This window comes from Vibrio sp. CK2-1 (genome assembly GCF_021726515.1).
GTDB lineage: Bacteria > Pseudomonadota > Gammaproteobacteria > Enterobacterales > Vibrionaceae > Vibrio.
This window is the reverse complement of record NZ_JAKKCJ010000001.1, coordinates 865,071-922,741: the sequence shown is the minus strand read 5'-3', so window position 1 is coordinate 922,741 and position 57,671 is coordinate 865,071. Positions and strand designations below refer to the sequence as shown.

At 41.3% G+C, this 57,671-nt stretch carries 52 protein-coding genes, 2 tRNA genes and 1 riboswitch (1 of these 55 only partly in view); of the genes, 30 read left to right on the top strand and 24 right to left on the bottom strand.

The window, feature by feature from the left end; all coding sequences use genetic code 11:
* The 3 genes from L3V25_RS04045 to L3V25_RS04035 form a co-directional block, all read left to right on the top strand.
* Positions 1–1,607: the 3' portion of a bifunctional molybdopterin-guanine dinucleotide biosynthesis adaptor protein MobB/molybdopterin molybdotransferase MoeA gene (locus tag L3V25_RS04045; protein ID WP_237294175.1), read on the top strand. The gene continues 208 nt to the left of window position 1, outside the view; only the last 1,607 of its 1,815 coding nucleotides appear in the window; its start codon lies off the left edge, out of view; the stop codon is at positions 1,605–1,607.
* A 235-nt stretch (positions 1,608–1,842) separates the two neighbouring features.
* Positions 1,843–1,919 (top strand) — tRNA-Val (locus L3V25_RS04040).
* Between the two features lie 29 nt (positions 1,920–1,948).
* Positions 1,949–2,025, top strand: a tRNA-Val gene (locus L3V25_RS04035).
* Positions 2,026–2,213: 188 nt separating this feature from the next.
* On the opposite strand, the gene L3V25_RS04030 is transcribed toward L3V25_RS04035, so the two are convergent.
* A complete protein-coding gene (locus L3V25_RS04030) occupies positions 2,214–3,287 on the bottom strand; it encodes a porin (protein WP_237294361.1) in 1,074 nt (357 codons plus the stop codon).
* 670 nt (positions 3,288–3,957) lie between these two features.
* Positions 3,958–4,863 carry a LysR family transcriptional regulator gene (locus L3V25_RS04025; RefSeq protein ID WP_237294174.1) on the bottom strand — a complete coding sequence of 302 codons (906 nt, stop codon included), beginning with the start codon at positions 4,861–4,863 and terminating at the stop codon, positions 3,958–3,960.
* 130 nt (positions 4,864–4,993) lie between these two features.
* On the opposite strand from L3V25_RS04025, the gene L3V25_RS04020 reads away from it, so the two are divergent.
* The 3 genes from L3V25_RS04020 to L3V25_RS04010 all read left to right on the top strand — a co-directional run bounded on the left by L3V25_RS04020 (position 4,994) and on the right by L3V25_RS04010 (position 9,055).
* Positions 4,994–6,253 carry an adenylosuccinate synthase gene (locus L3V25_RS04020; RefSeq protein ID WP_237294173.1) on the top strand — a complete coding sequence of 420 codons (1,260 nt, stop codon included), beginning with the start codon at positions 4,994–4,996 and terminating at the stop codon, positions 6,251–6,253.
* Positions 6,254–6,699: 446 nt separating this feature from the next.
* On the top strand, positions 6,700–8,004 hold the full coding sequence (locus tag L3V25_RS04015; protein ID WP_237294172.1) for a dicarboxylate/amino acid:cation symporter: 1,305 nt from the start codon (positions 6,700–6,702) through the stop codon (positions 8,002–8,004).
* A 148-nt stretch (positions 8,005–8,152) separates the two neighbouring features.
* Positions 8,153–9,055 (top strand): DMT family transporter, encoded by a 903-nt coding sequence (locus tag L3V25_RS04010; RefSeq protein ID WP_237294171.1) that lies wholly within the window; start codon positions 8,153–8,155, stop codon positions 9,053–9,055.
* 57 nt (positions 9,056–9,112) lie between these two features.
* On the opposite strand, the gene thiD is transcribed toward L3V25_RS04010, so the two are convergent.
* Complete coding sequence (gene thiD / locus L3V25_RS04005; protein WP_237294170.1) at positions 9,113–9,961, bottom strand: bifunctional hydroxymethylpyrimidine kinase/phosphomethylpyrimidine kinase; 849 nt, start codon at positions 9,959–9,961, stop codon at positions 9,113–9,115.
* A gap of 60 nt (positions 9,962–10,021) precedes the next feature.
* Positions 10,022–10,120, bottom strand: a riboswitch (TPP riboswitch).
* Positions 10,121–10,316: 196 nt separating this feature from the next.
* Between thiD and L3V25_RS04000 the strand changes: the two genes are divergently transcribed.
* Complete coding sequence (locus L3V25_RS04000) at positions 10,317–11,105, top strand: sterol desaturase family protein (RefSeq protein WP_237294360.1); 789 nt, start codon at positions 10,317–10,319, stop codon at positions 11,103–11,105.
* Between the two features lie 46 nt (positions 11,106–11,151).
* Here L3V25_RS04000 and L3V25_RS03995 read toward each other — a convergent pair whose 3' ends face one another.
* Positions 11,152–12,093: a zinc transporter ZntB gene (locus L3V25_RS03995; protein ID WP_237294169.1), complete on the bottom strand. Its 942-nt coding sequence runs from the start codon at positions 12,091–12,093 to the stop codon at positions 11,152–11,154.
* A gap of 152 nt (positions 12,094–12,245) precedes the next feature.
* Between L3V25_RS03995 and L3V25_RS03990 the strand changes: the two genes are divergently transcribed.
* Entirely contained in the window at positions 12,246–12,992 is a 747-nt protein-coding gene (locus L3V25_RS03990; RefSeq protein WP_237294168.1) for a DUF502 domain-containing protein, read from the top strand.
* Between the two features lie 63 nt (positions 12,993–13,055).
* Here the strand turns inward: L3V25_RS03990 and L3V25_RS03985 are convergent, their stop codons facing one another.
* On the bottom strand, positions 13,056–13,667 hold the full coding sequence (locus L3V25_RS03985) for a glutathione S-transferase (RefSeq protein ID WP_237294167.1): 612 nt from the start codon (positions 13,665–13,667) through the stop codon (positions 13,056–13,058).
* A 138-nt stretch (positions 13,668–13,805) separates the two neighbouring features.
* On the opposite strand from L3V25_RS03985, the gene L3V25_RS03980 reads away from it, so the two are divergent.
* On the top strand, positions 13,806–14,396 hold the full coding sequence (locus L3V25_RS03980; protein WP_237294166.1) for a TetR/AcrR family transcriptional regulator: 591 nt from the start codon (positions 13,806–13,808) through the stop codon (positions 14,394–14,396).
* Between the two features lie 67 nt (positions 14,397–14,463).
* Here the strand turns inward: L3V25_RS03980 and L3V25_RS03975 are convergent, their stop codons facing one another.
* The gene (locus L3V25_RS03975) at positions 14,464–14,985 is read right to left on the bottom strand and encodes a DUF2058 domain-containing protein (RefSeq protein WP_237294165.1); all 522 of its coding nucleotides are present in this window, start codon (positions 14,983–14,985) and stop codon (positions 14,464–14,466) included.
* A 126-nt stretch (positions 14,986–15,111) separates the two neighbouring features.
* Here L3V25_RS03975 and L3V25_RS03970 point away from each other — a divergent pair, with 126 nt between their 5' ends.
* From L3V25_RS03970 to dbpA, 3 genes are all read left to right on the top strand, one after another.
* Complete coding sequence (locus L3V25_RS03970; RefSeq protein ID WP_237294164.1) at positions 15,112–15,690, top strand: DUF1415 domain-containing protein; 579 nt, start codon at positions 15,112–15,114, stop codon at positions 15,688–15,690.
* Between the two features lie 63 nt (positions 15,691–15,753).
* Positions 15,754–15,981 (top strand): glutaredoxin family protein, encoded by a 228-nt coding sequence (locus tag L3V25_RS03965; protein WP_027695450.1) that lies wholly within the window; start codon positions 15,754–15,756, stop codon positions 15,979–15,981.
* Between the two features lie 103 nt (positions 15,982–16,084).
* A complete protein-coding gene (dbpA, locus tag L3V25_RS03960; RefSeq protein WP_237294163.1) occupies positions 16,085–17,500 on the top strand; it encodes an ATP-dependent RNA helicase DbpA in 1,416 nt (471 codons plus the stop codon).
* 77 nt (positions 17,501–17,577) lie between these two features.
* On the opposite strand, the gene L3V25_RS03955 is transcribed toward dbpA, so the two are convergent.
* Complete coding sequence (locus L3V25_RS03955) at positions 17,578–18,120, bottom strand: lipocalin family protein (protein ID WP_237294162.1); 543 nt, start codon at positions 18,118–18,120, stop codon at positions 17,578–17,580.
* Positions 18,121–18,181: 61 nt separating this feature from the next.
* Complete coding sequence (locus tag L3V25_RS03950) at positions 18,182–18,514, bottom strand: SMR family transporter (protein WP_027695447.1); 333 nt, start codon at positions 18,512–18,514, stop codon at positions 18,182–18,184.
* A 314-nt stretch (positions 18,515–18,828) separates the two neighbouring features.
* On the opposite strand from L3V25_RS03950, the gene L3V25_RS03945 reads away from it, so the two are divergent.
* Together L3V25_RS03945 and alr are read left to right on the top strand one after the other, a co-directional pair.
* Positions 18,829–20,088 (top strand): D-amino acid dehydrogenase, encoded by a 1,260-nt coding sequence (locus L3V25_RS03945; RefSeq protein WP_237294161.1) that lies wholly within the window; start codon positions 18,829–18,831, stop codon positions 20,086–20,088.
* On the top strand, positions 20,081–21,172 hold the full coding sequence (gene alr, locus L3V25_RS03940) for an alanine racemase (RefSeq protein WP_237294160.1): 1,092 nt from the start codon (positions 20,081–20,083) through the stop codon (positions 21,170–21,172). The genes L3V25_RS03945 and alr overlap by 8 nt, the downstream gene beginning before the upstream one ends.
* Positions 21,173–21,183: 11 nt before the next feature.
* On the opposite strand, the gene L3V25_RS03935 is transcribed toward alr, so the two are convergent.
* Positions 21,184–22,077: a LysR family transcriptional regulator gene (locus L3V25_RS03935; protein WP_237294159.1), complete on the bottom strand. Its 894-nt coding sequence runs from the start codon at positions 22,075–22,077 to the stop codon at positions 21,184–21,186.
* 164 nt (positions 22,078–22,241) lie between these two features.
* Between L3V25_RS03935 and L3V25_RS03930 the strand changes: the two genes are divergently transcribed.
* Positions 22,242–23,489 carry an MFS transporter gene (locus tag L3V25_RS03930; RefSeq protein ID WP_237294158.1) on the top strand — a complete coding sequence of 416 codons (1,248 nt, stop codon included), beginning with the start codon at positions 22,242–22,244 and terminating at the stop codon, positions 23,487–23,489.
* A gap of 63 nt (positions 23,490–23,552) precedes the next feature.
* Entirely contained in the window at positions 23,553–24,128 is a 576-nt protein-coding gene (locus L3V25_RS03925) for a nucleoside triphosphate pyrophosphohydrolase family protein (protein ID WP_027695443.1), read from the top strand.
* A 714-nt stretch (positions 24,129–24,842) separates the two neighbouring features.
* On the opposite strand, the gene L3V25_RS03915 is transcribed toward L3V25_RS03925, so the two are convergent.
* The 6 genes from L3V25_RS03915 to L3V25_RS03890 form a co-directional block, all read right to left on the bottom strand.
* Complete coding sequence (locus tag L3V25_RS03915; RefSeq protein ID WP_237294157.1) at positions 24,843–25,385, bottom strand: hypothetical protein; 543 nt, start codon at positions 25,383–25,385, stop codon at positions 24,843–24,845.
* Positions 25,386–25,534: 149 nt separating this feature from the next.
* Positions 25,535–26,932 (bottom strand): restriction endonuclease, encoded by a 1,398-nt coding sequence (locus L3V25_RS03910; protein ID WP_237294156.1) that lies wholly within the window; start codon positions 26,930–26,932, stop codon positions 25,535–25,537.
* 555 nt (positions 26,933–27,487) lie between these two features.
* Positions 27,488–28,237: a vitamin B12 ABC transporter ATP-binding protein BtuD gene (gene btuD / locus L3V25_RS03905; protein ID WP_237294358.1), complete on the bottom strand. Its 750-nt coding sequence runs from the start codon at positions 28,235–28,237 to the stop codon at positions 27,488–27,490.
* A 20-nt stretch (positions 28,238–28,257) separates the two neighbouring features.
* The gene (btuC, locus tag L3V25_RS03900) at positions 28,258–29,253 is read right to left on the bottom strand and encodes a vitamin B12 ABC transporter permease BtuC (RefSeq protein WP_237294155.1); all 996 of its coding nucleotides are present in this window, start codon (positions 29,251–29,253) and stop codon (positions 28,258–28,260) included.
* Between the two features lie 94 nt (positions 29,254–29,347).
* Complete coding sequence (locus L3V25_RS03895; protein ID WP_237294154.1) at positions 29,348–30,391, bottom strand: succinylglutamate desuccinylase; 1,044 nt, start codon at positions 30,389–30,391, stop codon at positions 29,348–29,350.
* A gap of 70 nt (positions 30,392–30,461) precedes the next feature.
* Positions 30,462–31,397 carry a bifunctional precorrin-2 dehydrogenase/sirohydrochlorin ferrochelatase gene (locus L3V25_RS03890; RefSeq protein WP_237294153.1) on the bottom strand — a complete coding sequence of 312 codons (936 nt, stop codon included), beginning with the start codon at positions 31,395–31,397 and terminating at the stop codon, positions 30,462–30,464.
* Positions 31,398–31,875: 478 nt separating this feature from the next.
* Between L3V25_RS03890 and L3V25_RS03885 the strand changes: the two genes are divergently transcribed.
* From L3V25_RS03885 to L3V25_RS03870, 4 genes are all read left to right on the top strand, one after another.
* Complete coding sequence (locus L3V25_RS03885) at positions 31,876–32,898, top strand: amino acid ABC transporter substrate-binding protein (protein ID WP_237294152.1); 1,023 nt, start codon at positions 31,876–31,878, stop codon at positions 32,896–32,898.
* 78 nt (positions 32,899–32,976) lie between these two features.
* A complete protein-coding gene (locus tag L3V25_RS03880; RefSeq protein WP_237294151.1) occupies positions 32,977–34,185 on the top strand; it encodes an amino acid ABC transporter permease in 1,209 nt (402 codons plus the stop codon).
* A 16-nt stretch (positions 34,186–34,201) separates the two neighbouring features.
* Complete coding sequence (locus L3V25_RS03875; RefSeq protein WP_237294150.1) at positions 34,202–35,299, top strand: amino acid ABC transporter permease; 1,098 nt, start codon at positions 34,202–34,204, stop codon at positions 35,297–35,299.
* 54 nt (positions 35,300–35,353) lie between these two features.
* On the top strand, positions 35,354–36,103 hold the full coding sequence (locus tag L3V25_RS03870; protein ID WP_193000909.1) for an amino acid ABC transporter ATP-binding protein: 750 nt from the start codon (positions 35,354–35,356) through the stop codon (positions 36,101–36,103).
* Positions 36,104–36,202: 99 nt separating this feature from the next.
* Here the strand turns inward: L3V25_RS03870 and L3V25_RS03865 are convergent, their stop codons facing one another.
* On the bottom strand, positions 36,203–37,891 hold the full coding sequence (locus L3V25_RS03865) for a chitinase (protein WP_237294149.1): 1,689 nt from the start codon (positions 37,889–37,891) through the stop codon (positions 36,203–36,205).
* A 319-nt stretch (positions 37,892–38,210) separates the two neighbouring features.
* Between L3V25_RS03865 and L3V25_RS03860 the strand changes: the two genes are divergently transcribed.
* From L3V25_RS03860 to L3V25_RS03850, 3 genes are all read left to right on the top strand, one after another.
* Positions 38,211–39,092: a hypothetical protein gene (locus L3V25_RS03860; protein ID WP_237294148.1), complete on the top strand. Its 882-nt coding sequence runs from the start codon at positions 38,211–38,213 to the stop codon at positions 39,090–39,092.
* Positions 39,093–39,343: 251 nt separating this feature from the next.
* A complete protein-coding gene (locus tag L3V25_RS03855; RefSeq protein WP_193000903.1) occupies positions 39,344–40,006 on the top strand; it encodes a Bax inhibitor-1/YccA family protein in 663 nt (220 codons plus the stop codon).
* A gap of 181 nt (positions 40,007–40,187) precedes the next feature.
* The gene (locus tag L3V25_RS03850) at positions 40,188–40,517 is read left to right on the top strand and encodes a TusE/DsrC/DsvC family sulfur relay protein (RefSeq protein ID WP_027696505.1); all 330 of its coding nucleotides are present in this window, start codon (positions 40,188–40,190) and stop codon (positions 40,515–40,517) included.
* Between the two features lie 43 nt (positions 40,518–40,560).
* On the opposite strand, the gene yccX is transcribed toward L3V25_RS03850, so the two are convergent.
* Positions 40,561–40,833 carry an acylphosphatase gene (gene yccX, locus L3V25_RS03845; protein WP_237294147.1) on the bottom strand — a complete coding sequence of 91 codons (273 nt, stop codon included), beginning with the start codon at positions 40,831–40,833 and terminating at the stop codon, positions 40,561–40,563.
* A 142-nt stretch (positions 40,834–40,975) separates the two neighbouring features.
* Between yccX and L3V25_RS03840 the strand changes: the two genes are divergently transcribed.
* On the top strand, positions 40,976–42,163 hold the full coding sequence (locus tag L3V25_RS03840; protein ID WP_237294146.1) for a class I SAM-dependent methyltransferase: 1,188 nt from the start codon (positions 40,976–40,978) through the stop codon (positions 42,161–42,163).
* A gap of 87 nt (positions 42,164–42,250) precedes the next feature.
* Positions 42,251–42,601 (top strand): DUF2750 domain-containing protein, encoded by a 351-nt coding sequence (locus tag L3V25_RS03835; protein WP_027696508.1) that lies wholly within the window; start codon positions 42,251–42,253, stop codon positions 42,599–42,601.
* A 114-nt stretch (positions 42,602–42,715) separates the two neighbouring features.
* Here L3V25_RS03835 and queC read toward each other — a convergent pair whose 3' ends face one another.
* Genes queC through L3V25_RS03820 form a run of 3 tightly spaced genes read right to left on the bottom strand, consistent with a single transcriptional unit; the run spans position 42,716 to position 45,365 of the window.
* The gene (gene queC / locus L3V25_RS03830) at positions 42,716–43,405 is read right to left on the bottom strand and encodes a 7-cyano-7-deazaguanine synthase QueC (protein WP_237294145.1); all 690 of its coding nucleotides are present in this window, start codon (positions 43,403–43,405) and stop codon (positions 42,716–42,718) included.
* On the bottom strand, positions 43,402–44,865 hold the full coding sequence (locus L3V25_RS03825; protein ID WP_237294144.1) for a phosphatase PAP2 family protein: 1,464 nt from the start codon (positions 44,863–44,865) through the stop codon (positions 43,402–43,404). Before L3V25_RS03825 ends, queC begins: the two co-directional genes overlap by 4 nt.
* A 23-nt stretch (positions 44,866–44,888) precedes the next feature.
* On the bottom strand, positions 44,889–45,365 hold the full coding sequence (locus tag L3V25_RS03820; protein WP_237294143.1) for a GNAT family N-acetyltransferase: 477 nt from the start codon (positions 45,363–45,365) through the stop codon (positions 44,889–44,891).
* Positions 45,366–45,559: 194 nt separating this feature from the next.
* On the opposite strand from L3V25_RS03820, the gene L3V25_RS03815 reads away from it, so the two are divergent.
* A complete protein-coding gene (locus L3V25_RS03815; RefSeq protein ID WP_237294142.1) occupies positions 45,560–46,183 on the top strand; it encodes a LysE family translocator in 624 nt (207 codons plus the stop codon).
* 172 nt (positions 46,184–46,355) lie between these two features.
* Entirely contained in the window at positions 46,356–47,732 is a 1,377-nt protein-coding gene (locus L3V25_RS03810; RefSeq protein ID WP_237294141.1) for an L-cystine transporter, read from the top strand.
* A gap of 133 nt (positions 47,733–47,865) precedes the next feature.
* Here the strand turns inward: L3V25_RS03810 and L3V25_RS03805 are convergent, their stop codons facing one another.
* Complete coding sequence (locus L3V25_RS03805) at positions 47,866–48,396, bottom strand: 3'-5' exonuclease (RefSeq protein ID WP_193000889.1); 531 nt, start codon at positions 48,394–48,396, stop codon at positions 47,866–47,868.
* Between the two features lie 347 nt (positions 48,397–48,743).
* Here L3V25_RS03805 and L3V25_RS03800 point away from each other — a divergent pair, with 347 nt between their 5' ends.
* From L3V25_RS03800 to L3V25_RS03790, 3 genes are all read left to right on the top strand, one after another.
* Positions 48,744–49,370: a DUF2760 domain-containing protein gene (locus L3V25_RS03800; protein WP_237294140.1), complete on the top strand. Its 627-nt coding sequence runs from the start codon at positions 48,744–48,746 to the stop codon at positions 49,368–49,370.
* A complete protein-coding gene (locus L3V25_RS03795; RefSeq protein ID WP_237294139.1) occupies positions 49,370–51,199 on the top strand; it encodes an Hsp70 family protein in 1,830 nt (609 codons plus the stop codon). The genes L3V25_RS03800 and L3V25_RS03795 overlap by 1 nt, the downstream gene beginning before the upstream one ends.
* Positions 51,200–51,304: 105 nt before the next feature.
* On the top strand, positions 51,305–54,115 hold the full coding sequence (locus tag L3V25_RS03790) for an Hsp70 family protein (RefSeq protein WP_237294138.1): 2,811 nt from the start codon (positions 51,305–51,307) through the stop codon (positions 54,113–54,115).
* Between the two features lie 61 nt (positions 54,116–54,176).
* Here the strand turns inward: L3V25_RS03790 and L3V25_RS03785 are convergent, their stop codons facing one another.
* The 3 genes from L3V25_RS03785 to L3V25_RS03775 form a co-directional block, all read right to left on the bottom strand.
* Positions 54,177–55,490: a mechanosensitive ion channel domain-containing protein gene (locus tag L3V25_RS03785; RefSeq protein ID WP_237294137.1), complete on the bottom strand. Its 1,314-nt coding sequence runs from the start codon at positions 55,488–55,490 to the stop codon at positions 54,177–54,179.
* Between the two features lie 167 nt (positions 55,491–55,657).
* Positions 55,658–56,953: a divalent metal cation transporter gene (locus tag L3V25_RS03780; protein WP_237294136.1), complete on the bottom strand. Its 1,296-nt coding sequence runs from the start codon at positions 56,951–56,953 to the stop codon at positions 55,658–55,660.
* Between the two features lie 393 nt (positions 56,954–57,346).
* Positions 57,347–57,535 (bottom strand): hypothetical protein, encoded by a 189-nt coding sequence (locus L3V25_RS03775; protein ID WP_027696520.1) that lies wholly within the window; start codon positions 57,533–57,535, stop codon positions 57,347–57,349.
* Positions 57,536–57,671 lie beyond the last annotated feature (136 nt).

The following is a 57,671-nucleotide window of genomic DNA, read 5'->3' as shown; positions in this document are numbered from 1 at the left end:
CTTCACGTAATCGCCACGCTTTAATGACAGAGACACCGGAAAAAGAAGCCAATTTTTTCAAATTACTCGAACAGTTTGATCTCGAAAATCTCGACTTTATCCTAGTCGAAGGCTGTAAGAATCTATCTTTCCCTAAAATAGAACTACACCGTGAAGTCGTCGGTAAACCTTGGCTACATCCACATGATGACAACATATTTGCCATCGCTTCCGATAGTGCTGAGATTCAATCGCCGTTACCACATGTTGATATCAACGATCTCGATGCGATTTGTGAATTGGTAGAAAGCTTTGTACTAGGTAGCAATATCTCCGTACTCGATAACAACCTAACCAAATCTTCCACAGCCGCTTCTTGCGATACCTTATCTCCTGCTTTCTTATCGGTTGAACAAGGTCTAGATAAGATTTTAAGCACCCTAAAGCAACCTAAAACTACGGAGCAACAGTCTCTATTCAAAGCTCGTTTAAACGTGATAGGTAAAGATATAATTTCACCGATTAATGTACCGGCTTATTGCAACTCGGCGATGGATGGTTACGCGCTACGTGGTCAGGATATTCTCGATGGCATGACTTCTTTTGACGTCGTCACTGAGATCTTAGCGGGCAGTGGCTACGCCAATGAAATTCAAACAGGACAAGCCGCCAAGATCATGACAGGTGCACCAATGCCACAAGGTGCCGACACAGTGATCATGCGTGAACAAAGTCAGTTAAGCGAAAACGGTACACCAAAGATTGTAAAATTTACCGTCGATATTATTGAATTTAAAGTCGGCCAGAATGTGCGTCAAGCCGGGGAAGATCTTGCTCAAAATAGTGTTGTCTTTAGCCAAGGCACACGTATTACTTCTCCAGAACTCGGCATGTTAGCGTCTTTAGGTATTAGCCATATTCCTGTCTATCCTCAACTAAAAGTCGCGGTGTTTTCAACTGGCGATGAAGTGCAAGCGCCGGGAGAAGCATTAAACGATCACTGCATTTATGATTCGAACCGCTTTACTGTTATGGCGCAACTTGAGCGACTCGGTTGTGAGGTGATTGATTTAGGCATCATTGAAGATAACGAAGCTGCATTAGAATCCACCCTACTCGAAGCCACTGCACAAGCCGATGCGATCATTTCATCCGGCGGGGTTTCAGTTGGTGATGCCGACTTTATCAAAGCCGTACTCGATAAAATCGGTCAGATTAACTTCTGGCGAATTAATATGCGCCCAGGTCGCCCGTTAGCCTTTGGTCATATAAATGACACGCCATTCTTTGGCTTACCGGGCAACCCGGTTGCGGTCATGGTGTCGTTCTTAGCTTTTGTTGAGCCTGCCCTTCGCCTTATGCAAGGTGAGAAAAATTGGCAGCCTGTGAAATTAAAAGCGGAAACCGAAAGTAAAGTTTTTTCACGTTTAGGCAGAACTGAATTTACCCGCGGAATTTACCATTTAGATGACTTTGGACAACTAAAAGTGCGCACCACCGGTAAACAAGGCTCTGGTATTTTACGTTCAATGAGTGAAGCTAATTGCATCATTGAAATCCCACCACATGTTGAGTTTGCTAAAGAAGGTGAAATGGTGACTATTTTGCCTTTAGAAGGACGATTATAAGCTCAATATATACCTAATTACTTGGGTATAATTCCCTCAAGAGTCAGAGCTCAATTACTGTCTCTTGAGGTTATCCACAACAAGATATGCCTAAAAAAACGACACTCAGCCCATAAAGTCGACAAACAGTCGCAAAGCACTGATTTTCTGCTTGCAACCACCACATTGCATGGTTAATATCTTCTGCGTTCAAAACTGAATCAAACATGATTCCAGTCAGAATATTTTGAAATGTGCGTCCGTAGCTCAGTTGGTTAGAGTACCGCCTTGACATGGCGGGGGTCGGTGATTCGAGTTCACTCGGACGCACCATCTCAAAGTGTTTTCACACTGATATATTTGGGTCTTTAGCTCAGTTGGTTAGAGTACTTGCATGACATGCAAGGTGTCGGCAGTTCGAGTCTGCCAAGACCCACCAAATATAAACAAAGCCTGCTTATTATGAGCAGGCTTTGTTGTTTCTGACGCTCCTATCACCCTTAATAACCACCCTATTCCTCCCCCTTGTCGTACTAAATAATTTTTTTCTTTTTGGACATAAAAAAATGCACAGTAGCGATACTGTGCATTTTTCATTAAATTTTACTTTATAGTTTCGCTTGGAGATTAGATCTCGAAACGGATACCTACGCTGTAGAAGTTTTCATCTGCGTCACCGCCGAAGCCAGTATCACGAACACCACCGCCAGCTAAGCTACGGCCATTCTCACCATTACGTAACTCGTATGTAGTGTAGATTGAAGACATGTTAGTCAGTTTGTATTGCACTTCGAATGTGGTGTCTTTTAGCTCTAGCTCATCACCATCATCATTTTCTAAGCTACGGTAACCAGCACGGAATGCCCAATCATCATTGAAATCATATACTGCAGTAAATTCCATTACTTTATCAGTACTGGTGCCCGCATAGATGCCGTCTACTTCATCTTGAGAGTACAAGGCACCAAGCATTAATTTGTTTAGGTAGTAACGAGTACCCACACCCCAGAATTGATATTCAGCATCAGAGTTGATGTTTGAATCATCTGCTTTAGTTTTTTGGTATGAAATTACTGGTGCCAATGTACCTGCATCACCCATATCTAATGTGTAACGTACCGCAGCGTTGTAACCGTAATCTAGTGCTGATGTATCATTACCGAAGATGTAAGCTGCAGCCACATCGAAGTTACCAATGCTGTTTTGATATTGTAGTGTGCCGTCTTGACGGAAAACTTGTACTGCCGTGGCATCAATCATGCTAGCTTGACGTGCCATTGATACGTCAGAGGTTGCGAATACATCGCCGATGTCAGTGAACATGATTAAGCCAGAATCAACACGGCCGCCTTTAATTGCACCATATTCGTGTCCATCAATACCCGCCCAAACATAACGAGCAGTAAAATCTGAAGAACCAGGATTTAATGAGTTAGCGTACTCCGCTGCACCTACTTGGTATTGCGCCATACCGATAACATCTGCATGTTCGTTAATAGTTTGCGCACCACTTAAACCGATACGGCCATCGAATACACCGCGTGTATCTTGATCGTTTGTACCTTTGTTTGTGATGTTAAAACCTAAACGGCTATACAGATCGACATGAGAGCCATCTTCTGCTTTGTAGATTTCAGCAGCGTTTGAAGCAGCAGAAAAAAGTAGTACAGGGATTAGAGTAGACAGTAGTTGCTTTTTCATCATAAAACCTTCGTTAATATGCGCCGTAATTTGGCACTGACTATGAAAAATTCGTGGTCTCTACCATTATTTTTTATCGTGAAATATCAAACAATAAAAACATAATAGATTGATTTATATGTTAATTAAAAATCCAACACCAATTAAAAACAGTTAATAAAAAATCAGTGCTTGCTGGAATGCGCTTAACTTAAGTCAAAAGTTTCATTTCAGCCAAATTTTTTTCAGAAAAATGCTCTAAAAGTGATTGATAGCAAATAAAATCAAGCCAAAAAACACAATAATCAACACAATCAAAACACAGCATTAACATTTCAACGATTGTTAATTCGCATTATGAATTAATGTTTTTAGAGTGCAGTTCAAATTAAGAGAAACGAAAAAACGAATTTTACGAGCGGACAGACAAAAATGCCTTTGGTGCATATCAAAGTCATCTAGCCACTCAAGGAAACTCTAAGCAACTGATAAATTAAGCTTTAAATGATAGAAAAAGGAAGGAGGACAATTTTAACGGTAATAATCAGCTATTGCGGAAGGAAATCAGGATGCATAAGCGATCTGTTCATCATTTTATCGATTAAAGCGTTATTTAACCGACAAAATTAACAGTGGCAAAAAAGTGAACAACTTTGTATTGAACAAACCTATTGAATCTTATCTTTGTTCATTAATCTTTATGAGCGCGAATTATTTCATCACTTACCCACTGTAATAGTTGCTTAATCGCTTTCGATAAAACCTGATTCTGGCGTACTACATAGCCTAAGCTAGTAGTTGGAAAATCAGGAAGCGGTGTCACGATAGAACTGAGATTCGTTTTTGATGACACGGAAAAAGCCGGCACAATCGCCATTCCAAAACCGGCTTCCGCCCAATCAATCTGAGCATCAACACTCCCTACTTCCATTATTCGGTAATTTGAAAGTTTTAATGTGGGAAGAGCTTCGTCAATCAAATCTCGGGTTCGGGTGTCATGGCCTAAAAGAATGAGGGTCGGTTCACTACCAACTACATTTGGTGATTCTGTTTTAGATTGCAGAGCTTCCTGCTGCCATTGTTGAAGGTTATGCCCTAGTGCACACCATTTGATCTGTTGTAATTCAGTAAAGTGTAACGGCTGACTTTGCTTTTGAGCGATCACAAAGCCTAGATCCGCTTCGGCATTCTTAACCAATTCTGAAGCTTGCGATGATGTGGTATTTAACAGCGTGAAATCGATACCCGGAAATTCTGCTTTAAACAATTGAAACGGCTCAATCAGCAGTAATCGCGAGATAATATCACTGGCGGCAATGGTTAATGTTCCTCGGTTTAAATCATTAATCGCATTCAGATCCGCTTGGCAGATTTGTAGCTCTAACAATGTACGTTGGCTGCTTTCGAGTAACCGTTGCCCTGCTTGGGTTAAATGAAATGGATTACGGTCGATTAACTTAACACTGGTGGCTTGCTCTAACTGCTTTAGATGCAAACTGACATTCGGCTGAGTCATATGCAGCGCCGTTGCAGCCTTACCAAAGTGCTTATATTCCGCCAAGGTAACAAAAGTTTTTAACCAATTAATGTCTAACATAATTCCATCCCGTTTTTGCCATTCCAACCAATACTATATGAGATCCTTATCAAGACAATAATTATAATTAATTTCTCTTATTTTATCGGTAGGCATAGCATGATCCCTTAACCAATTAGGAGAACAAATTATGCCGTCTATTGTTGTTGTGGGTGCAAACTGGGGTGATGAAGGTAAAGGCCGCATCGTTGATTTTTTAGCAGGTGAAGCCGCTGCTAGCATTCGTTTCCAAGGTGGGAATAATGCTGGTCATACTGTGGTAAACGATCATGGAACCTTTAAGTTGCACCAGCTACCAAGCGGTATTTTTAATCCTAGTTGTATTGCGGTATTAGGCCCTGGCATGGTGATTAGCCCTGCTGCGTTAAGCGAAGAAATTTCTGAAGTTCAAGCTGCTGGCGTAGAGGTTAAGCTGTGCATTTCAGATCGTGCGACCTTATGTTTACCTTTACACGCATTGGAAGACACCTTAGAAGAACAGCGTCTAGGTGATGCGGCTTACGGCTCTACTCGCCAAGGTATTGCGCCAGCTTATGGCGACCGCGTAATGAAAAAAGGCATTCTAGTGGGATGGCTAAACCAACCAGAAGTTTTGCAAGAGCGTATTCAATTCATGCTGGATTGGAAAATGCCGCAACTTAAAGCGCTATATCCTAGCTGCGACTTTTCTCAAACCGCCAGTGAAATGACCGAATGGTTGCTTGAAGTTACCGCGGCGTGGCGTCCATTTATTTGCAACGTCACAGAACCACTTAAAGCGCTGCAAGCTAAAGATGCTAACCTGTTATTTGAAGCGCAACTTGGTGCTGGCCGTGATTTAGTTTATGGCGAATACCCATACACAACTTCATCAAATGTTACCGCTGCTTATGCTGGCATTGGCAGTGGTTTACCGGCGCTACGTCCTGAGCGTGTTATTGCAGTGGCTAAATCATTCAGCTCATCGGTTGGTACGGGTACTCTGGTGACAGCAATGGAAGAGCAAGATAATTTCCGCGAAAGTGCCAATGAGTATGGCGCAGTCACCGGTCGTCCTCGTGATATGGGTTACTTTGATGCCGTCGCCACGCGTAACGGTGTTGAACTGCAAGCGGCGACAGAAATTGCCCTAACTAAGATTGATTGTCTATCAGGCATGCAGGATCTTAAAATCTGTGTCGCCTACGCCGGTGAATATTCTGAAAATCCAATCTGGCCACAAACGGCTGCGTTAAGCCCTGTGTATGAAAACATGCAAGGTTGGAATGAAGACATCACAGGTTGTCGCAGCTTTGCGGACCTACCACAAGCCGCGCAAGATTATGTGACTCGTATTGAAGAACTGATGGGCGTACCTGTGAGCATGGTTTCCGTTGGCCCAGAGCGTGATCAGATGATCCTTCGTGACTAATCTCATTTAGTCAGTAGATCATTTTACAAATAGATATAACGCTGGCTTCTTCTTTATAAACTAGAAGTCAGCATAAAATAGAAGTCAGCGCTTTTTTAGCCATTCATTTTCCTTTCTTATCCATATTCTTCACTTTATTAGTCAGTTATAAGTCGTTGCTACTTTCAAATAAGTCATATCATAATATCCGCTATACATTGCACTTACAGCAGTTATAACCCCTAAAATAAGCAACAGGATAAGAATAATTTGTTACCATCATGCTGATGAATAGAACATTAAACAGCTATCATATTCACCATTTAGACACAAATCAGCCGATAAACGTGACAAGCATCACGCTAAACGAACATGGTTTGTTACAAATCAAGCCAGATCTTTCAAAGTTCTGCTAATCTCCGGTTCACTTTGCAAGTTGTACAAAGTATTCATATGGAGATCAGTTCATGACGAACGACAACAACAAAACCAAACGCTCACTTACGAGCAAAATTCTATTCGGCATGTTTGCCGGTATTCTATGTGGATTTTTAATTCGCACCTTCCTATCTGGTAATGAATTCATTGATGGATATATCGTCAATGGTCTATTCGATGTCGGTGGCAAAATCTTTATTGCTAGCTTAAAAATGCTAGTTATCCCTCTTGTCTTTGTTTCTCTAGTTTGTGGTACGAGTTCATTAAAAGACATCACTACCCTAGGTCGTCTAGGTGGTAAGACTCTTGCTTTTTACATTACGACAACCGCAGTGGCGATTACACTAGCATTGGTAATGGGCATCTTCTTCCAACCTGGTTCTGGTGCTGATCTAACCTCAGCAGCATCATTTAGTACGGCAGAAGCACCATCACTAGGTCAAGTTATCGTTAACATGTTCCCTAGCAACCCAATGGCGGCAATGTCTCAAGGCAATACGTTACAAGTTATCGTATTTGCTGTGTTATTCGGTATTGCGATTAGCCTTGCTGGTGAAGCTGGTCAACGCGTAAGTAACTTCTTCAACGACGTTAATGCTGTCATCATGAAGCTAGTGACTATTTTGATGGAAGTTGCTCCTTACGGTATCTTCTTCTTAATGGGTAAACTGTTTACTGGCCTTGGTTTAGAAGCAATAGGCAACCTAGCCGCTTACTTCCTAGTTCTAGTTGGCGCTCTACTTATCCACGCATTTGTTACTTATAGCGTGCTATTGAAAGTGCTTTCTGGTCTAAACCCAATTGTATTTTGGAAGAAGATGAAAGATGCGATTATGTTTGCATTCTCAACCGCTTCTTCTAATGCAACCATTCCAGTGACTATGGAAACGGCCACTCATCGTCTAGGTGTTAGTAATAAAATTGCTTCGTTCACTGTTCCTCTTGGCGCAACCATCAACATGGATGGTACTGCGATCATGCAAGGTGTTGCGACAGCCTTTATTGCACAAGCATTCAATGTTGACTTAAGTCTTGGTGATTATGTCACTGTGATCTTAACGGCAACGTTAGCTTCAGTGGGTACAGCAGGTGTTCCGGGTGTTGGGCTTATCATGCTAGCAATGGTTCTTAACCAAGTTGGTCTACCACTAGAAGGTATTGCACTTATCATGGGTGTTGACCGTCTACTCGATATGATCCGTACTGCGGTTAACATTACCGGTGATAGTGTTGTAACTTGTATTGTTGCTAAATCTGAAAATGAAATGGATGTTGATACCTTCAACAATCCAAATGCTGGTGAAATTGAGCTAGGTTTACGTACTAAAGCTTAATCTTTCATCTCGTCAATAACCCTTAACCGTTATCATGGTGATAAAACTCGGTTAAGGGTTTTTAATTTTAAAATTCCACGCTACCAGCAGATTCGCGTATTGAGTAATGCTAATCTGATCACTTACCTTCTATCATGGTGCGTTCTGTATGACTCAAGAAGCCAAAGCAACGATATTTTTAATCTTAACCACCATATTTGCCGGACTCGGTTGGATTTTTTCCAAGCAAGCTATTATGGGGCTTCCTCCTTTTGCTTTTATCGGAACACGCTTTGTCGCTGCCTCGTTATTCTTACTTCCTTTTTGCTATAAACAATTAATGGCTTTAACTCGCGGTCAAATTATTAATGCTGCGAGTGTGGGTGTATTAATGTCATGCGCCCTATTAACTTGGGTGACTGCCATTTCGGTCACCGACACACTAGCTGAAGGGGCATTTATTTCTAGCCTCGCCATGTTATTTGCTCCACTTGTTGGTTGGTTACTCTTTAAACAAAAACCAATCCGCATGTTTTGGATCTCTTTGCCTTTTGCTGTATTGGGCTTAGGCTTTTTATCTTTGTCTAACGGCTATCAACATTCACCTAGTCAAATTTGGTTTTTAGTATCTGCTGTCTTACTGGCCTTTCATTTTAATTTTAATGCTAAGTATGCCCAAAGCGTTCCAAGTTTGGCGTTAGCTTGTATTCAACTTTTTGTTGTCGGTACAGTCGGAACCATTGCTTCACTTTTGTTAGAGCAATGGCCAGATCAAATCACCAATGAAACTTGGATGTGGGTAGCATTAAGTACTATTCTCGCCACCAGCTTACGGTATGTAATGCAAACTATGGGGCAAAAGCTCACCACATCGGGCAATGCGGCCATTATTATGATTTTAGAACCTGTATGGGCGAGTTCATTAAGTGTGGTGTTTTATGGCGATGATATGCCGGCAGGAAAAGTGATTGGTTGCGCGCTGATTCTATGGTCGCTATTCGTTTACCGTGGTGGTGCTAAATTGTTAGAAAGACGGCAACAAACGCTGCCGCCTGAATCCAACAAAGAGTAGTTAAGTCTTTAGTTACTAAAACTCTAGCTACTTAGCCTCTAGTTATTTAGTCGCTAGTTACTTATCAGCTGAGGTATAAAAATGGTGAACTGGACCCGATCCTTTACCCACATTCAGCTCATCGGCATGAGTCAGTGCATTCGATAAATACTGCTTAGCATGTCCAATCGCTTCTGTTAGATCAAAGCCCTGCGCCAAATAAGAAGCAATCGCAGAAGAAAGTGTACAGCCTGTTCCGTGAGTATTTTTGGTCGCAATACGTTGATGCGTGTAGACCGCAGTTTGATTTCGTTGAATAAGCCAATCTCGGCTTTCCTCTCCTTTAAAATGCCCGCCTTTTAATAAAATATCGACTTTGTGCAATTCTGAATGAGCTTTTAACTTCTCAATAAAACCTTCAATTTCACTCTCTGATTTTGGTTCAGGCTCCCCAATCAATAATCCAGCTTCGGGCAAATTTGGGGTGATTAAGTCTACTAATGGAATGAGCTTTTCTTTTAGCGTTTGAATCGCGGCAGGTTGAATTAATGGGTCACCGCTAGTGGCCACCATGACTGGATCTAACACTACATTCATTAAGTTATAGTGCGCTAACTTTTCAGCAATCACTTCAATCACATCACTATCATTGAGCATACCGATCTTTACCGCAGAGATATTAATATCTGAAAAAATAGAATCTAATTGCTGACCAATAAATTCAGCTGAAACCGGAAAGATGGCATCTACGCCTTGAGTATTTTGCGCGGTGAGTGCAGTAATAACAGAACAAGCAAAACTACCCGTTGCAGAGATCGCTTTAATATCAGCTTGAATGCCAGCCCCACCACCAGAGTCAGATCCTGCGATGGTCAGTACATTAGGAATATTCGAAGTGTTTGGCGAGGCAAAAGTTGATTGAGGCATACATTACTTCCTTTTAGCGCACAGAAGTAATACACATGTAGAGATGAAATTAGAATGCTCAACACGTTGGTATTAGTTCCCTACGCTGATGTTAATCAGATCAGGTTCAACGGGTCTCACCTAAGTGATCTCAGCCTACTGGCTCCCCGACTAATAAAATTCATAAGGCAAAGAAACTATAAATATTTCGATGCGCTAAGATTGGCTTCAATGTAGAGTTAACTCATCAAATTGTAAAGCTATTCACTCAAAACCAGTGATCTTGTTCTTATTTGAAAGTTTGCCGATACATATACTGTCTAATGATTCACAATGAACGCAATAAAAACGAGACCAAACCATGTCAGAACTATTGATGTCACAACAATCACTGATTCGTATTAGCGTATTTACTCTAGTGCTGGTGATCATGGCGGTTTGGGAAATCAAGCGACCGAAAAAAACTCTTAGCCAACCTAAGCTCTACCGTTGGGCCAATAACTTAGGTTTGGTGTTTTTAAATAGCTTTCTACTGCCTTTCACTCTGCCAATACTCGCGGTCAGTTTTTCCTACCTAGTGCAGAACAACCACATTGGATTATTTCATTGGCTCAATATTCCTGCATGGTTAAACCTAGTATGCGGCTTGCTCTTATTAGATATGGTGATTTACTGGCAACACCGTCTATTTCATAAAGTCCCGCTGCTTTGGCGCTTACATCGCGTCCATCATGCTGACCAAGATATCGATGTCACTACTGGCTCACGCTTTCATTTCATCGAGATTTGGCTTTCAATGCTGATTAAGCTCGCAACAATTGCCGCGTTCGGGATTTCTCCCCTAGCCGTCTTTGTGTTCGAAGTGATACTCAACGCCAGTGCGATGTTCAACCACAGCAATGTAGCCTTACCTTATCGCACTGATGATCGATTAAGAAAATTGATTGTCACGCCAGATATGCACCGAGTTCACCATTCTATTCATCGCAATGAAACCGATAGCAACTACGGGTTTTGTTTATCCATTTGGGATCGTTGGTTTGGTAGTTATATTAGCCAACCGAAAGATGGCCATGAAAAGATGACAATTGGGATTAACCTATTCCGCTCAGCCAAAGAGCAATCACTACTCAAAATGTTGTCACAACCATTTAGAAATAAATAACGCAGGCAACGGAACCTGCGTTAATGACTCGGCGAAGGTACGGAAACTAAAAGAACTTCAACCAGCGTAACAAGATAAATTCCAGTACAAACGTCACACCTAGTCCTGCGCAAAAGATAAAGAACGCCAATGGATTATCAACACCGGGGATGCCACCAACATTAATGCCTAATAAACCGGTTAAGAAACTGACCGGTAGAAATATCGCTGCAATCACAGTGAATAAATAGGTATTACGGTTCATCTTCTCCGCTTGTTCTTGCTCGATGTCCGCTTTGATCAACTGAATCTGTTCAATATAAAAATCAATCGATTCATTAATCCGAATCACGGTATCCAGTGCGTTACGCATTTTAAGTTCGACCTCTTCCATTTCTGGGTGGCCAACTTCTAAGAAATCATCGTGGGCATAACGCTGAGGTTTCATAAAACGGCGAAGCTTTAATAGACGTTTATGAATAACATGTAGGTCACTGTTTTTACCATCACCTTCTTCAATTTCAAATAACTGCTCTTCTACCTCATTCAAGAAACCGGCGATGTTTTGATTTAAACCTTCGATAATCGCTAATAATAAGCGAGCGGTACTTTTCGGCCCTTTTTGTTCACCTAGTGCATTGCGAATACTGGTAATGGCTTTAGAGGATATTTTACGGGTCGAGATTAACGTGCCTTTATGCCAAAGAATGCGCACACTCAGCATGTCATCTGGCATTGCGCCTTCATTCAAATTCACGCCACGCATAATGAGTAAAAACGACTGATCTTCAAATAGCTCAAAGCGTGGACGCGTGTCATCAGCAAGCAGGCTATCTACCACGCCAGATTCAAACTCATTGTCTAACAACCATTCACGTAATGCTCCGGCTTCACGCTGACAATGATACCAATGATTCTCTTGCAGCATATCGACCGGTTCTTTAGGTTCAACCAATTTCGCTGGTTGGGTAGAAAAATCCCACTGTTCAATCAAAAAGCTATGTGACATATTGCCTGCTCTCACTTTTCTATTTATTTCATGTTATTAACGCAGAGGTTACATTAGGCTGCAAGAACTAGATATGCTTAATGCTGGTTAGGTGTGAAATTATCACTAACGACTATCACAACCCATAGAGTCAACGTGTAAGAGATTTATTAATGAAGAAACTGATTATTCGAAAAATAAAAATAGGCATGTTATTTGTGATCCCTTTGGTGATCGCCAGCTGGGTCGTTAACGCTGTGGTTCGCTTTATGGATAAAACCGCAAGCTACTTTCTACCAGAAAGCCTACACCAAACGCTAAGCGATATATGGGGCTTTGGCTTAATGGCAGCCATCGTTTTAATGTTCATCGTCGGTATTATCTTTGATGGTAATTTACAGCAGCGTTTTTACACTTGGTTATCAGAAAAAACTATCGACCGCATTCCAGGCTTCGGCATCATTCATAACTCTACCAAGCAAATTATGGAAGCGTTGACCTCAGAAGAATCACCTTTCAAAAAGCCTGCGTTCAGCCGTTCGTGGTCTGGCCCTAATTCAAAAGAAATCGTGTTTGATCTTGGGCCAACCTGGATGATCCCAAATCAAAATGGTGAAATGTTTCTAGGCCCAGATGGTGAATTTTACCCTGTGCCAGAAGAAGGTTATCGTGTGGTTTTCGTTCCTCAGGCGATTAACCTTTCTAACGGTTACGTTCGCTTTGAAAAAGAAGAAGATTTAATTTACGTGCCTCATCTTGCCGTTGAGCAACTCACCGCGACATTGGTTTCATGTGGTTTAACCTTACCGAAGAAACCCGATGATGCGCTGGGGAAAGTTTTAAAAAATGAACAAGAAATGCAGCAAGCATTAAAGGAATGGAAAGAGAAGCAAAGCTCAGAGTCCGCTGAAGTGAGTTAATCATAAAAATAGTAGTGCACGCTTTAGTTAAAGGCGTGCACTATCGATTAATGAATAAACTGGTTATTGAAACGCAGGGCGCTCCGATACTTTACTAAACCAAGTTTGAATATTCGGATAGCTATCGAGCGCTTTAATCTCCAACGCTTTCTCGCACACAAAACCGACGAAAAGAAACCCTGTAATATCCACAATGCTAAAACGCTCACCTGCGATATATTGATTCTTAGCTAACTGCTTATCTAATTTCGGTAGAAACTCTTCTACGCGTAACTTTGCCTCATTACCCCATGCTTCGACACAGCGCTCTCGGTCACCATAAACACCAGATAAATTACGGAAAGCTTGAAACCCCATATGCAGACCATCAAGTTCGACAATTCGCTGCCACATTTCCACCAAGCCCTTTTCAGCCGGAGTAGTGCCAAACAGTGATGTATCATTTTGATGTTCAGCAAAAAAGCGACAGATCGCAATGGTCTCGCTGATACAAGTACCATCATCAAGCTCCAACATTGGCACTTTGCCGTTGACACTTTTTTCTTGATATTCCGGCGTTAAATTCTCCCCTTCACGAACATTAAGTTGAACACGGTCAACTTCTACGCCTAATTCCTTCAAGAAGATCCCAACACGGCGTGAGCTTGGGTTGGCAGCAAATTCATATATTTTCATTAGTGACTTCCTTTTCTGAACGTTCGTTTAGATATAACTTAGCGAATAACTAAACGATCAGTCAACAACTTCTTTAACGTCGATTAGATTCTTGCTACATTCGTAACTATCTTAGGCAATAAATAGGCGAGTCGCTTCGTGGCAAGAAGAAGTAATTTTGATAAAGACGAGAAATTAGTAGAGGCCATGCAACTATTTTGGCAGCAAGGCTACGCCAATACCTCTATATCAGATCTTGTTGAACACTTAGCCATCAATCGTTTTAGTCTCTATAACACTTTTGGTGATAAGCACGCTTTATATATCAATGCCCTCAACTACTACTTTGAAAACATTTCTAAGCCAGCAGCTAAGCCGCTTTTTGACTCCAATGCTAACTTGGAAACCTTAACGGATTTTTTACTGAAATTTTCCAACCTTCAAAAAAGCCAAAAATTCGGCTGTTTCATTCAAAATGCCCTGCTTGAGCACGCTAACCGAGATCAAGATGTTCAAGTCACAGGAAAGTGTTTATTTACTCATTTAAGTGACGGGGTCACAAACTGTTTGAGCCATGCTAAAGCGCAAGGACAATTGAGTGACAGTATCGATATATCGAGTCTGACCGATTTAATCCTCACTCAAATACAAGGCATGCGGGTATTAGGGAAAGCCAAGCAATATGACCGCTTAGATAATGCAACAAATATGCTGATTAGTATTCTTAACGCAAACAAAAAAGGCAGATAAAACAAAGCTATTACTGCTCTATTTCATCTGCCTTTTATTTCATCGTTTACTTCGATTTTAAAGTGGATTACCACATCAAATCATCAGGAACCACGAAGTCTGCGTATGGATCATCCTCATCTTGCTCTTCTTGAGTCAAAACATTATTCAATACAATGCTTTCTTCATCACGTTGGAAGATTTTATCTGCCACACTTGCCGGAATAATCGCGTAACCCTCTAGGTAACGAGCAATCGCTAAACGACCTTTGGTTAATTGGTCTTGTGTTGGCTTATCAACATAAAGCTTTTTCACTAATGAGCCGTCTGTGAAGTTATAACCGATATCACCGTCGGAAATTTCAATACGGTTCATTTCAATTAATTGCTTCACTTGTGCTTTCAATTCTTTGGTTAATTGCTGTTTTTTCTGCTCAGCATTTAACGCTTTGTCACGCTCAAGTTGCGCTTTTTTGTTCGCTTCAACCGCTTCTCTTGCTTCACGAGCTTGAACGCGAGATTTTTTCGATGACTTCTTCGCTTTCTCTAATTTCTTATTACTTACCAAGCCTGCTTTAAGCATTTGCTCTTGTAGTGTCAGTTTTGCCATGATGCTCTCTTTACGACGTAATCTTTGCGGTGATTATACCTTTAAAAAGATCCAATTTGCGAGACAGTTATATGTTAGAATCCGCCGCCAATGCATCTCTTATCAATAACCAGTGTGAAAATTCCAATGTCAGCTCCCTCTTCGTCTCTTCCTAGCCATCAAGAAATTGAATCACAAGTTGAACAGTGGTTACTTGATGTGGTGATCGGTTTGAACTTATGCCCTTTTGCAGCCAAGCCGCAACGCAATAAGCAAATTAAGATCATGGTTTCGAAAGCGGAAGTAGAAGAAGCATTATTAGAAGATGTTTTTCAAGAATTCACCACGCTCGTCAATACGCCAGTTTCAGAATTAGAAACCACATTAGTTGTCATTCCTCACATGCTACAAGATTTTGACGACTATAATTTCTTCTTAGATTGGATTGACGCACTGATTAAACAAGAACAATGGGAAGGCACATTCCAAGTGGCAACCTTCCACCCTGATTATTGTTTCGCGGGTGCCGATCCTGATGATGCTGAAAACTTAACTAACCGCGCGCCCTATCCCGTACTTCATCTTATTCGTGAAGAAAGCATGGAAAAAGCGGTAAAACATTATCCAAACCCAGAAGCGATTCCAGATACCAATATCGCTCGGGTAGAAGGCTTAACGGAACAAGAAAGGCAGCAGCTTTTCCCTTATCTGTTTAAAGCCAAGTAGTCTTCTCAACTATATCAACTGATAAAGACACAAATTTAATAAAAGTATAAAAAGATAATCACTATGAAACGAGTAGTCTTATATGTGGGTGACAAATGCCCACACTGTAAAGCCGCTAAAATGTATTTAGATTCAAAAGGCATTAAGTACCGTTTGTGTAATGCCAAAATGCAACGCGGACGCAAAGAACTTGAAGCGATGGGCGCACGTGGCGTACCCGTTTTGAAGATCGGCGACCGTATGATGGCAGGATGGAACGCCGCCAACTTCGACAAAATTTATAACAGCTAAACCCTATCCCTCGAAAACTGGAGCCTCGACTTCAAGTACCAAGGGAATACAAATTTATAGAGTAAGCCGAAGATGTGCTTGCTCTTCCTTTAAGGAAACCATTTTGACTACAGATTCTCCTACAAACAAAGCACCTGCAAATACTGCTTTTTCTAGCCTTGCATTAGATCCTGCACTAATCGAAAACTTAACCTCACTAGGTTATGAATCTATGACGCCGATTCAAGCCGATAGCCTACCATTGATGATTGCTGGCAAAGATGTGATTGGCCAGGGTAAAACAGGATCAGGTAAAACCGCGGCATTTGGCTTAGGCTTATTAGCTAACTTGAACGTGAAGCGTTTTCGTGTGCAATCTTTGGTGCTTTGCCCGACTCGTGAACTGGCAGACCAAGTTGCAAAAGAAATCCGCAAACTGGCACGCAGCATTCACAACATTAAAGTACTCACACTTTGTGGCGGCATGCCATTTGGCCCGCAGATTGGTTCACTAGAACACGGCGCGCACATTTTAGTGGGTACGCCGGGTCGTATTCTTGATCACCTAGATAAAGGCCGTATTGATTTATCAGAACTGAATACTCTAGTACTTGATGAAGCCGACCGCATGTTAGACATGGGCTTTCAAGACGCATTAGATGCCATCATTGAACAAGCGCCAAGCGATCGTCAAACTTTGCTATTTAGCGCCACTTTCCCACCGGAAATTAAAAAGATCGCTAACCGCATCATGCGTAACCCTGAGCTTGTGAAGGTAGAAAGCCAACACACTAACTCAAGCATTTCTCAGTTCTTTTATAAAACCAATTCATTTGAAGACCGCTTGAAAGCGACTCAGATTCTACTATTGCAACACAAACCTGAATCATCAGTGATCTTCTGTAACACCAAGCGTGAAACGCAAGAAGTAGCCGATGAACTGCACTACAAAGGTTTTGATGTGATCGCCCTACACGGTGATTTAGAACAACGTGATCGTGACCAAGCCCTACTACGCTTTGCTAACAAGAGTGCTTCTATTCTAGTAGCGACCGATGTGGCGGCTCGTGGTCTTGATGTTGAAAACCTAGATGCGGTAATTAACTTCCAACTGGCACGTGATGCTGAAGTTCACGTACACCGTATTGGTCGTACTGGCCGCGCCGGTAGTAAAGGCATGGCATTTAGCTTATTTGCGGAAAAAGAAATGTTTAAAGTGGCTCAAATTGATGAGTACATGGACATTGAGATTTCACCATCGACCCTACCTTCAGACAGCGTGCTAACTGACACTCCGTTTGAATCTAAAATGGCGACCATTCAAATTGATGGCGGCAAAAAACAAAAAGTCCGTGCTGGTGACATTCTAGGCGCACTCACTGGTGGGGATAACGGCGTAGACGGCAAACGCGTTGGTAAAATCCACTTATTCGATATGCGCGCTTATGTTGCAGTTGAAAAAGGCATCGCCAAACAAGCCTTGAAGAAGATTTCAAACGGTAAGATGAAAGGCAAAACCTTCCGCGCTCGTATTATCTAGTAAGTCGTTAGATTTGAAATTATAAACCTTGCCCTGGAGAGATTTGGGGCAAGGTTTTTTGTTGGAACTCAGATTTTCTAATTTAAACCATTCCCCTGCTCTACAAAAATCAACTCACTGACATCAAAGCCTTTCTGTTGGCTCATTTTAATGAATTGCTGTTTGACTGAATCATCGACGGTTGGGGTTCGGGATAGTAGCCAAAGGTAATCGTGATCGGGGCCGGAGATAAAGGCGTATTGGCCTGCGGGTTCTAGGTAGAAGATCACGTATGATCCGTAGAAAGGCCCAAAGAACGAGACTTTTAAGTAGCCTTCATTGGGCTTGTTAACAAAATATGCTTTGCCTTCCGCTTGTTGCCACTCGCCCTTTTCGGCTGAATAACCACGGTTAATGACTTTAACGCCGCCGTCTTCTTTTAATGAGTAGTCAGCGGTGACTTGTGTTAAACCACGTTCAAAGGAGTGATCGAGACGAGCGATTTCATACCATGTGCCTAGGTATTGGTTTACATCAAACTCTTGAATGGGAGTGACGGATTTCGGCATGCCTAAACAGCCTGTCAGAAGTAGCGCAGTGAAAAGCGGGAGTACTCTAGAAATGCATTTGGATAATGTCATACAACGTCCTTGTTTTAGATTCATCCATGACTCTACGAAACTGGCTTAGGAAAAGATCAAATTAATGTCCACCAGCTTTTGAGAATACATTAATCACAAATACGCCTAGTAAAATCAGCCCCATACCGAGTATTGCCGGTAGATCCAACTTCTGACCAAAAACCATCCAGCCTACTGCGGCAATCAGCACAATGCCGAGACCCGCCCAAATAGCATAGGCAATGCCTACCGGAATGGTTTTTAAGGTTAAAGATAAAAAATAAAACGCTGCTACATAGCCAAAAACCACGATTAACGACGGAATTAGCTTGGTAAAGCCTTCACTGGATTTCATCGCCGAAGTAGCAATAACTTCAGACACAATCGCGACACCTAAAAACAACCATTGCTTCATATATTGCTCCTACATTGATAGTAAATAACGTCTAACCCACTAAATATAAAGCAATTTTACCTGATAATTTTATCAACTTCACTAGAATTGATATTCATTAACACTGGTTCAGTATCCTGTTTGCTTAAAATTTCAAATAAGTTTGACTCAAATCTCACTTTATAAATCGTCAAAATTTAATAATTTATGTGCTACAAAAATGCAACATTACCAGCATTTAACACTGCACTTTTAAAAACTACAAAGCACCATTCTCCTTATTTTGGAATAGACTTGGTTTTATACATTGTTATCGAGCTTATTTAAGGAAGATCATGAAAGTAGCAATTTTAGGTGGTGGTGTACTTGGTGTCACAACAGCTTGGTACTTGGCGAAATCTGGCCATGAAGTGACGGTAATTGATAGACAAAGCCATGTCGCAGAAGAAACGAGCCACGGTAATGCTGGCATGATCTCTCCGGGATACAGTTCTCCTTGGGCGGCTCCGGGAGTGCCTTTCAAAGCGATTGGTTGGATGATGCAAGATTTATCGCCATTTATGATCAACATGAAAGAGCTTGATGGCTATACCCTTGCATGGATGAGCAAAATGCTGGCTAACTGCAACACCAAAAGCTACCAAACTAACAAAGCTCGCATGTTACGTGTCGCTGAATATAGTCGCGATTGCTTTGTTGATCTTCGTAAAGAGCTCAACCTTAACTACGATGGACGTCAAAAAGGCACATTGCAGTTATTCCGCAAGCAAAAACAAATTGATGCGCTGCAAAAAGATATCGCGGTTCTTGAGCAATTAGGCATTCCTCATCAAGCTTTAGATATACAAGGTTGCATTGAACATGAGCCCGCCCTTGCGAATGTAAAAGATAAGTTTGTCGGTGGTTTACGTCTACCCGGTGATGAAACCGGCGATTGTTATAAATTTACTACCGAACTTGCCAAACAATGTGAAGCGCTTGGCGTGACGTTTATGCTCAATACCAATATTGAACACTTAGTAGAATCAAACGGTAAAATCGTTAGCGTGAAAACTGATAAAGGCGTCGTTAAGGCCGATACATTTGTCTGCGCTCTAGGGAGTTACTCGCCTAAATTGATGAAACCACTGGGAATCGATTTGCCTATTTATCCAATCAAAGGTTATTCACTCACCCTACCGATTGAAGATGAATCACGTGCGCCCCAATCGACCATTATGGATGAGACGTATAAAGTAGCAGTTACGCGTTTTGAAGATCGCATTCGAGTCGGTGGTACTGCAGAAATTGCATCGTTTAACTTAGAGCGCCCGCTCAAACGCCGAGCCAGTATTGATTTTGTTATTCAAGACATGTTCCCAGGCGCAGCCGATGTCGCCAAAGCAGATTTTTGGTGTGGACTACGTCCAATGACGCCGGACAGCACGCCAATACTCGGTGGTACTAAGTACTCCAATCTATACATGAATACTGGTCACGGCACTTTAGGCTGGACAATGTCACTCGGCTCTGCCAAATTCGTAGCAGATATAATCAATAACAAACAGCCGGATATTAATCCTGAAGGCTTATCTATCGAGCGCTACTATGGCTAGACCAACCAAAGCAAGCATTGATCTTGCTGCATTTCAACATAACTACCGCGTGGCGAAAGCGCAATCTCCGAACTCACAAGCGGTAGCGATCATCAAAGCCGATGCTTATGGTCATGGCGCGATAAAATTGGCGCACGCGCTACAAGAAGCGGATGCCTTTGGCGTGGCCTGTATTGAAGAAGCGATTGAGTTACGCGAAGCCGGCATCAAACAACCCATTCTTTTGTTAGAAGGTTTTTTTGAAGAGTCTGAACTTGAACTTATTCAGCAACATAACTTCTGGACAGCCGTTCATAGCCAAGCACAGATTGAAGCGATTAAACGCCAACCTCAATCTTCTCAATTTATGATTTGGTTAAAGCTTGATAGCGGCATGCATCGTTTAGGGTTTTCGCCACAAGACTACCCTGCGGCTTTTGAGCAATTAAACGCGTTGCCGCAAGTCAATAATATCATTCACATGACCCATTTTGCTTGCGCCGATGAACTCGATAAATCGATGACACAAAGCCAACTACAAACCTGTGAAACGACTTTTTCTCAGTTGAAAGCTCAAGCAAGCAGCTTTGCCAATAGCGCCGCCACGTTAGCGCATCCATCAAGTCATAGTGATCAATTTAGTGGTTATACTCGACCGGGTATTTTGCTGTATGGCGCAGATCCACTTTCACATTCAAATTCCGCTTCAGAACAACTGATCCCAGTGATGACGCTGACCTCAAAAATTATCGCAATACGTGAAGTGAAATCGCACGAATCCGTTGGTTATGGTGAAAGGTATCGTTGTGAACGTGAGATGAAGATAGGCACAGTTGCGATTGGTTATGCTGATGGTTATCCAAGACATGCGAAAGACGGTACACCAGTGATGGTCAATGGCGTTCGTACCCAGCTTGTGGGACGTGTTTCGATGGATATGCTGACGGTAGACTTAACAGACATTCCAAATGCTGAAATCGGCTCTACCGTCGAGTTATGGGGCAAGAACGTAAAAGCAGCTGAAGTTGCCGACTGCTGCGATACGATTCCCTACACCTTGTTTACCGGTATTACTCGTCGAGTACATAAAGAATATATCGACTAGGCTTGTACCTCTTACTTTTCTCGGCCTATCGCGGCGGGTAAAGCTTGCTTGGTGAATTCCATAAAGGCTTTATCCGCCACCGACAAATACCCAGTTTTCCGCCAGGCCATGCCTATTTTCAGCGTGATAGGTTGATCAAATGGAATGCCTATCACACCTCTTTCCTGCTCGGTGACTAATTTCAATAATGCCCCAATCGCAAAATCTTTCTGTACCACTTTCAGAATCATCGGGATCAAATTAGTTTCAATAGAAATGTTCGGTTCAAAGCCGTGCTCAATGCATAATTTGTCGACCATTTCTCTGTGAAAGTAGCCTTTCTTAAACATGATTAATTCTTGAGAAAAGAACTCGGTGATAGAAATCGAACGCTTAGAGGCAAACTCATGTTCAGGGCTTACCACCACTAACATTTCATCTTCCACTAATGGCTCTATTGCCAGAGAATCCGGTACGTTTTCATTGAGGATCACACCAAGATCTAGCTCGCCATCTAACAACATTTTACGAATTGATTGCGTGCCAGCATCAATGATAGTCAATTTTAAATCTGGATATTGCTGTTTAAACGCCATCAAAATATCCGGAAAGAAATAAGAGCCCATCATGCTAGGTACACCTAGTCTCACTTCGCCTTTAACTAAGCCTTTTAGCTCTTGCATTTCAAGTTCTGCATCATCGAGTTTCTGTAGTATTTCTTTGGCATGTTTATATAAACGCATACCCTCATCGGTTAATTGCACGCCTTTATCGTGACGGTGTAACAGCGTTAAGCCTATTGATAGTTCAAGCTTTTTAATTGAAACGCTCAAGGCCGACTGCGCAACATGCAAAACCTCAGAAGCTCGGCTGAAACTTTTCATTTCTACGATGGTGACAAAGTACTTTAATGCTTTGGTATTCATAACTTTCCTATGCATTGCTTTCCTGATTCTATAATGACACCGGTGAACAGAACACTCACTCACAATCCAGATCAAAAACAGATAGAGACTATTAATTTAATATATTTTATATATAGCATGGCTATTGGTAAAATTCTGTTATCTACCTCACTTGAGTGCCGTTAATGTCGTCTACCTCTCTCCAAAAACATGCAGACTTATCAATAAATGACTCGACGCAGCACGAGCCAGTAGATAACGACAATCCAAAATCACTGAAAAAAGTCACCTTTGGGCTTTTCATTGGCTCATTTATTTCGTTCTGCAATTTGTACTTATTCCAACCTTTACTACCTTTGATTGCTGAGCATTATCAAGTCACTGCAGCGCATGTTAACTGGGTTTTAGCGGCTGCAACTTTGACACTAGCTTTATCTCTACTACCTTGGGCGATTTACTCTGAGAAGATCGGTCGGCGCAAGATCATGCTTTTCAGCTTGTATGCCTCACCTGTTGTTGGTTTGTGTATTTTATTTTCCGATCAGCTCGGGCTATTAATTGCTTCGCGAGCTTTAATGGGAGTTGCCTTGGCAGGTTATATTTCAGTGGCGGTGGCCTACATGGCAGAAGAGTTTAGCCCTAAAGTATTTTTGCTCGCGGTAGGTTCGTATATTGGTGCCAATTCATTAGGCGGAATTACCGGCAGGATTTATGGCGGAATGATTGGTGAATGGCTTGGCTGGCAAACTGCGGTGATTGGCATGGCGTTGTTTAGTCTTGCCATCGCAATATTGGTGACACTTTGGGTGCCTGCGCAGAAAAACTTTGTCGCTAAACAGACTTCGTTATCTAGTCATTTAAAAGATTCCATGCATCACTTACAAACCCCTAGACTATGGTTTGCAATGTTAATTGGCGGGTTAAACTTTGCCTTGTTTGTTAACCTTTATACCGTAATGGGCTTTCGCTTGGTCGGTGAACCTTTCTCGCTTCCTGTGAGCCTAGTATCGCTTATCTTTCTTTGTTATTTAACTGGCACCTTAACTTCTAAACTTAGCGGCCAATGGAGCCTACGCTTTAATTCCACCAGCGGCATTGTGTTAGGCACGGTAGTCAGTTTAATCGGAATGCTCACTGCACTCATTCCAAATCTCTATGCAATGTTTATTGCGCTTATCTTGATCAGTGGCGGCGCGTTCTTTACTCACTCATTGGCGTATGGCTGGGTTAGCTCGAAAGCACAACAAGCAAAAGCCAGTGCGACGGCTTTATATCTTGTTCACTATTACGCTGGCGGTAGTCTTGGTGGGTTTTACTTAATCTATTGCTGGCAACACGGTGGTTGGAATATGGTCGCATTGGGCGGCAGTGTGTTATATATCGCAATTCTAGTGCTTACCTACAAGCTTAACCGCGCGGAAAAATTGAATTGATCATGACTGAAATAGGCATTGTTTGTTATCATCTGCCGCAACTTTTATTCATGAGGCAATGACATGCAATTTACCCTACTTTCAACGGAACTTTACCAACACTTATATCGTGATATCACTGAGTTCCGTTCAACTTTTGATCTCCCTGTCGCTGACCTAGCCTCTCTAGATGACAAAGCGGATACATTGCATACATCTCTTGCGATTGAAGAGCTAACTGAATTGGCCGAAGCTGATTGCAAAACCGAACAAGCTGACGCCATTGTTGATACGGTTTATGTCCTTATGGGTCGCTTAGTTCACCGCGGTGACGACCAAGTAAATAGTAATGTCGGTATTAGCTACATCATCGAATTATTGCTACATGTGGCGAAAAACCGTGGCATTGAATTCCTACCATGTTGGGATGAAGTGCATTCAAGCAATATGAGTAAAGTATGCCGCAACGAGCAAGAATTCACGGAAACTCAAGCCTTCTACGCTAAACAAGGTGTGGAACTTGAAGGCGTACAAAAAGGCGAATACATCATTGCGAAATGCGCTAAAGATGTCGAAATGCAAGGCAAGACAGTTCGTAAAGGAAAAGTATTGAAATCGGTTTACTACCGCCCTGCCGATTTAGAAAAACTGACTAACTAGATCTGAGTTTCAAAGATAGCTTTTAAAGATAAAAAAAAAGCCTGTCTCAGATGAGGCAGGCGTGTGTGTTAAATGCATTACTTTTAGTAAAAAGCTATCTCTGTTAACACAAGGTAGGACGAGAATGTATCACTCTCATTAATGCCATTTGTGTGCCAACTTTTCACGCCCACCAAATAAAACTCTAAACCATTGTTTTATTGATATATTTCAATTCGGCTTTGTCTTTATCTTTTCCGGTCTTTTATATAACACTTTGTAGGTAGATTCTATTGCACAGATTTGGCGTGCTTTGCTCTATAAACGATCATGTGACCGTAAGTCACTTTATCAATATCGAACCACTAGCCTGTTTTAACTCATATGGGATCTTACACATCAATGATTAGCCTTAGCCAAATCGTATAGTTGGCCCGCGGATATAATGGCTCACGGTTGACTTAAATGAATAGCTCCGGCCTTGTTATCCCGCACATGAACTTAAGTGAAGAAGATGCGGGATCTCGCTTTCACGTAAGTTTCATTTAGACAAAGCCGAGTCAGTGTCTTTGCTAAATTAGCATTTAACGGATTAGTTGATATATGGGAAAGTAACGCCCTGTCAAGGTGTGAGCAACGCACTGCCGAAGCTCCCGCATACCACCTTAAACACAAAACGCAACGCATAGCAAAAATGCCAAGCGTTGCGAATCCGTCTTAAACGCTTTGTATGGCTTATAATGAACTATAAAAATCAGCTAGCAGTCCGTGTACTTCTCGCTTTTGTTCACTAATCTCCTTCCGTAATTCTCTTACTTCTTCATATGTCGGAATTTCTCTATCAAACACATATCTATCTCGTAGCTTCTTTTCTAATGTGGACATTTTCGACAGAGCCTTGCTGGCTTTGTTTGCTTTCAACATTCGAAGTTTTGCTATTGCCGATTTTTGATACGCCCACCCTTCAACAAGCAAACTGTCTCGTTCTACTAAGGAATCTTTCTGATTCTTGCTTAAAGTATTACTTGTTTCTCCTTTGTTATCTCGATACTTGGTAATGCCTGCAAATTTAGCGACATATGAGTCCAAAGCTGTGAAATATATATCTGTATCATCCGCAATTTTTTCAAGCAGTTTCGTTTTGTGTTCAAGCATGAACTTCTCCTTATCGGAACGGTGCGAGAGCTTCAACCCTAAATAAGTAAAAACTCCTGAAATAATCGCACCAAGACCAATTTTTACTGCTGTATCGACGACATTTACCAATTCTGTTGCCAAATTAATCACCTATCTAAAATCTATATGCCTAACACCTCGCATAACGGGCTAATAATGCTTGGCTAAAATTGGTGAGGCATGAACCAAGCCAAGCTTTATTAGCCCATGCGTTAATGCGTTTGTTGTATGCCAATTAACTCAAAAATCAATTATTGACCTAGCTCTCTAAGGTTTGTATCAATAAATTCAAATACCATATGTCTAGTGTCTAACGATTGTAAAAAACACTCTCTAGCATCACAAAAATTTGCAATTGCTTCTTTATCCTTACCAAGTTCTTGGTTGAATAGCCCTAAATGATAGAGGATATTTCCTTTGGCTTCGTCATTTTGAGAAAAATCCTTAAGCTTTCTGAGCATAGTTTCTTCAAATAAAGAGTTAACTTCATGTCGCTCATAAATCTCCATTAAATCCTGACAAACCGTTGGATTTGTTGGGCTCAACTCGAAGAAATTATCAACTGCTGTATCTAGCTTGTCATTTGGACTTTGTGTTATTAATTTTATTTCAACATTGCCTTTTAATGCACCATAGCTACTCGATATAATTTCGATACTTTCATTGAATTTTATTTCTGCTTCATCGTATTTTTCAAGATCCATTAGAATATTGCCTTGCGCAATTAACAGTTCAGCTTTTTCGGTTTGGTTATCAGTTTGTTCAAAACGGAACTCGAGTTCATTTATTTTAGACTTCCCCATACTTTCAACATCAACGTTGAAAGGTAATGCCTTAGAAATTATGTGCAGCAGCTTTTTGATATTCTTTTCTTTTAGTTCCTCAGGAGTGAATAACACACAGAAGAAAATGGAATCTCCGAAATCAATAAACCCCGTATATTCAATTGTTGGGTATTCATTTACTTCAATAGTTCTTATAAGGGTTTTATATTTATCTCGTTTGACCGTTTTTTGATAACCTATTTTTGCATCGGGGAAGTTTTTTAAAACTTCAGTTTCATGAAATTTTAAAAATGAGTCCATATCCTGGATTTTTTTATCTTTACTAAAAATGTTCAGGTACATCCACTCGTTTCTTTCTCTAGCCTCTTCAACGGTTAGTCCTCGCTGATAAAGAGCCGCCAAAGCGCCATCTCTAACTCCCGCATCAATAACCCACCCAAAAGGCGCTGGTAATATTACACCGTGTTTTCCACTATAAGGTAGAGCACCAAACCCTTGGAATTTTTTAAGCTCATCAAAATTCAAAATATCCAGTTCAATACGTGATGGATCATTATGAGCTCTAGCAATTGCTGCTTTTGAATAGCCTTTTTGAGTAATTAACAACCCTTTATCAGCCCCAACGTCCTGCATCATACCTATAAAAGATTCAACGTCTTTGACGTCAATATTTTTTCCAAAAAATTTAGCATCCACCATGATGGTTATGCTTTCACCTGCAGCATAATCTTCTACCAATATATCTACCTGCCTTTCTACTTTGGAATATCTCCCACGAACTTTTGCATCGTAAGTAATTTCAGCCGTCGGATACATATCCTTAAATTGCTGATAAATATCCTTCTCATAATCTTTCCAGTTCATCTAATGAATTATTCCTACGTTGATTCAGCGAAATGAAGGGAGCGCTTGGCATATAACAGTATATTAGCAAGAAACTTGGATAAACCCGCAGATTACTTCAACACGTTCACTGCTAATCAATACATTTGTTACCATAAGATACTCTAATGAGCGCTTTATTAAAGCATTTAGCCGATTTTATGCGATGGAGAAAGCGAGAATGGGTTCAGCGAGACAATTGTGACAGGGATGCACTTTCAATTCTTACATATTATTGCTAATTAACAATGAATTCCGATAGCTCACATATAGGTATAAGTTCTCGCTTTCACACAAAACCGTTTAATACCAAAAAAATTAAATTATAACTGTATAAACACACAGAAAGTGAAAGGAAGCGAGTATTTTCTGGACACTTATTGTTTAGTTAAACGCATCTAAAGAAAGCACAATCAAACTTCTAATATACGATTGTGGTAAATAGATTCCTGCTCTCGCCTAGGCTCGGCTGGAATGACAACTTTAAAGCACCCGAAGTTGTATGATTAAGTTAGAATAGACATCAATACCAAAGCATTAATCAAACAATAAGTGCGCTTGTCCATCATGCTCAATCCGCGTGACTTGGGTATTAAATATCTCTGTCAGTAATTGACTGGTTAAAAGTGACTTTGTTTCGCCTACTGCTTTTAATACACCATCTTTGAGAATCAACACTTTGTCAGAGTGTCGCAAGGTTCGATTTAAATCATGATTTGCCATCACTACGGTTAAGCCTTTGCTCACCATCACTTCTATCATTTGATACAGCAAGCTTTCTTGACCAACATCTAAAGGCGCTGCGGGTTCATCGAGCAGCAATACTTTCGCATCTGGGTTCAAAGTTGGCCACACTTGCAAGCATACTCCGGCAAGTCGCACTCTTTGCCATTCACCGCCCGATAAATGATGAATGCTTTTGCCTAGCTTATCGGTAATGCAAAGTTGCGTGGTAATTTCACTCACCGCTTTTTCCACTACATCATGATGAATGTCTTTGTTGATAGAGAGCGATAAATATTGAAAGACTGACATATTAAACGCCGGTCGATCTGACTGACATAAATAGCCGCGGATCTTTGCCAGTTCTTTCAAATCATATTGAGCGATTGATTCACCGCTGAAAGTCACCGTTCCTTGATGTGAAAGTAAGCCAGATAGCACTTCAAGCAAGGTACTTTTACCACTCCCATTTGGACCAATCACATGTAGGATTTCACCAGGGTTGACTTGAAAGCTCATCGGCATCAAGCGATTTGATACGCTGAGATCTTTTATATCGAGCATAGGTGTTATTTTATTCATAATTAATTCTGATCATGCCCACGTAGTAACATCCAAATAAACACTGGCGCACCAATCGTCGTTGTCATTACGCCTAAAGGCAGTTCTGCACTGGTCAGTGATACTCTGGCAAGTAAGTCAGCCAATACCAGTAAACTTGCGCCACACAATGCAGACATCGGTAATAGGTAGCGGTTTTCACTGCCAAAAATCAAACGAATGAGGTGCGGAACCACTAAACCTATAAAACTGATCACTCCGCCAATCGCCACTGAACAGCCGACCAATATCGACACATAGATAATCAACTTCCAACGTAGAGCAAACACATCTAAGCCAAGTTGTTTGGCATGTTGCTCACCCGCCATCAATAAGTCTAAATCTCGACCTTTGAAACACAACCAAACGATACAGGGTAACATTATTAACCCTAGTGCCACCTGAGCCCAAGATACTCCGCTAATACTACCCATTAACCAATACATCAATATTCTTAGGTTGAAGTCATCACTGAAATAAAACGCCCAGGTCACAACCGCGCTAGATAAAATCCCTAACGCTACCCCAATCAGTAACAAGCGCCCAGTGGTTAAACGCATCGCTTTGGCAAGTGACACAATTAAAAGCGTAAAAACTAACGAACCCACTATCGCGACGGCCATTGAACCTAGTGGCGACATTAAGACAGGAAAAAAGAACAAGGCGATCACCATCGCTAGACTTGCCCCGCCTGAAATACCAATAATGCCCGGCTCTGCCAGAGGATTGCCTAATAATACTTGTAAGGTCGCACCGGCTACCGCAAGTGAAGCGCCTAATAATATGGCGGCAAACAGCCTAGGTAGTCGAAGATTGACGATCACTTGTTGTTGTAAGTCAGACATAGGATGGAAAAAAGACAGGGATAAATCGCCAACCGATAAATAGATAGTACTCACGCTGGCTAAAAACATCGTGATTAAAATGAATGGCAGTTTCCAGCGCTGGTGTTTGGTGTGAATTAACTGATTGAATTGCATATGATCATAGTCACTTAGGTATAAGCTCGCGGTGTTTGCGATACCATAACCAGTTACGCACCAATTGAAAAGTAAAGTCAGGATATATTTATCTTTAGCGAATTCTTTCGACTAATAACGCCGCTCTCTGACCGACATCCACTTTATCATTGGCAAACACTAAAGCGTAGCCGCCAGATTCACAGATCATCGGAACGCCGCCTTGTATTCCATATTCTTGATTTAAATACAGTGGTTCAAAGTTGATTAGTGCTTGTCGTGCGGTAAAAGCTAAATCTGGATGCTGCTTACGGATCTCATCAACCACATCATAAACTGCGATATCTTGATTCATACAATTCACATCATCTAACTTTTCATTTCGATTGAGTAGTAAATGCATCCCGGATAAAAACGATGTAAAGACGGAAAGATCATTTTCGCCCAATGCTCTAAGTTGCCCGAGTTCAATGGTTAAGCTCTTCGCTTGGAAATACTCACCGGTATACCAACTAAACGCATAACTAGGATGATGGCATAACAAAACAGCCTGAACATCTGCATGCTGGGCAAAGTATTTTAATTCTTGGTCTGTGGTATCGGATTGATGTCTAGTAGCAGGACGAATAGCAAAAACGGGGTATTGAGAAGGACGAGAAGAACAATGGAGATCGAGGTGCCAGCGTTTCTTTCCAGAAGATCGTTCAAAAAACAATTCGACGACATCTTTTATTTTGGCAGCAATTTCCCCTTCGATACCTCGTACTTGCATGTTCGACATTTCAAAAAGTTGATTGAGGTTTTGTTCTATAAAGCGCTGTTTTTTTATGGTGGCGTCAGGGTGAGCAAAAATAAACAAACACGGATGGCTGATGGTTACCTCACCAGATAGCACTTGAGTAACCAGTTTATCGACCAATTCAATCGGCCCCGTTTCATCACCATGAATGCCAACCGATATTACCGTGGCGCTGTCCCCTTTGTAATGAGCCGGCGTTATGCTTAACATGCCGCGATGATAAAACCGTAGCACTAGGCCGTTATCTACCGTGAGAGTTTGCTGCGGCCACGATAAATGATGCAAAGTGGTATAAATAAACCCTTTTGTCACGAGATCATTAATTAAAGGGTTATCTTTTTGATGATGTTGGTGCTCCATAACCACCTCCGCGAAGCCTACTCTTTAAAGTTTAGACTAAATACGCCGAAGTGGTTGATGGTTTTATACTTTATTCAGCAATTCTAATTAACTTGTCATTACCCATTAAAAGTTTCAGTTCTGAGGCGATTGGATCACTTGCGGTAAATATACAAACTCTTAATTTATCCGCTTTGGCTTTCTCGATTAACCCGGCTAAGTGGTGGGTGTCTTGGTATTCTTCTCTGTCTGCATCGCGACGGCATAAATCCACAAATTCAAATGGACAATTCGCTGGATACAAAACCAATTCAGATTCTTGCATTAAACGTAGTGCTTTAATCGAAAGGTTTTCAACATCATGATTAAACTGGATCCAATGCAAAACCGAGGTCACTTCCACTTTATCTTGCAAAGTATCGAGATATAGAGATTCCAATTGTTCACGCTTGGTAATGGTTGGAATTTTTGCCGAAGAAAAGAAACGCTCCCAAAACTTACGTCTTTCATCTACCGTGGCTAATGATTCTTTAATGCTATTACGTTTAGATGCGCCAAAATCTGCTAGTAGTGATAAGTTCTGCGGCAACATAGACTCTAACTTTTCACGCAGATAACGGATTAATACCGGTGACGCCCCACCACTAGATACCGCTATTTGAATACGACCACGGTTGATCATAGAAGGCGTAATAAAGTCACAATAAGGTTTATCATCGACCACATTAACCATGATGTTTTTTTGCTTAGCATCATGATGAACTTGATGGTTCAACTGTGGGTTATCGGTCGTTGCCCAGACCTGAATATAATCTTGCAACATCTCAGATTGGTAAAACGCCTTCACCCAAAGCAGTGATTGTTGCTCTGCAAGAGAAAGTAAATGTGGGTGAATATTCGGTGAGACTACCGTGACATTTGCCCCTGCTCTAAGAAGCATATCTACTTTACGACAAGCCACTTCACCGCCGCCGACAACCAGTACTGCTTTCTTGTTTAGATCTAAAAAAACTGGGAAATAACGCATTTAATTCCTTTTTGTGATGTGTCACTCATGCTTGATACTACCAAATTTGTGCACAGAGGAAACATAAGATCTTTATCACAAACAATTTTACTTCGAATTTATCACCCTCACTTATTGATTAATCCATTAGTAAGCACTCTATTGATAATTATATAGCGCCCTTACACTACTATTCAGAATAAAAGATTAAATGTGACATCGTGGTGCACCTTTGCACTATTTACATTGCTATGACATTTATACATCCTAAACTTAATGAAAGATTTGTGATGCAACTCAATCACATAATGGATGTAGTGGTTTGTGTATTTCAAATTCTTTCCTACTCTTTAAGAGTAAAACAGGTACGAAGCCTCACTTAAATATAAAGGTGTACCGAACAAATATTCTAATTAAAACAACATTAGTTTAATCAATCACAGACAAATTCGTTTTCAGTTCAACCTGATTTCAATGGACGTATACAGGAAGGATACACATGCAAAAATCAATTAAACTTCTCGCTTCAGCAGTCGCAGTTTCTGCTGCAATGATGGCTAACACAGCTTTCGCCGGCACACTGCAAGATGTACAAAAAGCGAATGAACTAAAATGTGGTGTAAGTACTGGCCTTGCTGGCTTTTCAAACCCCAACTCAAAAGGCCAATGGGAAGGTCTTGATGTTGAATATTGTCAAGCGGTTGCTGCTGCAGTATTAGGTGATAAATCTAAAGTAAAATACGTTCCATTGAACGCCAAAGAACGTTTTACTGCCCTACAATCTGGTGAGGTAGATGTTCTATCTCGTAACACAACCTGGACACTTCAACGTGATGGTTCACTAGGTCTTAACTTTGTTGGAACGACTTACTACGATGGTCAAGGTTTCATGGTTAAGAAAGACCTTGGTGTTAAAAGTGCAACTGAGCTTGATGGCGCATCTGTTTGTGTTCAATCAGGTACTACGACTGAACTTAACCTAGCCGATTACTTCCGCCTTAAAGGTATGGAATATAAGCCGGTTGTCTTTGACACTATGGATCAAACCGCTAAAGGCTTTGACTCTGGACGTTGTGATGTACTGACTTCAGACCAATCTCAACTTTACGGACTACGTTTAAACTTAAAAGATCCTAGTTCTGCGACCGTTTTACCTGAAATCATTTCTAAAGAACCATTAGGCCCAGTGGTACGTCAAGGTGACGACCAGTGGTTTAACGTTACTAAGTGGACATTATTTGCCATGATCAATGCCGAAGAATATGGCGTGACTCAAGCCAATGTCGATGAAATGAAAAAGTCTAACGATCCAAACGTGAAGCGCATTTTAGGTCTTGATGGGCCAAAAGGCGAAGGTCTAGGACTAAAAGATGATTGGGCTTACCAAATCGTTAAGCAAGTGGGTAACTACGGTGAAATGTTTGAACGTACTGTCGGTCAAGGTTCACCACTTAAAGTTGACCGTGGTGTAAATAAACTTTGGAACGCAGGTGGCTTCCAATACGCGCCACCAATTCGTTAATACACATAACTTCATAATACTCTGGACTAGGGCGGTTTCGGCTGCCCTTTTTTTTCAATGATTTTGAGGTTACGCAGTATGAAACCTAATGAATCTGAGAAAGCAGTCAATCAGTCAGCATCTGGTAGCTCCCTTTCTCACCTTATCTATAACCCAAGATTCCGCTCGATTGCTTTTCAGCTTATCACCGTGGCGGTACTTGGTTACTTTTTCTATATCATCATCAACAATACTATCGATAACCTGAATAACCGTGGTATCTCCACTGGTTTTGGGTTCCTCGATCGACAAGCTGGTTTCGGGATCAGTCTGGCGTTAATTGAATACGATGAAACCTATACTTTTGGCCGCACTTTTGTTGTCGGTCTACTCAACACGGTTTTAGTTTCTTTTCTCGGTATCATCCTAGCAACTGTTCTTGGTTTTACTGTCGGTATTGCGCGTTTATCGTCCAACTGGATGGTTAATCGTCTTGCTGCGGTATACATAGAAATTGTTCGTAATGTACCCCCTCTATTACAGATACTATTCTGGTATTTTGCGGTTCTACAAGCCCTACCTTCCGCAAGGCAAAGTCTCAGCTTAGGCGAGGCTATATTTCTAAACATACGTGGTTTATATGTGCCAAAACCGATCTTTGAATCTGGTAGTTGGTTAATCGGCGCTGCGGCTATTCTTGCGGTTGTGCTCAGCATCGGTGTGTATATCTGGGCTAAAAACAGACAAAAAGTGACAGGGTTACAAACGCCAGTTACTAGAATTGTTTTAGGCTTATGTATCGGCTTACCCGTTGTCGCTTATTTCATTATGGGAATGCCAATTTCAGCAGATTACCCTGAATTAAAAGGCTTCAACTTCAATGGTGGCATTACCGTACTGCCTGAATTGTTCGCTTTATGGCTTGCTCTAGGCATATTCACTTCAGCCTTTATCGCTGAAATTGTTCGCTCAGGCATTGAAGCTGTCAGTCATGGTCAAACAGAAGCCGCAACCGCTTTAGGTTTATCGCAATCAAAAACGCTAAAATTGGTTGTTATTCCACAAGCGATGCGAATCATCGTTCCTCCCCTTACCAGTGAGTATTTGAATTTAACCAAAAACTCCTCATTAGCAATGGCAATTGGTTATCCCGATCTTGTCTCGGTTTTTGCCGGCACAACTCTCAACCAAACCGGCCAGGCTATTGAGATCATCTTTATGACGATGGGAGTTTACTTAGGATTAAGTTTATTAACGTCATGGCTCATGAACATCTATAACCGCAAAGTTGCGTTAGTAGAAAGATAACAAGCGGAGAATTTAGATGAAAAAGCACCAATTTTTACCTGACCTCCCGCCACCGGCTAATACTGTCGGGCTTATCGGTTGGTTACGCAAAAACTTGTTTAGTACGCCTCTTAATAGCCTTTTGACCTTAGTGATGGCTTATATTGCTGTGACAACAATTTGGTCAATTGCAGATTGGGGAATCATCAACGCAGACTGGATAGGAACAACTCGAGATGCATGTAGCAGTACCGGTGCATGTTGGGTGTTTATCAGTGTGCGTTGGGATCAGTTCATGTTCGGCTTTTATCCAGCGGCAGAACTGTGGAGACCTAAGTTATTTTACTGGACACTCGCGATTCTTGTTGTCTTGATGGCTTACGAAAAAACGCCGAAACGGACTTGGATCTTTATCTTTTTTGGTAGTGCCTACCCTATTTTAATGGCGGGTCTACTTGAAGGTTCGATGTTTGGTTTGCCAGTAGTTGATACTCACCAATGGGGTGGCCTACTGGTTACGTTAATCCTTTCAACCATAGGTATCGTTCTTTCGTTACCGATTGGTGTGGTTTTAGCCTTAGGACGACGATCTAAAATGCCAATCATCAGTAAGTTGAGTATTGCTTACATTGAGATTTGGCGTGGTGTTCCATTGATCACCGTATTATTTATGGCTTCAGTCATGTTGCCGCTATTTTTTGCTGAAGGTATTCAAACCGATAAACTCATTCGAGCCTTAATCGGTGTGGTGATGTTCTATTCAGCTTATATGGCGGAAGTAGTACGGGGTGGTTTACAAGCGATCCCTAAAGGCCAATACGAAGCAGCCGATTCACTTGGGCTGTCATATTGGCAAAAAATGGGATTAATAGTGTTGCCGCAGGCATTAAAAATCACCATTCCATCTATTGTAAATAACTTCTTATCACTACTGAAAGATACCAGTCTTGTTCTCATCATTGGTATGTATGACGTACTAGGTATCGGCCAGGCTGCGAATAATGACCCGGATTGGTTAGGTTATTCAACTGAGAGTTATGTGTTTGTTGGGTTAGTGTTCTGGGTATTTTGTTTCGGGATTTCCCGCTACTCCATTTACTTAGAAAACAAACTCCATACTGGCCATAAGAGATAATTAATACGATTGGTATAGATCTCTTGGAAGATAGAAGCATTCAAGGAAGTAATTATGACTCAACAACAAGACTACATGATCCAAATTGATGATATGAATAAGTGGTATGGTGAATTCCACGTACTTAAAAATATCAATTTGAAAGTAACAAAAGGCGAAAAAATCGTTATCTGTGGCCCTTCAGGCTCTGGCAAATCAACCATGATTCGCTGTATTAATCATTTGGAAGAGCATCAAAAAGGCAGAATTAATGTTGGTGGTACCGAGTTAACTGAAGATCTAAAAAACATTGAAGCTATCCGTAAACAAGTTGGTATGTGTTTTCAGCACTTTAACTTATTCCCACATTTAACGGTGTTAGAAAACTGCACCTTAGCGCCTATTTGGGTGAAAAAAATGCCTAAAGCGGAAGCAGAGAAAGTCGCCATGAAATATTTAGAGCGGGTAAAAATCCCAGACCAAGCGGATAAATACCCAGGACAACTTTCTGGCGGTCAACAACAACGCGTAGCAATTGCTCGTTCATTATGTATGAATCCACAAATCATGCTATTTGATGAACCTACCTCTGCGCTCGATCCTGAGATGGTACGTGAAGTACTTGACGTAATGGTTGAGCTTGCAGGCGAAGGCATGACGATGCTGTGTGTAACCCATGAAATGGGCTTTGCAAAAGAAGTCGCAGACCGTGTGATATTCATGGATGCTGGAGAAATTATTGAAGAAAACAACCCGAAAGAGTTTTTCGAAAATCCTCAATCGGACCGTACTATTAATTTCCTAAGCCAAATACTTCATCATTAATATCTTCGTTTAAACGCGAATATACTTAGAACAAAGCCTTAGCAATTCACACTGCTAAGGCTTTTTAGTATCTATCTCTTAACTAATTATTCTAATCAACTAGAGACATTGAATTTCATCCCAGAACCAATTTGATTGAACTGGCGATTCCCAAACACCTGGGCCATTTTTGGCAATAAAGCACTTATCTTGATAAATCACTTTTTCACCGTTGGCCACTTGAGTGACACCTGGCTGCCAAACAATATAATCCTCGGTCGGAGTTGGCTCTGGTGTTGGCTCGGGATCAGGAATCGGTTCAGGATCTGGCGTAGGTTCAACATCCCCACCGCCATTTACCTCACCACTCACTAGAGACCATGGCCTGCCACTTGTCGGTGTATCACCTTGCGTCCACCATGCTGCTTGATAAATCGCGCCTTGGTAACTCACTTGGTCGCCGCCAGTATAAACCTTACTCGCATTCCATGAACTCACACCATCAACTGGAGGGTCAACCGGATCGGGTGATACTGGCTCAAGATCATCAACGACTCTTACTTCTGGCCATCCTGCATGAGAGCCATAAGAATTAGCGACACATTTTTCATAATCTCCCGGAACCAGTGCCGAATAAGCGGTTTGGAATCCGACCAATTCACATTCAAATGAATAACCGCTCGGACGATCTGAATAGTATTTCCAATTACCATCCCAGTTGGTGTACAGCACATCCGTCGCACCATTTAAATTCAAGCTTCCATAAGGTGTCTGCTGCAAACAAGTATTGGTTTCATCACTTTCAATAGGAATTTGGAAGTGTGCCGCCAAACCTTCCCAGTAACGAATACGATTTACTGGCTGACCTTTCTCTTTATTTTGCTCACCACATTCAATCCCGCCATTAATAATGTTGATAGTAGTTCCAAAACCATATCCGATACCCGCATCGAGTTCTCGCTGAGATGGCTCCCAAGTTCTATCAATAACATGCAGCATCGCAGGCTTTGGCGCTTGTGGCGTTAAGAAAAACCAAATAGCAGAAGCAAGGTTAAGCCATGAATCCGCGACTAGCCCCGGGTTATTCAGTAATACCGTAGCATCCCCGTCAAACATCACTTCAGAAAAGGCGCCATAATTAAAATGATAAGAAAGTTGCTTGGCACCTCGACCAAAATAGCCTTCACCTGCTGCACATGGCCAACGCTTATTTTGCCAATCATCTTGCCCACAACCTGTGGTATACCCTGCTTGACCTTCAGACCAGCCCATTTCTCTAACATGCACCAGTGCTTGCTGCCACTCTTCTAACGCAAGTGGGTTATCGGAAATATTATCTTTAGAAATGTGCCCACCGGTTTCTTGTGAAAAGTGAGCAAACGCCGTAATAATCGACTTCTTACAAATTGCGTCAGAGTCACGCCCATCGGTGTACTCGCCACAAAATGCAGGGAACTTACCTATCGCCCGCAAAAAACGAGTGTAGGTATATTCCGGCGCTGCCATTTGGGTTAAGAAATCCCAGTCAGATTGAGGGAAAACACGTTCAACTCGCTTAACATTTTCTGGATTAGAACTCGCACCCGGTTCAATCGCCTCAACAATAGCATTATCTCTAGTTTCTAACGCCTTAGACCAAATGGCATACATGGGATCTGACGTCTTTTGCTGCTCCATTGCTTGTATTTCACTGCGATCGACTACATAGCCTGTCGGGTTTTCAGGATCCGGTTGAATATTCATACTGGCGTAACTTGGCAAGGTATATAGCGCGCCAAGAGCTATGATGAGTGATTTCCGTTTGAACATAGATGTATTCCTTATTTGTTGAGAATCATCTAGAGGTTAGTTCTGAAACATGAAACAAAAACAGCATTAAAAGTGAGGATATACTCCTTTTGCGACTCAACTAAAAAATCATATGTCGACTATTGAGTATAAAAGGAAGTAATTGTGATACGCCCAAGTAGGCTCAAGGTGAGAGTTTGAGTAACCGATGTAACTGATAAATTAGATACTTCAAACTGCGTCTCAAAAAAGTACCAAGATGTCATAGGCGTATAGCCGTCACATTTTTGGCTGATTAAAATGCAAATTACTTTACCGATAGAGATAGGCCTAAAGCAGTATGAGTTTACAGACCCAACGCGCCAAATTACTTTTAAACGTCACATCCATTAAACACGATGGTTTTATTCAATATTTACTATCATCAAAGTGCTATGACTTAGAAACGGGTTTCTTCTCGGTTACTTGCGACATAGCGAATCTACCTTGTCATTGGTACGAAGACATTGATGCAAGTGTTGAGTGGCTGATACCTAAAGGTATGAAGAAGTATGGACTCGCGCTGTTAAACGATAAAGAGTCTCGCCATATTACCGCGCAAGATTTTATTTTTTGCTCACCAGAACTGAAGTTAGAAGATAATATTGTCGCGATTTTGCAGTCTATTCCAGCCGCTTTAGATGAGTCACTATTATTTGAATACCTAGGAATAAACACCGCCACACCACACTATCAAGCTTCATTCTGGCAATCGGCTCTAGGCGCACTAGTCGATGGTTCGAAAGGCAAATATGAAGTAGAGCTATATGGGCTGCCCCTCAACAAGCAATCTAAAATAGCCTCTCGCTTTAATAGTTCATCATGGTTAAAAGCAAGTATAGAAACATTGTCTGAGCGTAAAGAAAGCCAGCTATGCTATGCAGTTTCACGTAATCAACATGACAAAACTCAATATCTTGCTTTTGATACCGACGAAACCAACAAACTGATTAATTTGCAGTGGAAAGAGTGCATCAGTAAAGCATTTTTATTTGCCAAGATCCCACATTCACAAGTGCAAGAAGTGACTTCAGCCTACCAAGATGAACAGCAAGTTAATAAGGTATTAAGAGAATACTGCCATTGCGAATCTCAATTAGCGGCCTTAGAAGATATGTTGCCTTTCTTACAAACCATGGACGATTCTGTCAAACTAGATTGGGTAACATTAAAAGAAGCGTAAGCAGATAAGAGCCATTGATTCTACAAGCCCTTTCCTTTTCATATCGTGTTACAACTTCACCTGACAGATATAAGGAAATTCCCGTAGAATAAAGACAAAGGTTATTAAATAAAGACCTTGAAAAAGTGAACTTTAAGCACCATTAATGTACTTAAAGATACTTAGTCTATTTTTAAGTAATCCGATAGCAGTGACCCTGCGATCAAAAAATGGTTATGCTGTCGGTATCAAGTGTATTAACGAGGGAAACTATGAACAGTCCACTAACATCACGCACCGCAAGAAGCGAAAGCGTTGTACAAACCAACCGAGTGTTACGTAACACTTACTTTTTATTGTCTATGACACTACTTTGGTCTGCAGTGGTAGCTGGTGTATCCATGGCGCTAAACCTACCTCGCCCGGGTATCATTCTAATGTTAGTTGGTTTCTATGGTTTGCTTTTCTTAACTGAGAAAAACCGTAACTCTAGCTTAGGTCTTGTATTTGCTTTCCTATTTACAGGTTTCTTAGGTTATAGCCTTGGTCCAATTCTGAATATGTACGTTGGCGCAGGAATGGGCGATATTATTGTTACTGCTCTTGGTGGTACGGCTTTATCTTTCATGGCTGCATCAGCTTATGCATTAACCACAAAACGTGATTTATCAGTATTAAATGGCGTTATGATGGCAGGTGCGGTTGTGTTAATCATTGGTATGGTTGCAAGCTTCTTCATCCAAATTCCAATGTTCCACTTAGCACTAAGCTCAATGTTTATCCTGTTCTCAACAGGTGCAATATTGCTAACAACGCAAAGCATTGTACGTGGTGGCGAGACAAACTATATCTCAGCAACCATTACTCTTTACGTATCTATTTACAACATCTTCATCAGTTTACTAAGCATCTTAGGTATCACTAACCGCGATTAATATGCAAATAAACTGATAATAGAATCATTTAAAAGCCTGAAGGGAAACTTTCAGGCTTTTTTGTGTCAATTTAAAACAACTAAAAGCCTGAGTCGTAATATCATTAGATCCAGAGTTTGATTACTATTATGATTAGCACCAATAAATATACCCAAGTAGTGTACGCGGCAGGACGGTTGAAATGTATCAATATAATGGCAAGACCATAGAAACAGACAAAGAAGGCTACCTTTTAAACCACACAGATTGGCAAGAAGACCTTGTGCCTATGATCGCGGAACAAGAAGGGATTGAACTTACTGATGCCCATTGGGAAGTGATTCTATTTGTGCGCAATTTTTATCTCGAATTCAACACCTCTCCAGCAGTTCGCATGCTAGTTAAAGCAATGGAAAAAGAGCATGGTCCAGAGAAAGGCAATAGCAAGTATCTGTTTACCCTATTTCGCAAAGGCCCAGCAAAACAAGCAACAAAACTAGCCGGTTTACCCAAGCCTGCAAAGTGCTTATAAAGAATATTCAGTAACTTCAATAGAGAGGGATTACGCTCAACCACTACAAAATAGCAAAATCCCTTTCAGTAATAAGCGTTGTTTCTATTTCTTTTACAGATTCAACATAAGCGGTCCTTGGGCCTTGTTTTAGCCACTCATAAAACTCAGCGACCTTTTGCTCATTGCCACAAGCTAAAACTTCGACATCACCATTATTTAGATTTTTAGCATGGCCAGTTAACCCTAGTGTTAAGCCATGATGAGCGGTTTGATAGCGAAAGCCAACACCTTGTACCCTACCCGATACTATAAACATTCGATTAGATTGGGTCATAATCCACTCCTTCACTATTAAACATTCAGTTATCAGTTTAGTGATAATGGCGCTAATACAAAACATTTCCCTGTATTCATTTGCTTTCCGTCTCACATTCCATGAAAATAGAACATTCAATTTTTTCAGGCAATTTCTAACTATGTCATCAGCTATCTATCTCGTAAAAGGCAGAGATAAATCTCTACTTCGTCGCCACCCTTGGGTTTTTTCTCGTGGTATTCAAAAAATCGATGGAAAACCACAACTAGGGGAAACGGTAGATATCTATTCCAACCAAGGCCAATGGTTAGCAAAAGCAGCTTTCTCTCCTCAATCACAAATTCGTGCTCGCGTTTGGAGTTTTGAAAAAGAAGAAATTAATACTGACTTCTTTATTAAACGCTTAACTGATGCGCAAAGCATGCGTAATGCGATTATCGAACGTGGTGGTTTAACGGGTTATCGACTCATTGCTGGCGAATCTGATGGTCTGCCAGGAATCACGATTGACCGTTACCAAGATTTTTTAGTTTGCCAATTACTCAGCGCTGGTGCAGAAGCAAAGCGTGAAGAGCTTATTGAAGCATTAAAAGAGGTTTACCCTACTTGCAGCATCTACGAACGCTCTGATGTATCGGTACGTAAAAAAGAAGGCCTAAAAGAGCGCCAAGGCGTATTGCATGGTGACACCCCACCGGATGTCGTTGTCATTGAAGAAAACGGCGTAAAAGTCCAAGTAGATATCAAATCAGGCCATAAAACAGGCTTCTACCTAGATCAGCGTGATAGCCGCCAGCTTTCAATGAAATATGTCGATGGCAAAACGGTACTAAACTGTTTTTCTTACACCGGTGGCTTTGGGCTTTATGCATTAAAAGGTAATGCTGCACACGTTGTAAATGCTGATGTGTCACAACCCGCTCTTGATAACGCAAAAGCAAACGCAGAACTCAATGGCTTTGATATATCGAAAGCTGAGTTTTTAAATGCGGATGTTTTCAAACTATTACGTGAATACCGTGAGAATGGCACTAAATTTGATGTCGTGATCATGGATCCACCAAAATTTGCCGAATCAAAAGCGCAATTAAATGGTGCTTGTCGCGGTTATAAAGATATCAACATGCTTGCCATGCAGATTCTAAAACCAGGCGGTACATTGCTGACCTATTCATGTTCAGGGCTTATGGAGCAAAATCTGTTCCAGAAAATCTTAGCGGATGCTGCTTTGGATGCTGGTCGTAAAATGCAATTTATTGAACGTTTTGGACAAGCCGCCGATCACCCAGTAGATAGTGCCTACCCTGAAGGTTTTTACCTTAAAGGATTTGCCTGTCAGGTAATTTAATGGCTATGGTGTATTCATATGCAACATTACTTACAATATGCCTAACGAATTAATCAATTTATCAAACTCACAGTAGAGAGTAATAACATGTCAAAATTAACATCGGACATTCAAGCTAATCTTGATCTTTTCGTACAAGAAACTCAAGAAACGAAATTGGTTTGGGGACTTAAAAACGAAGATGGCTGGTTAGCTTGTGATTCTTCAGAGTTTGAAAATAGTGAAGTTATGCCATTTTGGTCATCAAAAGAAGATGCTCAAATGCACAATGTTGAAGAATGGTCTGATTTTGAAGTGCTAGAAATCCCATTAGATATCTTTGTTGAAGACTGGTTAATCACTCTTTCAGAAGATGGCGTTCTAATTGGTACTAACTGGAATGCACAACTTGAAGGTAAAGAAGTTGAGCCTAGTGATCTAGCTAAACTGTACCTTTAATACCCATTCCAACGGATAACGATATAGCAGAGGCCCTTCAATCATTGAAGGGCTTTTTTACAGCTAGATTAATTTACAGCTGGATAAATTGAGAGTTGGGTAACGTAAAGCTGGTTAGGATTGCTTTGCAACTAATGCTGCCATCACGGCATCTCGATTGTCTATGTAATCGACTAAACCTGCCTTTCGAAGATCGCAAGCCGGACAATCACCACATCCATCGCCAATCACCCCGTTATAACAGGTTAGTGTTTCATTTCTTACCAGATCTAACGCATCAAATTGATCAGCCAATGCCCAAGTTTCTGCTTTGTTAAGCCACATTAGTGGAGTATCAATCGTAAATTGGCGATCCATACCTAGCACTAAAGACTGATTAATCGACTTTACAAATTCATCACGACAATCTGGGTAGCCAGAAAAATCCGTTTCACACACTCCAGTAATCACGCTTTGAGCGCCAATTTGATAAGCGTAAATGCCCGCAAGGGTTAAAAATAAGATATTCCGACCTGGTACAAATGAATTTGGCAGGCCGTTGTCTTGTAGCTCATGAGATACAGGAATGTCATCACGAGTTAACGAGCTGATCGCTAGTTCATTTAATAAACTCACATCCATCACTTTATGAGCAGTAACACCTAACTTTTGCGCTAAAGATTGTGCTACCTCGATTTCGAGTTTGTGCCTTTGGCCATAATCAAAAGTAATGGCGTGCACCTCATCAAATTCTTTGAGGGCTTTAACTAGGCAAGTGGTTGAATCTTGTCCACCACTAAAAACGACGACGGCTTTTGATGTCATGAGGATTTCTCTATTGTTTGAGTGTGACTACCAACACAGCTTATTTTAATGATCATGTAAGTTAAAACAAACCAAAGACCACACTGGGCAAAATAACCACTGATTGAACTTTGTACCAACTGCGGGAACCAGAGCGATTGAGTGAATAGCATTACCCCTCCAGTTAACCAGCATATAATTAATTTTATGATCAAATAAGGCGAATGAAGGCGTTGTGCTTTTAACAAGCTTGGTAATGAAAGTAATAACGCAAAAGTGACGGCAGCAATATTCGCCAGTTGTATTGAATGAAGTTGATAGGCTAAAACGCTTAAACCGATAAATGATGCCCACCACAGCGCAGGGTGTAACATCACAAGCTTGACTGTCACCGATGGTTTACCTTCCAAACGAATATAATGCCACAATGTAAATAACCCTATTACATAGCCAAATAAAACATCTGAAGCGAATTGTTCACCAAGAATAACGCTCGATATCCCTTGAGTTAATGTCAGTGCAATAACGCCCAATAAGCAGCCCCAAATGGAATCATAATCGTAGATTTTTCGCCATACATGGAACAGGTAGCCAATTAAAACCACGCTGAGTGCAGCACGTATACTAGGCGTACTAAAACCAAGTGGATCACTGAGCTGTAATGAAGGTTGGTAAATAAATGGTCTAGGGTACTTTAGACCAAGCTGAATAAGTAACGTTATTGACACAGTCACAATACCAATAAACGTCATATGTAGAATCGATTTACCACCAAAGTAATAAACTAAGATCGGCAGCAAGAATAAGATCCCAAAAATACTCGATGATAAATTGACGGTTTTAAGAGTTCCTATCAATACATTCGATATTGCTTCTGGTAACTGAGTAATACTGGATTGAATAGCTTGTATGATAGGTAATTCAAACTGGTGAACTGGAGGCGCTGCACTAATAGCAGAGTCAATATATTGAATTGGCGCATTTGGAATATCATGATTTAACACTTGTTGTGCATACTGCTCAGGATAGCGATATTGTTGTGGATCGATACTATCGGTATAAGCCAATATCACCTTATTCACTTCAATACGAAAATCTGGGGCAAACCAAGCGGGTAAAGCATGAAACCCTTGTTCATCTCTTGCCGTAAAAGCGATTACTCCCGAATCTGGAGTACAATGATAAACAACTGCCGTTTCAGTCTGGGTTAATATTTCTTTAGCCGTAACGACAAGGCCCGTTTCTTCCCATGTCTCCCTCTCTGCGGTCTTATTAGGGGCTTCATTTACCGCAATGGTACCTCCGGGAAGTGACAGCTTCTTAGTGAAAACCTCATCGACAAACACCACTTGATCATCGGCTTTGATATAACATAAAGCCCCTTTGATATGAGGAGACACTGTCTCTGTCTTCGTCTCTTCTGATGCTGACACAATAAATGAAGACATAAAAAACAAGATCAGAATTAAATATTTACTCACTCGCTTACCTAATTTGAATACCATTAAATCACCGACTTCCTAAGCCAGTGTATATGTGAAGCAAAACCTAACTTATTATATAAAGATCGCGCAGCTTGATTAAACTCCCACACTTCAACAAAAATTTGCTGAACACCATAATCAACTAAGGTTTGTTCTATCTTAGCCAGCAGTTGTTCCGCTACCCCTGAGTTTCTATATTCAGGTATGACAAATAGCTCATCAATGTTACCCATAGGTATCGCTTTACTTACCGTTGAAACAAGTTCGCAGAAGTGCCCAGTAACAAAACCAATAATTGAGTCTGAAGCGTCTATCGCAACATACACTAAGCATTCTGGAGAATCTAAATAGCGAGCAATACTTTTTTCTTGCTCAATTTCTTCTGGGGTTTTAAAAAAATCAGGGCATGACTCATGGTGGTGGTGATGAAGCTGAAACATTAGCTCATCCAGTTGAGGTAAATCCTTTTGTGAAGCGGCGCGTATGTGAATAGTCATATCCAAATGAGTTGATTACTTAAAATAGCGATAAGGCTGACTATTCTACTGCATTAAACTGATTTTGTACTTAGCATGTTACTGATTTTCTTTAATTCACTATGCCTACCATGCTGTTCGCTCACTAACTCAACACTTTCTTATTTTTGCGAATTCTATTACAGTAAAAAATTGCCTTTCAAATGGACCCGATCATGCTCGATTACGCACTTTTATCCGCTTTTATTCCTACCTTTTTCTTTGTGTCAATTACACCGGGAATGTGCATGACACTAGCATTAACATTGGGCATGAGTGTTGGAATTAAACGTACGCTTTGGATGATGGTTGGAGAACTTGCGGGCGTGGCCTTAGTGGCAACGTTAGCGGTGATTGGCGTTGCAGCAATCATGTTGAACTACCCTAGTTTATTTTTAGCATTAAAATGGATTGGTGGTGCCTACCTTATTTGGATTGGTATCAATATGTGGCTCAATAAAGGCAAAATGTCCCTGAATCTGGATCAATCTACTCAGCCTACCGATCGCCTAAAGTTAATGAGCCAAGGCTTTATCACTGCAATAGCCAATCCAAAAGGTTGGGCATTTATGATTTCACTCTTGCCGCCATTTATTAATGTCGATAAATCAGTACCCCACCAAATGGTTGTCTTGATTAGCATTATTTTAATGACCGAATTCATTTCAATGATGGCCTATGCAACCGGCGGCAAAAGCTTGCGTTTGTTTTTAACCCGCGGAGATAACGTTAAGTTTCTCAACCGCATTGCAGGTACATTGATGATTGGTGTTGGGATCTGGTTAGCCTTGATTGATTAACATCAGGGCTGTTACTGGTCGTTTTCTTTTTATATAACAAAACGTCATATCACATACTTAATTTGGCTTTGTGAACCACATCACACAGTGTAAATTTACCGTTATATAAATAGTGACAATAATGTCATTACTTGTAATCCAACTTTTTATTTCACACTTTAAGGATTTAACTATGTCACTTGCGGTTATCGCTAACTTAGCGGTATTTGTGTGCATCCTTTTCTTTTTATTTCAACAACAAAGAAAGTCTAGCACCTTATCTCGCCTCGTTTTATTAGGACTAGTGCTAGGAAGCGCGTACGGTTTACTGATCCACGTCTTTTATGGCGAAGGTAACCCTGTCATCAAAAATACTCTTGATTGGGTTAATGTTGTCGGCAGTGGTTATGTCGGTCTACTCAAAATGGTGATCATGCCATTAGTATTGATTTCAATGATTTCAGCGGTTGTGAAACTCGATAACTCTGGCTCACTTGGAAAGATTAGTGGTTTAACCATTTCGGTACTGCTCTTCACTACGGCTATTTCGGCATTAATTGGTATTACCGTTGCTCACCTATTTGGTTTATCTGCGGAAGGTTTATCAGCAGGCGTACGCGAAACAGCTCGCATGAGCGTATTAGAAAATCGTATGGGTAGCGTTGCTGACTTAACGATTCCACAAATGCTAGTGAGCTTTATCCCAACCAATCCGTTTGCAGATTTAACTGGCGCACGTTCAACGTCAATTATTGCAGTCGTTATCTTCGGTATTTTGGTCGGTATTGCATCTCGTCTTGTAATGAAAGAAAAACAAGAACTTGAATCACCAATTCGTACCTTTGTCGATGCGGTTCAATCTATTGTTATGCGTCTGGTTAAAATGATCATTGCATTGACGCCATACGGTATTGCCGCGCTAATGACTAAAGTAGTTGCCACTTCTAGCCTCAATGACATTTTAAGTTTGATTGGCTTTATCGTGGCTTCTTATGTAGCGATCTTGTTGATGTTTTTTGTGCATGGCCTATTGGTTTCTTTGGTTGGCGTGAGTCCTAAAGAGTACTTTAAACGTATCTGGCCGGTACTGACGTTTGCGTTTACTTCTCGCAGCTCAGCCGCGACAATTCCGCTAAACGTAGAAGCGCAAATTACTAAATTAAAAGTGCCACCAGCGATTGCTAACTTATCTGCAACCTTTGGTGCCACGATTGGTCAAAATGGTTGTGCTGGTATCTACCCTGCTATGCTGGCAGTGATGGTAGCGCCAACGGTTGGTATTAACCCACTAGATATAAACTTTATTCTGTCTTTAGTGGCGATCATTACCATCAGTTCATTTGGTATTGCCGGTGTCGGTGGTGGTGCAACGTTTGCAGCATTGATCGTATTACCAGCAATGGGACTACCTGTAGCGATTGCAGCTTTACTTATCTCGATTGAACCATTAATCGATATGGCGCGTACCGCACTTAATGTGAGTGGTGCGATGACGGCAGGTACTATCACCTCTCGTCTACTAGGTGATAAGAAAGAAATCAACAAAGAGTTTGATGAAGTTAACGCTTAATACCCGTTCCAACAAGCAATTCATCACAATATAAAATAAACAAAGCCCGCTAGTTCAATGCTAACTAGCGGGCTTTTTGTCACTTAAATCTATGCTTCAATATTGGTAAGCACAAAGGCGTAATGAGATCAGGCTATAAAATTGCCAGAGCTAATTTTGCTAAATTATACGCATCCACATAGCCTGAATGCTGTCGCCCTTCCCATTCTATATTCAAGTTTTCTTGGGCGGCTTTATGACCGATTCTTTTGTCTTTGAGTCGGTACTTAATACGGTAGAGCGTCGCGAGATTCAAAAACTCTTTAAAAGGAAACTCTAAACCTTTTTCCAGACACTCTTTTCGCAGAATCTCATCATCATGCCCCCAAGCAGCATAAATCTTATTCGGGCCACCAAAGTTTTTGATCATAGATTTCAAAACATCTTCTAACGGGCGGCCTTGTTTTTGTACTTTACGTGGCGTAATACCCGTTAGCTCAAAGCAAAATGCAGAAATTTCATCATGTTCAGGTCGCACGTAATATTGAGCACGCTTAACGATCTCGCCTTTGTTAAGGTCAATCTCCGCTAAACCCACTTCAATAATTTCACCGGTCGTGCCAACACCATCGACATTCCAGCAACACATTTCTAAATCGAAACAGACGACTCTGTTATAGTTCATGCTACATTTTACCCATAAAAATCAAGTCTGGAATTCTACCCAAGTTCCAGAAAATTCTCGACCCCAATTCGTTCACACTGCCAGCAACTAAACCACTACACTTGGTTTATCTTGTATTTTTATCGTTTAAAACCACAACAGTAAGGCTAAATCAGTCTCGATAGCACAAAGAATAATCAACAGTCTTGATGTGAGCATGATTCTATAATGGAATTTAACAAGCTTATGTTAAAATATCTGACATTGCGCGTAAGTGATCTCCGCCACTTGTGAATTCAAATTTCACCCTAATATGATCACTTAGAACCGAATTAACTAATCAAATAAAGCTAAGAGATAAAATAATCATGACTTTTGACCTATCGGCAATCCCAACCACTATCGATTTATTCCATGTCATTTTGGCTGCAACAACCATTCTTTTCCTTCTATTAAGCTTTCGAACTAAAACGGTAGAAAAAATCGTTGAGAAACCTGTCGAAAAAATTGTTGAAGTAGAAAAGCCAGTTGAGAAAATCGTTGAAGTTGAAAAAGTCGTCGAAGTAGAAAAAGTGGTTGAGAAAATTGTTGAGGTTGAGTCTAAATTGAAAAGCGCGCCAACTGATTCTGCACTTCAATTGATGTCTATTTTCCAGCAAGAAGCACGTTTAATTGATTTCTTATCTGAAGACCTAACAGGCTTTAGTGATGAAGAAGTCGGCGCAGCGGCTCGCGTGATTCATATCGGTGGACAGAAAGTATTAGCGGATCACTTCAAATTAAGCCAAATTCGCGCAGAAGACGAAGAATCTCGCATTACCATTGAAGAAGGTTTTAATGCGCAAGAAGTGCGTTTAACAGGAAATGTATCAGGTCAAGCACCATTCACTGGCACGCTTATTCATAAAGGTTGGAAAGCCGATACCATCACACTACCTAAGTTATCTGAAAATTACGATGCTAAGGTATTAGCACCAGCAGAGGTTGAGCTGTAATGTCTACTAGTCAATATTTTATCGGTATCGACTTAGGTACTACCCATTGTGTTTTGTCGTATTGCCCAATCGGCCGAGATGAACAACAAATAGATGAGCCACAAGTCAATGTTTTTGCAGTACCACAATTGATTTCGCAAGGCCAAGTCGACTCATTAAATCAACTGCCTTCATTTTTATATCAAGCGCATGAAAGTGAAATAGCTTCAGGTACGAACGCCCTACCTTGGACAAGCTCCGCGACCAATACGCTCGTGGGTAGTATTGCTCGCAACATGGGCAATAAAACCCCAATGCGTTTAGTGGCGAGTGCCAAAAGCTGGTTATGCCATGGTGGCGTTGACCGTCGTAGTGCTTTCCTACCGCAAGGCAGTGATGACGAAGTACAAAAAGTATCACCATTGAAAGCCACACAGCTTTATCTAGAACATTTAATGGCCGCTTGGGATCATCAACATCAAGATGCTCCGTTACGTGAACAGCAAGTAACCATTACTATTCCAGCGTCATTTGATCCTGCTGCGAAAGAATTAACTGCAGAAGCGGCACGTAATGCGGGTTTTCAACATGTCACCTTACTGGAAGAGCCTCAAGCGGCACTTTATAGCTGGATTGACAGCAATAGCGCGGCTTGGCGTGAGCAAGTAGAACTTGGTGATCTAGTTTTAGTCGTTGATATCGGCGGTGGTACCACTGATTTATCGTTAGTTTCTGTCACTGAACAAAACGGCAACCTTGCCTTAGAACGTATTGCCGTTGGTGAGCATATCTTGCTTGGCGGTGACAATATGGACTTAGCACTCGCCTACCGCCTCAAAATGAATCTTGCTCAGCAAGGCAAACAATTGCAACCTTGGCAAGTACAAGCCATGGCGCACCTATGCCGTGACGCGAAAGAAGCGTTGCTAGATGATCGTACACTGACTTCTGTGCCGATCGTAGTTCCTAGTCGCGGTTCGAAACTACTAGGTAGTACGCTTAAAACCGAACTCACTCAGCAAGATGTCGAGCAAACTCTCCTTGAAGGCTTCTTCCCGAAAGTGGCCGTCAACGAGCATCCTGTACAATCGGCTCGCAGTGCGTTAACCCAACTTGGCCTACCTTATGCGCAAGATGCGGGTATTACTCGTCATATCGCTGCGTTCTTATCTCGCCAAAGTCAGCAAGATGGTTCGAGCTTTGTTAAGCCTACCAAAGTGTTATTTAATGGTGGCGTATTAAAATCTGAACTTATTTCAGAACGCCTGCTTGGCATTATCAATTCTTGGTTAACTCAAGATCATAACGACCAAACACAAGCGCTAACGGGTGTCGACCTTGATTTGGCTGTCGCTCGTGGTGCGAGTTACTACGGCTTTGTTCGCCATAATATGGAAAACAATAACAGTGGTGTTCGTATTCGCGGTGGTATCGCAAGCAGCTACTATGTGGGTATTGAAAGTGCGATGCCAGCCATTCCGGGTATGGCACCACCAATGGAAGCGATCTGCGTTGCGCCATTTGGTATGGAAGAAGGCAGCCATGTTGAACTCTCTAGCCAAGAATTTGGTTTAGTGATTGGTCAACCTGTTCAATTCCAGTTCTATGGTTCGACAACTCGTCGCGAAGATGAAGTCGGTACTCATTTGGATTATTGGGCACCAGAAGAACTCGAAGAGCTTCCTGAAATTCAAGTTACACTGGATGCTAAAGAAGGCCGAAATATTGGTGAAGTGGTTGTGGTTAACTTAGCGGCAACCATTACTGAAATTGGCACCTTAGAACTTGAAGCCATCGCCAAAGATAATGGCCAAAAATGGCTTGTTGAGTTTAGCGTTCGTCAACAATAACGAATCACTACACTCTCTACTCAACACTAACTAGGGGCATTGAATCGAATAGATCACTCTTTCATTCAGTGCCCTTTTGTTTTTATTTTGCTTTAGGAAAACATCATGAATTCTCCAATCAAATCAAATGCCCGTTACCTAATTGGAATTGATTTAGGCACCACCAACAGTGTGCTTGCCTACTGTGAAATTCAGGATGATTTAACCAAAAGCCAAGTCAGTATTTTCGATATCGACCAGCTCGTTGGCCCGGGTGAAGTTGTACGTAAGCCGCTGCTTCCTTCTTTTCGTTTTCACCCTACTCAAGGACAATTTCAATCATCTGATATGTCACTGCCTTGGGATTTACAACCGGTAGAAGGTGAATTAGAGCAAGTTATCATTGGTGAGTGGGCTCGTGAATTAGGCGCGCAAATTGAAGGCCGCCAAGTATCCAGCGCCAAAAGTTGGTTATCTCATAATGCGGTTGATCGTGAATCTGAAATCCTACCTTGGTCTGGTTCAGATAACGTCGAAAAAGTATCTCCACTACTTGCCAGTGCCAGTTACTTAAATCACATGCGTCAAAGCTGGGATCATCATAATCCTAACCACAAGCTAACAGAGCAAGAAGTGGTAGTAACCATCCCGGCATCCTTTGATGAAACCGCTCGCAACCTTACCTTAAAAGCTGCTCAATTAGCCGGTCTACAACATATTCATTTATTGGAAGAGCCACAGGCAGTTTGCTACGACTGGTATAGCCGTCATATCGACACCGCTTCAACACAGTTACAAGATATCCCTTCGATACTCGTTTGTGATGTAGGTGGTGGCACAACCGACTTGAGCTTAATTGAAGCCCAATATCAAGAACAGCAACTCACACTGAACCGTATTGGGGTCGGTGATCATCTTATGCTAGGTGGCGACAATATCGATTTAGCCCTCGCCCATCTGGCTGAACAACGTTTAAATCAAAATAAAAAACTGAACGCAGCGTCGTTGATGAAACTGATCCAACAAACACGTAAAGTGAAAGAAGATTTATTGCGTCCTGATGCGGCAGAAGAAGCCAAGATTTCCATACTCGGCAGTGGCTCTCGCTTGATTGGCGGAACAAAAAGCGCACCGATTACTAAAAAAGAGATCCATCAAATCGTTATCGATGGTTTCTTTCCTTTAACGCAGCCAGACGAAATGCCACAGCAACGGAAAACCGCTGTCGTTGAGTTTGGTCTGCCTTATGCTGCGGATGCTGCGATCAGCCGTCATTTAGCAGAATTTATTCAAAACCATTCTCCCGATGACAAAACACCTACCGGGCTATTACTAAATGGTGGTGTGTTTAATAGTGAATTGGTCGAAAACCGCATGGTTGAATTACTCAGCCAGTGGCATGGCTCTCCGATTACCTTGCTTGATAACCCTAGTCCTGATTTATCGGTCGCTTTCGGAGCTGTCGCTTATGCCAAAGCACGTCATGGTGCGCAGCTTAAAATTGGTGGCGGTTCGGCTCGCTCATACTTCTTACATCTAAAACAAAAGAATGTCTCGGCTTCAAAAGCCTTGTGCGTTTTATCTAAAGGTACCAACACAGGCCAAGAAATTCGTCTTAATGGCCGCCAGTTTTTATTAACTCTTGGCGAACCGATTCAAATTGATTTGTTAACCTCAACCCAAGAGCAATTCATTGATGCTAGTGGATCTTTAACGCCTCCTCAAAATAGTTTGTTGCTCAACGTACAAACCAACTTAGAGCGCGCTGCATTCAAGCCTCTGCCGCCTTATATTGCGACATTAGAAGGCAGCCAAGCGCGTGAGAACTTGCAAGCGAACCAGAAAGATCGCGTTGAAGTCATGCTCGCTTGCCAATTGACCGAGGTCGGCACTTTAAAAATTGAATGTGTCAGCACCACAAATGACAATCAACGTTGGTTACTCGAGTTTGATACCCGCAAACATGAAGAATTTGAGCAAGCCCAAACTCACCCTCGCCTAGAACAAGCGAAAGAATTAATTTCAGCTGCCTACTCTGCTAATAAAAAATCAGACAACGCCAAATTAATTAAGACGCTTAGCAAAGATCTCGAAAAGCAACTTGGTAAACGTGAACAATGGGATTTTGCCACCCTACGCCAATTATTTGATACGTTTGCTTTAGGAAAAAAACGTCGTCGTCGTTCGGAAGCGCATGAAAAGCAATGGCTACGTCTGGCCGGTTTTGCTCTACGCCCTGGCTTTGGTGATCCCACCGATGAATGGCGCTGCGAACAAACATGGGCGTTATACCAGCAAGGTATTCAATTTCCTTCGCACCAAACTTGGTCCGATTGGTGGATTTTCTGGCGTCGGATTGCCGGTGGGTTAAACCAAGAGCAGCAAGAAACCATTTTGGCCGATATTGCGAAATACCTACATCCCGGCGCACATCGCGGCAAAGGAACGGGTAAAGAAGCGACTGAGCATGGATATGAAGCCATGGTTCGTCTATCGGCCTCGCTAGAACATTTAGACAGTGAAGATAAAATCTTACTCTCTAATTGGTATCTAAGCCGTGCGCAAAAGTCTCCCGAATATGTACAAGCACACTGGTGGGCACTAGGCCGCTTAGCTTCACGTACCCAAATGTATGGCAGCCAACACAACCTTGTGCCTGTGGCTCAAGTCAATCAATGGCTACTTAAAATGCTTGATTTGGACTGGAAGCAAGAGCCGATGATTGGCTTTGCCGCGGTGATGATGAGCCGAAAAACTGGCGATCGCAGTATCGATATTAGTGAAGATATACGTGAGAAAATAATCGATAAACTAACCACAAGTCGAGCAACGCCAACTTGGATAACACTCGTCAGTGAAGTAACAACATTAAGCGAAGATGAATCGAAAAAAGTCTTTGGTGATTCTATCCCGGCCGGTTTGCAGATGGTGAATTAGTTCAACGTATACCCGATGGGATGTAGGCCACTTGAACTTAACTTCTAGTGGCCTAATGATTTTAATTAGGCTGATTATCCGACTGTAAAACTCTAACCTCTCGTTGCGGGAACGGAATAACAAAGCCATTTTCGCGCATCGCTTCAAAGATCATGAGTAACAAATCCCCACCCACTCGGTTTTTGCCATCATCAATCCCTTCCATCCAGAACTCAACGAACATATTTACCCCAGAATCACCAAAGCCATCAATTTCACAATCTGGCTGTTCTTCAAACGGCACGCCTTCGCCACTAATTACCTGCTCGTGCTGTGCAACCGTCTGCTTAATAATTTCAACCAGTTTCCTGATGTCCGTATCGTAAGCCACAGAAAAATCGACACGATATCTCTGCTTTTGGTTTTTATGTGTCCAGTTGGTAAAGCTCTCGGTCACAAACCTCTCATTGGGCACCATGATGTCTTTACCATCAAAAGTTTCCAGTGTGGTTGAACGTAGCGTCGATTCGCGCACTATCCCAGTACGCCCATCTTCTAATTCAATATAATCACCAATCGAAATAGAACGATCTAATAAAATGATAATGCCGGAAATAAAATTAGATGCGATGGCTTGTAAACCAAACCCAAGTCCAACCCCTAGAGCACCACCAAAGACCGCCAGCGCGGTTAAATTGATCCCCATCACCTTGAGAAGCAGTAAGGAGAACAATACAAATACGGTGACTTCAAATAACTTTGCTGCCACTTCTTTGGTTCTAAAGTCGAGCTTTTCTTGACGACGGATCAGCTCTTTACCTGTCACATTAGAAATTCGACCAAGCCAGAATAATACTGAGCCTAGTAGAACTACTCTCACCACATCATAAAAAGAGATTTGGATTTCACCGAACCCAATTTTCATGGATTCAAGAATATTAATAATTGGCGTAAGTAGGTTAACTAGGTGGAGAAACAGTAGTGGTATGCCGATGTAACGGAACACAAAGCGAATAAAATCGGAGCGGACAAAATCATGGGTTACCCGATTACAAATCAGTAGTATTGCAATGACCAACGCGGTATTAATCAGCCAAGAATGCCCTAATAGTTTTTGAACAATTTCGATAGAAAACATCAAAATAAAAACTGTGATAATTGGAAAAACCAAATTACCAAACTTACTAGAAATTTTACGTAGTTGATTCGCCTCCTCTTGATTGGCGATCTTTGTTAATGCAGGCACATTTCTACGGATCGTTTTTGCGAAAAAAAAGGAACAGACAAACACTATCAACACAATAACAAGCTGAATATAAGTCGCGGTTTGCATCAATGCTTCAAACACCTGTTGACTCGCCTGCTGTGCGACTTCTATGTAATGCTTAAAATCCATTTATTTTCCTTAATTTTTTAATATCACTACGTGCGTAGGTATTTGATAAGCCTAGCTAGGTTAAGTATATGCTTGATTGACAAGACCAAGGATCTATAAAAGAGAAAAAGCCTAAGTAGATCTCACTTAGGCTTTTAAATTCAAGATATTGTCTGTGCTGCTGGTACTTACATAAACCAACTCCACCAAATAAAGGCAGCTAGAAACCCAAATAGATAAACAAAACCTACCCAAGCAAGTACTTTCAGTTTACCTGTAAATTTAAGGTTTTCCGGTAAGTTAGTTTTCGTGACTAATTTATAATTCAAAACCGCAAAAATCGGTGTCGTCATAAAGGCTAAGATCATCGCAAAATGCATCATCGCCATTAATGAGGAAGTGAAAAATAGAATAACCGCAAAGGCCAATAAGCTCACAATTACCATCCAGATATTTAGGAAACGTTTCGCTTCAGTAGGATGGCTTTCTTCTGATTTTTTGCTCAGTAATAAGGTACTTTCGGTTAACACTCGAGAGTAACCATCGATACAAGTAATGGTACTACCGAAGATACAAAAGAAAGCAATCACCGCAATAAGGTAACGAGACCACTCACCAATAGATGCTGTATACATGCTGACTAATTGGTGAGAGAAGCCAATACCAGAAGTTTTAAGTGTTTCGCCACTACCATTTAACACTAGTGCGCCAAGGGATAGGAATACTATCGCAAGAATAGCGGTACCGATATAGCCCACATTGAAATCAAATAATGCAGAGCGGGCCGTCACTTTTTGCTCTTTACTCTGTGACTTTAGCCATAGTGAATTAAAACAAGAAATTTCGATTGGTGCTGGCATCCAACCCATCATGATCACAATAAAACCAAAGGATGCCATGGTCCAAGCTGAAGGGCTTTGATACTCAGCAGGTGCAACGGCGCCATTACTTGCAGCAATCATCACAGCCAGCACTGTGGTCACCACTAACACTCCCATGATCACTTTAGATAAAGTACTCAATGCTTTGAAATGTCCTGCCACCAAAATAGCTAAGCAGACAACCAAAATACCACCAGCAATCACTGAGATAGATAATGAGATCGGCAAGAAATAGCCCATCAAACTCGAACTAAACATCAACAAAGCAGCAATATTGACAAATGCAGATACAAAGTTGAGAACGTTAAACAGCCACAGATAACCAACCCCCATTTGGTGATAACCCTGTACTAAACTTTGACCGGTTCCTACAGTGTATTGCACGCCGGCTCTAAAAAATGGGTATTTAAAGAAGTTTACTAGCAGGATAAGCGCCGCGAGTTGCCAACCATAAATAGCGCCAGCTTGGGTGGATGACACTAAATGCGAGCCACCGACAGCGGCAGAAGCCATCATAACGCCAGGACCTAGTGCTTTTATTAGAGAGGTTTTCTTGCTGATATCTCCTACCTGAGGAGCTGAAACTGTGGCAGTGTTTTCCATATCTTGTCCTTAATGAAGCAAGTGAATTGATTGAATATTCAATTCCAAGCTTTTTATTGTTATTGCCTTCCATTGCCATCAGTAATGTTGATAACTCATTTGGCTTTTTTTGGGGAGAGACGCGCAACGTATCTATCTTATTGATTATCGATCTTATTGATAAAAGAGTTAACGTTACTTTTTAGAACATTCTGCTAACTTTATGACAAAGAAACAAGGGTTGGAATAACAGCAACAGAACTATTGACTACTAATGACATTAGGTTTAGTAATTTACTTCAATCCTATACTGGTAACAGAATCACTGACTTGTTTTTAACGCAAAAAATAACATAAAAAAAAGCTGACCATCAGGCCAGCTTCTTCAGCATTCTTGGTCGAACTCAGTTTGAATTAATATAAACCAAGGTCTTTTTGCAAATGTGAAGATAATGATGAAGCGTCATAAGCCGAAGTCACTGGCTTTTTGCTTGCTCCAAATAATACGTCCACAATGTGCATCATCAATCCTTTGACGTTAACCGAGTAGGTTTTTTGATCCATAGATGGTGTTGCAACTGTTTCTAAAATTGCTTGTGTCATCTTTGTACTCACTCTAATTTAACTATCAATTTGAGCGTATAATAAAAGTACAAAAGACGAGTTAACAATGAAAAATAGCCAGCATTCGCATTAGTTTTTCTAATTTACAAAATGTTAACACCATGCGGTTGCTAGA

Bases quoted from the DNA above. Each gene is read 5' to 3' on its own strand.
- L3V25_RS04030 (WP_237294361.1), bottom strand. From the start codon at position 3,287: ATGAAAAAGCAACTACTGTCTACTCTAATCCCTGTACTACTTTTTTCT.
- L3V25_RS04025 (WP_237294174.1), bottom strand. From the start codon at position 4,863: ATGTTAGACATTAATTGGTTAAAAACTTTTGTTACCTTGGCGGAATAT.
- L3V25_RS04020 (WP_237294173.1), top strand. From the start codon at position 4,994: ATGCCGTCTATTGTTGTTGTGGGTGCAAACTGGGGTGATGAAGGTAAA.
- L3V25_RS04015 (WP_237294172.1), top strand. From the start codon at position 6,700: ATGACGAACGACAACAACAAAACCAAACGCTCACTTACGAGCAAAATT.
- L3V25_RS04010 (WP_237294171.1), top strand. From the start codon at position 8,153: ATGACTCAAGAAGCCAAAGCAACGATATTTTTAATCTTAACCACCATA.
- thiD (WP_237294170.1), bottom strand. From the start codon at position 9,961: ATGCCTCAATCAACTTTTGCCTCGCCAAACACTTCGAATATTCCTAAT.
- L3V25_RS04000 (WP_237294360.1), top strand. From the start codon at position 10,317: ATGTCACAACAATCACTGATTCGTATTAGCGTATTTACTCTAGTGCTG.
- L3V25_RS03995 (WP_237294169.1), bottom strand. From the start codon at position 12,093: ATGTCACATAGCTTTTTGATTGAACAGTGGGATTTTTCTACCCAACCA.
- L3V25_RS03990 (WP_237294168.1), top strand. From the start codon at position 12,246: ATGAAGAAACTGATTATTCGAAAAATAAAAATAGGCATGTTATTTGTG.
- L3V25_RS03985 (WP_237294167.1), bottom strand. From the start codon at position 13,667: ATGAAAATATATGAATTTGCTGCCAACCCAAGCTCACGCCGTGTTGGG.
- L3V25_RS03975 (WP_237294165.1), bottom strand. From the start codon at position 14,985: ATGGCAAAACTGACACTACAAGAGCAAATGCTTAAAGCAGGCTTGGTA.
- L3V25_RS03970 (WP_237294164.1), top strand. From the start codon at position 15,112: ATGTCAGCTCCCTCTTCGTCTCTTCCTAGCCATCAAGAAATTGAATCA.
- L3V25_RS03965 (WP_027695450.1), top strand. From the start codon at position 15,754: ATGAAACGAGTAGTCTTATATGTGGGTGACAAATGCCCACACTGTAAA.
- L3V25_RS03955 (WP_237294162.1), bottom strand. From the start codon at position 18,120: ATGACATTATCCAAATGCATTTCTAGAGTACTCCCGCTTTTCACTGCG.
- L3V25_RS03950 (WP_027695447.1), bottom strand. From the start codon at position 18,514: ATGAAGCAATGGTTGTTTTTAGGTGTCGCGATTGTGTCTGAAGTTATT.
- L3V25_RS03945 (WP_237294161.1), top strand. From the start codon at position 18,829: ATGAAAGTAGCAATTTTAGGTGGTGGTGTACTTGGTGTCACAACAGCT.
- alr (WP_237294160.1), top strand. From the start codon at position 20,081: ATGGCTAGACCAACCAAAGCAAGCATTGATCTTGCTGCATTTCAACAT.
- L3V25_RS03935 (WP_237294159.1), bottom strand. From the start codon at position 22,077: ATGAATACCAAAGCATTAAAGTACTTTGTCACCATCGTAGAAATGAAA.
- L3V25_RS03930 (WP_237294158.1), top strand. From the start codon at position 22,242: ATGTCGTCTACCTCTCTCCAAAAACATGCAGACTTATCAATAAATGAC.
- L3V25_RS03925 (WP_027695443.1), top strand. From the start codon at position 23,553: ATGCAATTTACCCTACTTTCAACGGAACTTTACCAACACTTATATCGT.
- L3V25_RS03910 (WP_237294156.1), bottom strand. From the start codon at position 26,932: ATGAACTGGAAAGATTATGAGAAGGATATTTATCAGCAATTTAAGGAT.
- btuD (WP_237294358.1), bottom strand. From the start codon at position 28,237: ATGCTCGATATAAAAGATCTCAGCGTATCAAATCGCTTGATGCCGATG.
- btuC (WP_237294155.1), bottom strand. From the start codon at position 29,253: ATGCAATTCAATCAGTTAATTCACACCAAACACCAGCGCTGGAAACTG.
- L3V25_RS03895 (WP_237294154.1), bottom strand. From the start codon at position 30,391: ATGGAGCACCAACATCATCAAAAAGATAACCCTTTAATTAATGATCTC.
- L3V25_RS03890 (WP_237294153.1), bottom strand. From the start codon at position 31,397: ATGCGTTATTTCCCAGTTTTTTTAGATCTAAACAAGAAAGCAGTACTG.
- L3V25_RS03885 (WP_237294152.1), top strand. From the start codon at position 31,876: ATGCAAAAATCAATTAAACTTCTCGCTTCAGCAGTCGCAGTTTCTGCT.
- L3V25_RS03880 (WP_237294151.1), top strand. From the start codon at position 32,977: ATGAAACCTAATGAATCTGAGAAAGCAGTCAATCAGTCAGCATCTGGT.
- L3V25_RS03875 (WP_237294150.1), top strand. From the start codon at position 34,202: ATGAAAAAGCACCAATTTTTACCTGACCTCCCGCCACCGGCTAATACT.
- L3V25_RS03870 (WP_193000909.1), top strand. From the start codon at position 35,354: ATGACTCAACAACAAGACTACATGATCCAAATTGATGATATGAATAAG.
- L3V25_RS03865 (WP_237294149.1), bottom strand. From the start codon at position 37,891: ATGTTCAAACGGAAATCACTCATCATAGCTCTTGGCGCGCTATATACC.
- L3V25_RS03860 (WP_237294148.1), top strand. From the start codon at position 38,211: ATGAGTTTACAGACCCAACGCGCCAAATTACTTTTAAACGTCACATCC.
- L3V25_RS03855 (WP_193000903.1), top strand. From the start codon at position 39,344: ATGAACAGTCCACTAACATCACGCACCGCAAGAAGCGAAAGCGTTGTA.
- L3V25_RS03850 (WP_027696505.1), top strand. From the start codon at position 40,188: ATGTATCAATATAATGGCAAGACCATAGAAACAGACAAAGAAGGCTAC.
- yccX (WP_237294147.1), bottom strand. From the start codon at position 40,833: ATGACCCAATCTAATCGAATGTTTATAGTATCGGGTAGGGTACAAGGT.
- L3V25_RS03840 (WP_237294146.1), top strand. From the start codon at position 40,976: ATGTCATCAGCTATCTATCTCGTAAAAGGCAGAGATAAATCTCTACTT.
- L3V25_RS03835 (WP_027696508.1), top strand. From the start codon at position 42,251: ATGTCAAAATTAACATCGGACATTCAAGCTAATCTTGATCTTTTCGTA.
- queC (WP_237294145.1), bottom strand. From the start codon at position 43,405: ATGACATCAAAAGCCGTCGTCGTTTTTAGTGGTGGACAAGATTCAACC.
- L3V25_RS03820 (WP_237294143.1), bottom strand. From the start codon at position 45,365: ATGACTATTCACATACGCGCCGCTTCACAAAAGGATTTACCTCAACTG.
- L3V25_RS03815 (WP_237294142.1), top strand. From the start codon at position 45,560: ATGCTCGATTACGCACTTTTATCCGCTTTTATTCCTACCTTTTTCTTT.
- L3V25_RS03810 (WP_237294141.1), top strand. From the start codon at position 46,356: ATGTCACTTGCGGTTATCGCTAACTTAGCGGTATTTGTGTGCATCCTT.
- L3V25_RS03805 (WP_193000889.1), bottom strand. From the start codon at position 48,396: ATGAACTATAACAGAGTCGTCTGTTTCGATTTAGAAATGTGTTGCTGG.
- L3V25_RS03800 (WP_237294140.1), top strand. From the start codon at position 48,744: ATGACTTTTGACCTATCGGCAATCCCAACCACTATCGATTTATTCCAT.
- L3V25_RS03795 (WP_237294139.1), top strand. From the start codon at position 49,370: ATGTCTACTAGTCAATATTTTATCGGTATCGACTTAGGTACTACCCAT.
- L3V25_RS03790 (WP_237294138.1), top strand. From the start codon at position 51,305: ATGAATTCTCCAATCAAATCAAATGCCCGTTACCTAATTGGAATTGAT.
- L3V25_RS03785 (WP_237294137.1), bottom strand. From the start codon at position 55,490: ATGGATTTTAAGCATTACATAGAAGTCGCACAGCAGGCGAGTCAACAG.
- L3V25_RS03780 (WP_237294136.1), bottom strand. From the start codon at position 56,953: ATGGAAAACACTGCCACAGTTTCAGCTCCTCAGGTAGGAGATATCAGC.
- L3V25_RS03775 (WP_027696520.1), bottom strand. From the start codon at position 57,535: ATGACACAAGCAATTTTAGAAACAGTTGCAACACCATCTATGGATCAA.